The following is a 57,671-nucleotide window of genomic DNA, read 5'->3' on the forward strand; positions in this document are numbered from 1 at the left end:
TTTGGATATTGCTCTTCTGCTTTCAATGCCAAGGCATCAGAATAAGATGTTTTCGCTGAGGTATAATCTCCTGATTCGAACTGAGAATCTGCCAAGGTAATGATAGAAGCATATTTCTCATCCAAGGCTTTCTTCTCTGCTGCCAGGCGTGCTGCTTCATCAGCCTGTCGTTGCTGTTCTGCCAACAAATCATCAATCTTTGTAATCTGTGATTTTGGATATTGCTCTTCTGCTTTCAATGCCAAGGCATCAGAATAAGAAGTTTTCGCTGAGGTATAATCTCCTGATTCGAACTGAGAATCTGCCAAGGTAATGATAGAAGCATATTTCTCATCCAAGGCTTTCTGTTCTGCTGCCAGGCGTGCTGCTTCATCAGCCTGTCGTTGCTGTTCTGCCAACAACTCGTCGATCTTTGTAATCTGTGATTTTGGATATTGCTCTTCTGCTTTCAATGCCAAGGCATCAGAATAAGAAGTTTTTGCTGAGGTATAATCTCCTGATTCGAACTGAGAATCTGCCAAAGCAATAATGGATGCATATTTCTCATCCAAGGCTTTCTGTTCTGCTGCCAGGCGTGCTGCTTCATCAGCCTGTCGTTGCTGTTCTGCCAGCAAATCATCAATCTTTGTAATCTGTGATTTTGGATATTGCTCTTCTGCCTTAACAGCTAAAGCTTCATTGTAAGCCATTTTGGCTTCTTCATATTTCTTTCCCCTAAAATTAATATCACCCTTTTGAATAGCAGCATTATATGCCTTTTCTTTAGCCAGTCGCTGTGCTTCCAGTTCTGCAGCTCTTCTTCTTGCCTCTTCTTTGGCCTTCTCGATAGCTTCCCGAATCTGAGCATCATATTCTGTATCATATTCAAAATTATCCAATTCCTTATCGTACATGATCATTGCCATCGGCTGATCAAAGATTGAAAGATCTAATCCTTCATAGGCAGGGAAAAGATCAATTGCAAACTTAAATGGGGGAAACTGACTATCTCTGCTCAATACGTCTTCAGGAACAAATGTGGAAATACTAACTTTTTTGGTTACAAAACCTTCCTTCGAAAATTCGAACATATAATCATGCCCAAAATCCATTTCATAATTGAATTTACCATTGCTGGGAATGGATTTAGATTCTAATTTATTTGCATTTTTATAAATTGTCAGAAATGTATTATCAATACTTCCATTTTCGATTTTCACCTTTCCAGTTACTGAATATTTCTCTTGTGCAGAAATGGAAAAACTACAAAAAACCAGAAAAATAACAGCACTCAATTTTATTATAAACTGCATATTATATCGAGAAAAATTCATATTCATGGATCATTTAAGAATACGTTAAAACTAACTATTGCTTTCAACGTTTTTTTCATCTACTTATTACTCTTGATTTAAAAGTAGTTCCCATTTATACATGGGTAAAACTTTCCTAAATCACAATAATCGTAAAGTTATAATTTTGAAGCGGAATTGGAATATAATAAACAAAATAAAGCTGTTTGCCTAAACAAACAGCTTTAAAATTAAAGTGAATTTGTGAAGAGTATTATACTAACAATGCCTCTAAAGTATAGCTAGATGCATATTTCATTAATAATCGTGTTTCCTCTGAGATACAAATTTGTTCTTTGGTCTTCTCATTAATACCATTGTAAAAACGTGCCATTTTCCTGTAAAGACTTGCTGTACATGAATGATATTTTGTGAATTCGCTTAACTCAATTGCCTTGTTAAAAAATTCCTCAACTTTCTGAACCTTGTTCTTTTCCTGGTAACAAGTACTCAAAAATGAGTTATAATATATTTGTAGGTAGTAATTTTGAGATGAGTTAACTTCACTTTTACTGTTTAACAAATAGTCAATTTGTTCTTTACTTATCGTCATTCCCAGTGAATACTGTGCAAAAATCTTATAGCATTGTAGCAATTTATAATTCGACGACCAAGTCTTATCTCCTTCACTTTTATACAGATGTTCCGCATCATCTACCAATTGTAAAACCTTGTGGTATGATTCCATATAAGTTAATGCCATGCAAAGAATTAATTCAAATTCTCCATCAATTGCACTATTTACTTCTGCATATTTTAAATATGCCATTTCCCGGTAATAGAACAATTTAAACAATTCTATATCATCAGTATCATTACCAATAAAATGATTGTACATTAAAACTGCTGCCAATCGTATTGCTATTGTAAAACCTGAACAGCTTGTATCTGCTTCTTCCTGTGCCAATTCATTGTAATAATCCGTTGCCTTATCTGATTCATAACTAAACATGGCAGACATCAATAGCAAGCTTAAAGATCGAATTCTTAAGTTTTTTGTAGCACCATTTTTCGCAAATATTTCCAGAACTTCCTTCGATTGATCTTTAACATTTAAAGTATCCGAAAATGCTTTCGAGAATATTTTCTCTGACTTCTTATTTTCAGCTAAATGCTGAATTAATTCAAACTTGTATTTTTCTGTATAAATAGAAGAATTAAAAATGGTTTCCAATACACATGGAGCAGAAATGGTATCATCACTTAATTCAAACAGATTTTTTAATTCCATGTGTTTACCACTCAAAAATGCTGATTCCAGCAAATAGGAAATCAATCTATTTTTCAACTCATAGCCCTGATAATCCTTATCAACTTTTTTAATAAGCTCAAAATCCAATTCTCCATTCTTCTCAATAAGGCTTATTCCAATTAATGTTTCAAATAGTACCTCGTTGGTAATCTTTACATATTTGCAATAATTGTTCTTTTTATTGGTAGAGATATATTCCGTAATAATTCCAAAAGACAAAAGTTCCTGATAAGCAGCATAGTAATCTCCAGCTGTTTTTAGATGAATTGGATATTTTTCCCTTAGTTCCAGTTTTTTTGCAGATGTTCCTTCCTTACCATGATTAATTAGTTCCAGAATGGAATACAAAATATCAATTTTCTCTTCAGAATAGCGTGAGTAATAAACCTTATTCTTAATGTACTCTCGCATCAACTCATATCCTTTATTTAGTTTATGAATGTTATTGGGTGAAAATAATTTGATAAATAATTCCAGAAAAAACGGATTAGAAATTACTTTCTTCTGCAAGTATGTTAAGTCATCAACACTAACACTGGGTGCATATTGAAGATTTAAAGTTTTTTCAAGAACTCTTTGAATCTCTTTATGATTTAATGGTGGAATATTTGCCTCGTTTATCTTTTCGGAGTCATCATTTAAATCGTACCAACAATCTTTCAAAGCATTTGATTGAAAAACAAAAGGCATAGCAAATTTTTGCCAGGTTGTATTTCTTGAGGTCAAAATCAGCTTAACTTTGTCTGAATCCTTAAAGTTTAAAATGAACTGCTTAAGCTGTAAAAAAACCCTCTCTAATTTAAAATTATCATACGTAATTTCATCTAATGCGTCAATCACGAAAATAATTCTACTTTCACACGCATTAGGATGTTCAAGGAAATATTTTAAAGAATCTTTCTGTGTAAACTTAAGCTGATCCTGCAACCAATCTTCCAACTTAAAATCTGCATTCAAAAAGCTGATCATCATAGATGCATTCAAAAACAGAATCACATCATCGTTCTTCTTATTGAGCCATTTTCTTTCAAACCACTTGGCAATCATGGTTGATTTTCCAAATCCACCCGGCGCAATAAATGCCAAGGCACTATTGCCTGAATTCAAAAACTTATCTATTCTCAGTTCTGCCTCTTCTCTGGGAGTTACCGCATTAAACGGAATTCCAGATTGACCCGAAATATATTTGTAAGTATCCGTGCTAAAAGAGATTGCTTTTTTATAAAAATCAGACCAGTTTTCTTTTGGTGCAATTTCTTCTTTTGGTTGATATTCCCAATAATTACAAAAATGCTCCCAACTTTGGTAACCCAGATAACCAGATAAAATATTTAATGTGTATTTGGCAGGAGTAGTAGTGCTTTTTAAAAAACCGAATAATCTTCTAATTGTAGTAGTACTGATTCTGCTACCTGTTTCTTCACAAATTGTATCTGCTAAAAATTTGCAATCTTTGGTGTAAACCAAACCTTCACCAAATTTTTTGAGAATTTCAGATTTTAATTGTTCAATCATAGTAGTGGCTCTTCAATTTCAACGTGAAAATACTGAAGAAAAACAGCCTTTTCAATGCATAATTCGCCACTACGTAATACTAATTTCCGAATACGTAATTTGAGTTTGTGAATACGTATTTCTATTTTTTAGAATCTGGTAAAAAATCAGCTATATTCTTTAATCTTTTTAGGAATTCGGCTTTTCTACCCTCCGATATTTCAATTTCCTCTTTGTTCTCAAGTATCACTTTTCCTCCTCTTCCCTTTACGTAATTATCAACAAAATTTAAGTTGATTAAATGCTTGTTGTGTACTCGACAGAACATTTCAGATGGAAGCAATTCTTCGAAATTAGATAAGGCTTTTGAAACCATAATAGATTCCTCGTCCAAAAAATAAAAGTGAGTATAACTACCATCGGCTCTGCAATAAACGATCTTTTCGATCTCTACTACCTTTAAGCCATTGGAAGTTGGTAATACAATCTTTTTATTCTGATTATTCAAACTATCGAACAATACCTGAATCTTTTCATTCAAATCCAAATCTTTATGATTTTCCTTATAGCGTTCAACCGCAGCTTGTAATTCTATGTAATTAATTGGTTTTAACAGATAGTGTAAAGCTGAAAATTGAAAAGCCTTTATCGCATAATCATTAAAAGCAGTTGTAAATACCACTTCGAAATCACGACTTTTGATCTTTTGTAGTACTTCAAATCCATCACCATCGGGCATAGAAATATCTAAAAAAACCAAATCCGGATTCAATTCATTTATTGATTCAACTCCTGATTTTACATTATGTGCAAACCCAACAATTTCAATCCCAGTACAATATTTCTCAAGCAACTTATGAAGAGTTGCCTGACTCTTCATCTCATCATCAATAATTAAGGTTCGAATCATAAGCGTAATTGTTTTTTATAGTCAGAATCGAATTTTAAATATACAAAAAAAGCGCCCGAAACGAGCGCTTTTCCATTAACATTCTTATTTTTTTTATTCATCAATTCCTATCTGATCAAAAACAAAAGCATATTCTAAAGCTACTTCTTTTAGTCTTTCAAATCTTCCTGATGCTCCACCATGTCCAAAGTCCATATTGGTTTTTAACAACAATGGATTATCATCAGTTTTCAGATCTCGAAGTTTAGCTACCCATTTGGCTGGTTCCCAATACTGCACTTGCGAATCATGCAATCCAGTTGTCACCAGTAAAGCAGGGTAGTTTTGTGCCTTTACATTATCGTAAGGCGAATAAGATAACATGTAATCGTAATATTCTTTGTTCTTAGGATTTCCCCATTCATCAAATTCGCCTGTAGTTAAAGGAATAGACTCATCCAACATGGTAGTTACCACATCAACAAATGGAACAGCAGCAATTACACCTCTATAAAGTTCTGGTTTCATATTCACAATTGCACCCATTAGCAATCCTCCGGCACTTCCTCCCCAGGCAAACACCTTGTCTTTAGCTGCATATCCTTCTGCAACCATGTGCTCCGCACAAGAATTAAAATCGGTAAATGTATTTTTCTTTTTCAATAGCTTACCATCTTCATACCAGTAGCGTCCCATTTCCTGACCTCCACGAACATGAGCCGTTGCAACCACAAAACCTCTATCCAATAGACTTAAGCGAACCGAACTGAAGTAAACATCCGAACTAGATCCATATGAGCCATAAGCAGATAGCCAAAGAGGATTTTTCCCTTTTTGAAACTTGTCTTTTCGATACACCAAAGAAATTGGCACCTTTGTTCCATCTTCTGCTGTCGCCCACAAGCGTTTGGCTTCATAGTTGTCTTTATTAAAACCGCCAAGAACCTCTTGTTGCTTCATAATTGTTTTCTCTTTTGTTCCCATATTGTAATCTATGGTTGAACCAGGCGTAGTTAGCGAAGTATATCCATAACGCAATACATCTGATTCAAATTCAGGATTAGCAGAAATCCATGCATCGTAAGTTTCTTCGCCAAAATCAAGATAATGCTCTTTTCCTGTTTCCCAATTGCGAATTCGAAGTTGATTTAATCCATTCTTACGCTCCCCTACAACAAGGTAATTTTGGAAAATCTCGAAATTGCTTAAGAATACATCCTCTCTATTGGGAATCATCTCAAGCCAGTTCTCCTTTGTAGTTTTATCCACAGGAGTTTTCATCATGCGGAAATTCTTCGCCTGGTAATTTGTTCTGATATAAAAATGATCTTTATAATGAGCAATTCCATATTCCAAATCTCTTTCGCGAGGCTGAATAAGCTTAAATTCACTATTAGGCTTGCTTGCATCAATATATCTGTATTCCGAAGAAACGGTACTACTAACCCCAATCATGATATATTTTCTCGATTTGGTTTTATAGCAGAAAGTATAGAAAGTATTATCCTTCTCTTCATAAACCAATTCATCTTTCTTTGAAGAAGTTCCCAAAACATGCTTGTAAACTTTGTAAGGCAAGAGTGTTTCCGGATGTTTAACCGTATAAAAAACGGTTTTGTTATCGCTGGCCCAGGTTATTCCTCCTGTTGTATTTGCAATTTCATCGGTAAATACTTTATCACCAACCAAGCTCTTAAACTTTATAGTGTACTTTCTTCGGCTTAAAGTATCTTCTGAGTAGGCTAAAATCTTATTATCCTCGCTTACTGAATAGCTACCAATATTATAATAGCTAAATCCTTTAGCCATTTCCGGAACATTTAACATGATTTGCTCTTTAGCATTCAGTTCCCCTTCTTTTCTGCAATACAAAGGATATTCTGCATCACCTTCGGTTCTGCTATAGTAATAATATCCGTTTGACTTTGCAGGAACTGATTCATCCGTCTTTTTAATTCGAGCAACCATTTCATCGAAAAGTTTCGTTTGAAACTCTTCTGTATGTTTCATAACTGCATCGCAGTAATCATTTTCCGCAGTCAAATAATTAATAACTGCAGAATCTTCACGTTGATTTAACCAGTAATAGTTGTCAATTCTGGTATGGTCGTGAATTTTTAGTTCTTTAGGGATTTTTTGAGCAAGCGGAGGATCTGGTAAATTAACTTTCTGATTGCATGCCGCCATAAACATAACCATTATGGCAATGCTTAAAATTAATCTTGTTTTCATGTTTAGTTAAAATTTAAAGGTACAGGTTAATTAGATTGAACTCTAAATTTAACAAAAACATTTCAATGATCAATAATTATTTTCCAATAACACAAGATTATGAAGAAGTTACTTTAAGATATGAAATGGCCAATCGTATTTTGTAATACTCTATTTCCTCGCCCATATACATGTACAATTCTTTGATATTTTCTGTATAGTTTAGGGAACGAAATGCATTTTCAATCTGCTCTAATTCACGTGAACTAAAGAATTCATATAAATCGATATCAGCTCCCTTTTCAAATAAAGAGGCCAAATGGGAATATATCGTAACCGGATTTACTTTTCGGATACTGGCAATTTCATCCACCGAAAACCCTTGCTTGTAATATTCGTAAGTTTTGTAAAATGATTCTCCGCTTTTTTTGGCATCGCGATTTTTGCTTTGCTGAAAATTTAAGATTTCATTAATAAACAATTCTCCATAAAGCTGATATTTACGAACTCCAACTCCCGAAATCAATTTCATCTCAAATTCGCTGGTTGGCTTATCCTGTGTCATTTCATGCAATGTGGCATCTGAGAAAATCAAATATGGTGGAACATTCTCATCCCTGGAAATTTGTAATCGCAGTTTACGAAGAGCTTCAAACAAACCTTCTCGATCAAGCTGCTTGCTTGTCTTTTTCTCAATTGGTTTAATCACAGGCTCCGATTTCATTGAAGCCAAATGAACCAACTTCACCAATCGTTCTCCAAAAAGTACTTCTTTGGCTTGCTCGGTTAATCGCAAGGCATTGCCATGATCGTAAGCAACAGTTATATAGCCAAGATTTAATAGCTGGAGCAGATATTGCTGCCAATCCTGATGAGCAATGTCTTTTCCTGCTCCATAGGTTTTAATTTGGTTGTATCCTTTGCTAATGATATCCTGACGTGAAGAACCTCGTAAAACATCGATTAAAGTTCCCGCGGCAACTTGTTCTCGCAAACGAACCACTGCTGAAAAAGCTTTCTGTGCAATTATGGTTCCATCGAACAATTGAGGTGGATTTTTACAAACATCACAATTGCCACAATCCTCTTCCAGGTGTTCACCAAAATAACTTAACAAAATTTTTCGACGGCATATTTGAGCATCACAAAACTGCTGAATGCGTTCCAGTTTGGCATGCGAAACCTCTTTAAGTTTAGACTCATCAATAAATTTACGATGTACAATTACATCCGAAAAGCTATAAAATAAAAGTGTATCCGCTTTTAAGCCATCACGTCCGGCACGACCAATTTCCTGGTAGTAGGACTCTATATTTCGAGGTAAATTATAATGAATTACCCAACGTACATTTGATTTATCGATTCCCATACCAAATGCAATGGTAGCACAAATAATAGGTACTTCATCATTAATAAAATCCTCTTGTCTTTTGGCACGCTCTTCGGATGATAAACCTGCATGATAATAAGCAGCATTAACACCAGCATTTCGTAATTTTTCGGCCAGACCTTCCGTGGCTTTCCTGCTTAGGCAATAGATAATACCTGATTGATGTGGACGTTGGCGAAGAAATCCCAAAATGGATTTGAACTTATCACGCCCGGGAGCAACAGTTAAACTCAAATTTGGCCTGTCGAAAGAAGAGATGAATCGTTCAGGATCTGTTAGATTTAACTGAGAAACAATATCCTTTTGTGTAAGATTATCTGCTGTAGCTGTTAGAGCAACGATTGGCACATGAGGAAATTGCTTCTTCAGATAGGCCATTTTCGTATACTCCGGACGAAAATCATGTCCCCAAACCGAAATACAATGAGCCTCATCAACAGCAAACAAATTTACTTTAAGCTGTAACATCAGATAATAGAAATCCTGACTCACCAGTTTTTCCGGAGAAACATAGAGTAATTTTATTTGACCTGCAACAAGCTTTTCAATAATTTCGGCCTGTTGATTAGTGGTTTGCGAACTATTCAAAAAATCAGCAGAAACACCATTTGCACGCAAGCCTTCCACCTGATCTTTCATTAAAGCGATCAAAGGTGAAACAACAATGGTAACTCCTTCCATGATAATGGCAGGAATCTGATAACATATTGATTTCCCTCCACCTGTTGGCATAATCACCAAAGCATCGTTCCCTTGCAAAATTGAATTGATTACCTTCTCTTGCAATGGACGAAATTTATCGTATCCGAAATTTTTTTTTAATGCGTTTGATGCTGCTGACATGCCGAAATTTTAATTGGGATGACAAAGCTAGTACAAATCAGCTGAAGAATAAAGAAGAATTTATCAACAAGCCATAATTTAGACTGTTTTACGAACTATAAACATGACAAAAAACAATATGATTTTGCAACATATTAAGATATTTAAAAAGCTGATAAAGATCATATAAAAAAACTACCTTAATAATATACATTTGCAGCGAATAACAAACTCAAACATACAACCTAAACTATGAACGCAATTAAATCTATCAAGGAGACAGATTTTTTGAAGAAACGAAGGTACGAAGCCGTAATGTTTCTTCTGACATTTTTCGGGATTTTTGGATACATTGGCCATACAATGGGTGTTTCCAATATGCTGAATACAATTATGCAAACAGCATGGGATTTGCTAATGAATACTGTATTCTACATTATGGGAATTACTGTTCTTTCCGGCGCTTTAGGAAAACTATTAATCGAATTTGGTGTAGTAAGATTATTGGAGAAAATGCTTGCTCCATTGATGAAACCATTATTCAATTTGCCTGGAGTTGGAGCATTGGCTGGTGTTCTTACCTTTTTATCGGATAACCCAGCTATTATCAGCTTGGCAAACGACAAAAATTTTAGCAAGTATTTCAAAAACTACCAATTGGTATCATTAACCAACTTTGGTACAGCTTTCGGTATGGGTTTGATCGTGATAACCTTCATGTCAACTCTTAAAATTCCTGGTAACGATGAAAACATGTTTATTCCAGCATTAATTGGTTTGGTTGGAGCTCTATTTGGAGCTGTTGTTTCAACCAGATTAATGCAAAGATTAATCAGAGGAAAAATTCCTGTGCGTACCGACAATGATTTTGAAGGTGCAACCGAGAAAATCAGCTTTAAATCGGAAGGTAGCGTTTTCTTAAGATTCCTGAACTCGATTTTGGATGGTGGTAAATCAGGTGTTGATCTTGGTTTGGCAATTATTCCTGGTGTTTTGATCATTTCTACCATGGTAATGATGCTAACATTTGGACCGAAAGATCCTACAATGGGATACCAGGGATTAGCATACGAAGGTGTACCATTGCTGCCTAAACTGGCTGGATATGTTTGGTGGTTATTCGAAGGATTATTTGGATTCAAATTCCCTGAATTGATAGCCTTTCCAGTTACATCATTAGGTGCTGTTGGTGCTGCTTTATCGCTGGTAAAAGCTTTCTTGGCCAAAGGAATTATCGATGGAAATGTTGTAGCCGTTTTTACTGCAATGGGAATGTGCTGGAGTGGATATTTAAGTACACACACAGCAATGTTGGATACCTTAAATTATCGCGAACTAACTTCTAAGGCCTTACTTTCACATACCATAGGAGGTATTTTAGCGGGTACCTTTGCCCACTACCTTTATGTTCTGGTAAGTATGATACTTTATTAAAATATTATCACACCTAAATAATTATGCCATCTCGTTAGAGGTGGCATTTTTTTATACATTAATGGTAATTATTCAGGATTAAGCAAGAATTAACTCTTCCATTAAGTCCTTAAGTGTAGTTTTGAGCATCAATCATTAAATACATTTCAAATGACAATTCTAAAAAAGTTATTCTACATTCTAATTTTAATTGGTCTTGCCTCGTGTAATTCTTGTGACAAATCAGATAGCAATACCGATGTAAAAAAAGAGGAAGTACCAAGTTCTCCGGCTGGAAAATATTCTGCGATTTTTGGTGGAGGCCCTTTTTATACTGGTGGTATGGAAGTGATCAACGATTTAAAATCATCAGGTTTTTCAACTGTAATTTTATGGACTATCCACATCAAAGAAGATGGAAGTATGAACTACAACGATACCCCAATAATCAATTCGGAAGGTGAATTTATTGGTGATCCTGAGTGGAAATCCAGATTGGAACAGTTGACTACAACTCCAACTTCTGTTGATAGAATAGAATTGGGAATTGGTGCCTGGGGAGCCCAATCGTGGCAAGTAATTAAGGATTTAATTGCCAAAGAAGGCACCGGACCTGAAACAAAATTATATAAGGCGATTCAAAAATTGCAAGATATAACTGGTGCTACAGCAATTAACTACGATGATGAAGTTACTTTTGATGTTGCTTCAACCGTTGAGTTTACATTAATGTTGGCTGATATGGGATTAAAAGTTGGCTTGTGTCCTTACAACGAAACTGAATATTGGAAATCGGTTTACGAACAAGTTGAAGCAAAAAAGCCAGGAACAATCGACCGTGTTTACCTGCAATGTTATGCCGGGGGAGCCAAAAATAAGCCTGCTGAATGGAACCAGTACTTTGGAAAGCTAAAAGTATCGTATGGTCTTTGGTGCCGAAATGGTGAAAACTGCCAAAATGGAGATAATCCAGCCACGATTGGTGAAAAAATTACAAGCGAAAAAGAGAATATCGATGGTGGATTTATTTGGTTGTACGATGACATTCAAAAGTGTGCGGCCTATGGCAAATCCAGCTCCTATGCGAAAGCCATTAATGACGGATTAAAATAATTCAATCATCTATTAATAGAAAAAGGAAATCTGAAAATTCAGATTTCCTTTCTTTATATCTAAATCATAGGAATTACTCCATAGTTACAACGGTAATTCCTGATCCTCCCATTTGAATTCTCTCGTCTTTAAAATGGCGAACCAAATCAACGGTTTGCAAGTAATCGCGAATCAATTGGCGCAAAATGCCATGTCCTGTTCCGTGAAGAATTCTAAATTCTTTCACATCCAACATTATGGCTTCATCCACATGATCCATTACAATTTGCAATGCCTCATCACCACGCATTCCTCTCACATCAATATCCTGACGGAAACTCAACTTTCTTTTCGAGATGCGTTCCTGAACCAAAGCCGAAGTTTGGTTGTAAGTTTTCTCCTGCTTTTTAAGCTGCGACTTGGAAACCTTAGACAAGCGCTTGGCCTTTACCGAAGTTAAAATACTTCCGAAGGCAACCACTGCGGTTTTGTCGTTAATCTCAATTACTTCCCCTACAGTATTCTGATTATCCAACTTCACCATATCACCTTTCTCAATCACATCCGGATTGAATTGCTTCTTGGTTTTGGCAATTGGTTTCGAAGCTGAAACTTTTTCTGTTACTTCTGCTGCTTCTCCTTTTTGACCTTTTCGCTTTTCGCGATTTTTAAGCTTCTGTATTTTGCGATTGATACGTTCTTCTTCCTCTAATTCGGCTTGAGTTAGCTGTACCTTCGTTTCTTCAAACTGTTTTCTTGCCTTCTTGGTTCTCTCCTTCTCAGCCTTACTCTCCTTGATTTCACGAATGGTCTTTTCTATGGTCTTATTCGCACTCTGCAATAAATCCTTAGCTTCCTGCTGCGCTTTTTCGATAATATCCTTACGAAGCTTACTTGCATCTTTCAGCTCCTTGTCGTATTGCTCAACCAATTGATTCAACTTCTTCTCGTTACGACGAATTTTATCACGCTTGCTTTCCCAGTATCGTTTATCGCGAACAATATCACGCAAGTGCTTGTCGAAATTGATATGATCTTCACCAACCTTCTCAGTTGCATCCTTTAAAATTTCCTCTGGCAAGCCAATTTTTCTGGCAATCTCGAAGGCAAAAGAAGAACCTGGTTTTCCAACCTGCAATTGGAACAGTGGTTGCATCTGATGCGAATCGTACAACATGGCACCATTCTCAATTCCTTCAGCTTCCGAAGCAAAGTGCTTCAAACCTGAATAGTGAGTTGTGATTACCCCACAAACTTTTTTCCTGTTTAGTTTATCCAATATCGATTCAGCAATGGCTCCCCCTAGTGCAGGCTCGGTTCCCGTACCAAACTCATCAATCAACACCAAGGTATCTGTATCAGAGTGACGCAGGAAGTGTTTCATATTCATCAAGTGAGAACTATAGGTACTCAAGTCATTCTCTATGGATTGCTCATCCCCAATATCAATGAAAATTTTATCGAAAATCCCAATCTTGGATTCTTCTTCCATTGGAACCAAAAATCCACACTGGAACATGTATTGTAACAAACCAACTGTTTGCAAACAAACCGATTTACCACCGGCATTTGGTCCTGATATCAGAATTATTCTTTGCTCATTAGATATCTGAAGACTTAATGGCACTACCTTTCGTCCCTCGTTTTGCAGAGTTAATAACAGAAGGGGATGCACAGCCTTTTCCCACAACAAAGTTGGCGTTTTAACCATCTTTGGCAATAAAGCTTTTACCTGAATGGCAAACATGGCCTTGGCACGAATAAAGTCGATTTTAGCCATGAATTCATAGGCCAAAAACAAATCATCGATATACGGGCGAAGTTGGGCTGTAAACTCTTGTAATATTTTAATGATTTCGCGACGTTCTGCATACTCCAACTCTCGAATTTCATTGTTGGTTTCAACAATTTCGGCAGGCTCAATATATGATGTTTTACCAGTAGCAGATTCATCATGAACGATCCCTTTAATTTTCCTTTTATGGGCTGAAGGCATTGGTATTACAATACGTCCATCACGCACCGAAAGGGCTACATCCTGATCAACCCAACCTTCTTTCTGCACTGCGCGAAGCATAGACTGCATTCGTTTTGAGATGGTAGATTGCTTTTGAATTAAAGAGCTTCTGATTTGCTGCAATTCCGGAGAGGCATTGTCCTTTATTCTTCCGTTTTTCGTAATAATTCCATTAAGCCTATCGAAAATATAAGGGTACATTTTCACGTTCCCGGTCAATTTCATCAGGTATGGATAATCACCCTCCTCCTTTTTTTGAAAGAATCGTAAGATTGAAGAAATGGATTCTAAAGATCGTTTTAAATTGTATAGTTCTTCCAGTTCCAGATAAGTTCCATCAATTCGAACTTTCTCTAAACTGCCACGAACATCAATAAAGTATCCCAAAGGGAAATTCTCCTCCTCTAAGCAAATGGTTTTAAATTCGTTGGTTTCATTCACCATTCGATTCACATTCTTGTATGAATTCGAAAATCGAACTTCATCAACCAAATCTCTTCCCAGTGAACTTAAACATTGTTTCTTAACCAGTTCTCTTACTTTATCGAACCTAAGTTTTGTCTCAAAATTTTCCGGATATATCACGCGCTATCTTTCTGTCTTAGTTTATTCCTTGCAAAATTAATAAAAGTGACGGATAGGCAAAAAAGAAAGGGAGAAGTCATAATAATGACTCTCCCTTTATCTGTTCAGTATATTAATTCTATTCCTTTTCTTCACAATTTTTTTCCCAACACTCTTTGGCATAATCCGACCCCAAGTCCATACCAGATTTCCAGTCAGTACATGCATCTTCTTTTCTACCCATTTGAAACCAACAAATGCCTCTGTTTACATAGGCAGCAGTATATCCTGGCTTTAATTTTATTGCATAAGAATAATCAATGGCTGCAGAAGACAGTCTTTTTTTCTGGAGACTAATGCTAGCTCTGTTGAAATAGTAATGGGGAACCAAATACAATTCCTCCCCGTTCTTTTTACTATAACTAATGGCTTTGCTATACTCTAAAAATGCTTTATTCAATTCTCCCTTCATTCGATAAATTTCTCCTATGTAGTAACAAATCTCATCATCTTCTTGAAACAATGAATTGGCTTTGTTAAGTAAACACAAAGAAGAATCTCTGTATTCCTCACATTTTGATGCGATTGTATACAGATACAGGTAAGGTTTTCTAAGTGTAGAATCTAATTGGATGGTCTGTTTTAGTAGCGGAAAAGCTTCTCTATATTCCTGATTTTGAATTTTCTCAATGGCTTTATTTCCAGTATCAATCGCTAAATTTCTTTCTGCTCCTGTAATATCTCTTTTCTGAGCAAAAGTGATGCTATTAATAATTACAATACAAATTGTTGTTAAAATTAATCTCATGAAATAATTGTAAATATTCTTGCTTACTCTTTAGATTTTCAGCTTCCTCTTTATCTTTTACTAGTAGGAATCCATCCATAAAATAATTAAGAAAGGAACAGTTCATTAAAAGAACTATTCCTTTTTAAAATATAATCAATAGTCAAAATATAGCTTTATGAATTTTACACACATTTAAAATCGGTATGCAAGTGTTATTCTGGCATGATTATTTGAAAATCCCCAACTATGTCCTTTGTCTTCGTAAATTTTTTCATCATTAACTTCTCGCGTTGTCTTATCCCAACTGAATGCTGGAGTAACTTCAGCTCCCAACACAATATGATCATTAATAGGGTAATTTACACCTAAAATAAAGTTTACTCCATAGTATTTGCTTTTATTTTCTAACTTATTGGCTTTAGTCCATAAATTATTTACAACATCTTTTTCTTTATGGTTACTAAACCTATAAAAAACATCCCAACCATATTTAAATTGAAATTTAGATGTTAATGGACTATAATATTCTTTCCCTAAGCTAAAGTTAAAACCTGTATTTTTATACTCCTTATCCATTTCTCCTACTTCTTCAACATCACTTTTTGAATTGTTTAGTGAAATGACATTGAACCTCCACATTGACTTTTCATGACCAACTTTATATACAAACCCAAATTCATCAAGATTACTAAAAACCAGACCAACTTCTTTGAGTCTCTTCTTTTCTTGTCCAAAAGTCAGCAAGGAAACTGACAGGATCGTCATTAATAAAAATATTTTTTTCATGTGTTAAAAGTTTAAGTTTTTGCCTACTCTTAAGATTTTCAGCTTTCTCCCCTTTAGAATTATGTGTAGTAAATATATTTATTATTTATGATACTAAAAATATTCGTCATGTATTTAGTATAATTCTAATTAAAAAACAATAAAAAAGCTCACACTAAATTGTGTGAGCTTTTACTAATGCATCTTTTGTTCATTACTTTTCAGCAATTTCTTTTTTGCGATTTTTAACATGCTTTTCAAGCCATTGATCTTGTTCCCAAAGCATGTGCATGATATTCTCTTTAGAGCGATATGAGTGACTCTCTTTTGGTAGCATCACCAAACGAACAGTGGCTCCTAATCCTTTTAAAGCATTAAAATAACGCTCGCTTTGCATTGGGTAAGTTCCTGAATTGTTATCTGCTTCACCATGAATTAGCAACAATGCGTTGTTCATTTTTTCGGCATGCATAAATGGAGACATGGTATAATACACATTAGGTGCTTCCCAGTAGTTTCTTTCTTCGCTTTGGAAACCAAAAGGAGTAAGCGTTCTGTTGTAAGCACCACTACGAGCAATACCTGCTGCAAATAAATCGGAATGTGTTAGCAAATTAGCAACCATAAATGCACCATAACTATGACCTCCGCATGCTACTCTGTATCTATCGATATAACCCATTTCATCAACAGCATCGATAGCAGCCTTAGCATTAGCTACCAACTGAGTGCGGAAAGTATCATTTGGTTCTTCATCACTTTCACCAACAATTGGGAAAGCTGCATCATCCAAAACTGCATATCCACGTGTTAGCCAAAAAAGTGGTGATGCCCAATACAAATAGGTAAACTCATTTGAATTAGAAGTAGTTTGTCCTGCACTACTCTTATCTTTAAACTCTCTTGGATATGCCCACAAAATCATTGGAACTTTTTCTTTCTTCTCCATATCGTATCCTACTGGCAGATATAAAGTACCTGAAAGCTCTACTCCATCTTCTCTTTTGTATTTGATTACTTCTTTATGAACCCCTTCAATGCTTTTAAATGGATTCTCAAATGATGTAAGCTGCTTTAATTTCTTTCCTTTTAATTTTCTAAAAAAGTAATTAGGATATTCAGAGCTAGATTCGATTCTAACCAAAAGTTCCTTTTTCTTGACATCAAAATTTCTTAAATCTTCTATTTTATCAGTGTATTTTGACTGATATAATCTTTCTGTTTTTTGAGTCTTCAAATTAAACTTATCCAAAAATGGGAATTGTCCTTCTTTAGAATATCCGTCTCCCAAAAGGAAAGCATTATCGCCATCTAAGGCCAATGTATATTTACCATACTGGTTTCTGGCAGATACAAAGTTTCCTGGATCACTATACTGATCCTGGTAATTTCTATCGCTAATTTTTGTTGGAGCAATTGATGCGTCAGAAGGATTAAATGTATAAGTTTTTGTATTTCTGGTATTCCACCAATAATCATACGCAATTGCAATGTTTTCATTCCCCCATTCAATTCCTGCAAAACGATTTATGGTTTTCAAAATACTTTTTCCATTGCCTTTAAATGGAGCTTCTAACTGAAAAACTTCATCGCGATAATCCGCTTTATTTGCTGGATCACCTCCGTCTAATGCTTCTACATAAATTAAAGATGAAGGCATATCTGAACGCCAGCTCACATTTCTTCTTCCTGTACGAACTGCCATGAATCCTTGTGGAAGATCTTCAATCAAAGGAACTGTTAAAACATCTTCTACTTTCTTAGCATCCTTTGTATATACTGTAGTTTTTGAAGGGAATCTGTAATAAGGAACCAGGTAAGAGAAAGGTTTTTCAACTACCGAAATCATAAGGTAATTCCCATCAGGAGAAAAATTAACACCTTTGTACATTGCTGATGGCAACCACTTTTCAGAACTTCCATCCATTTTAACCTTGTACAATTCAGAAAGTGCCAATTGTTCAAAATTGTACTCATCATTTTTATTTTTCAACAAATCCTGATACGTTCTGTTTTGTGCTTTTTTACCAGCATTTTCAGAAATGGTAGGACCTGATGGAACCGAACTTTTAGTATTAATTAATTCCTTTTTATTTTCTGGAACGAATTTTACAAGAACTGCCTCTTCATTTTTAAACCAGTTGATTGGATCTCTTAAATTGGCATTAACTTTTGGCTCTGTTAATTGAGCTGCCGATGCTGTTGCAACATCCAAAATCCAAACTGATACCCCTTGGCTACTTGTATTTGTAAAAGCCAATTTAGATTGATCCGGAGAAAAAATAAAATTGCTTAACCTTGGATTCTTTGGCAAACCTTTTACCTGGATAGCTTCATCTGATTTAGACTTTAACTTTCTCAATTTAATATTATTACTATAGTTGGTTCTGCTGCCAATATTGGTTTTAGGATCAATTCTTAATCCTCCCAAACGCATTTCTTCCTGCGATAATTCCTCTATTGTTTTGTATGCACTTCTATACAATAGAATCATATTCTCTTTTTGGTTATCCAAAATTACCGATGGGGCTCTCTCCACATCAGCCAATTCCAAAATCTCTTTTGGAGGCTTTTGAAAATCGATATTGTTTTGAGCACTGGCATTAAGCGCTACAAAAAATATCAATACGTAAATTAATCTTTTCATTATTTGTTGTTTTGATATAGTTAAAAGTCCGTAAAGGACGGTTGGTTCATGTAAGAAAAAAATCAAAGATTAAATTTATGGATTTAGATGCTGAATTCAATTTCTTTTCGATAAAATTATGATCACGGACGATTAACATAGACATCTGCAATATATTCATTCCAAATTTCATAAATATGGCAATTCAAAATAAACTCTTATCTTAGATGACTTTCAAAAAAATGAATCTATTACCCATTACCAATTTAACCTATATTTATGCATAACCTTAATGATTTTCTAACTTTAATTGAAGGATTTTTAGGAGGAAGCAAATGGTTTCCAATTTTATTAATCGGAACTGGCTTGTTCTATACCATTTATTTAAAGTTTCCCCAATTTCGATTTTTTAAACATGCCTTAAAGGTGGTAACCGGAAAGTATGACAAACCTGGTGAAAAAGGTGATGCATCTCATTTTCAAGCTTTAACTACTGCACTTTCGGGAACCGTTGGCACAGGAAATATTGCTGGTGTTGCATTGGCAATTTATTTAGGAGGTCCGGCAGCCTTATTTTGGATGTTGGTGACAGCCTTTTTAGGGATGACAACCAAATTTGTAGAGGTAACGCTCTCTCATAAATATCGCGAAACCGACGAAAAAGGATTTATTTCGGGTGGACCAATGTACTACATGAAGAACAAGTTGAATATGCGTTGGTTGGCTGGAATCTTTGCAGTCATGACCATTTTCTCATCTTTCGGTACAGGTAGCTTGCCTCAAATTAACTCCATTTCCAACTCCATGTTTACTACATTTGGTTTTAACAAGATGTTGGTTGGAGGAATTCTTACCGTTTTATTGGCATTTGTAATTTTAGGTGGAATTAAGCGTATTGCCAAGGTTACCGAAAAACTGGTTCCTACAATGGCCATTATTTATTTTGTAGGTGCATTGGCAGTAATCTTTTACAATTACGAAAACATTATTCCTTCTTTCGTATCAATATTTACCAATGTATTTACTGGAACAGCTGCTGTTGGAGGTTTCTTAGGAGCTGGCTTTTCTTACGCCCTAACCAAAGGGGTTAACCGTGGTTTGTTTAGTAATGAAGCCGGTCAGGGATCTGCACCAATTGCACATGCCGCTGCAAGAACCGAAGAGCCTGTTTCGGAAGGTATGGTGGCTATTCTTGAGCCTTTTATCGATACCATCGTAATTTGTACCCTTACAGGATTGGTGATTCTATCATCAGGCGTGTGGACCGAAAAATTACCAAACCAATTCCAAGCTACCGATATGGTGGTAATGGCAGATCAATACGATGACACAAATGAGGAAGATCGCGAAAAACTATATCACTTTTTAGGTGGAGCTTCAGACTTACCTCTGTTTACCGGTGATTTGCTTGTCGAGAATGGCGAAATCAAAAATGAATTAAGCATTATTAATGCCCGTTCTGTAGCAGAGAATATTAAAATCTATGACTCAGAAGACAATTTATACAATGGTATAGTTGCCATTTCCAATGGAAAATATTTATCAGAAAATGGTGTGATATTTAAAGGAAACTCGCTGGTACACTCGGCACCATTAACCGCCGAAGCATTTACCCGAAGCTTATTGGGCGACTGGGGAAAATGGATTGTTTCCATTGGACTGCTTTTGTTTGCCTTTTCAACTGCAATTGCCTGGGCCTATTACGGAGGACGTTCAGTTACCTACCTGTTTGGGGTTAAAGGAGTGCTTCCTTATCGCATCATCTATTGTATTGGATTTTTTATTGCATCCTTTGCCGATACTACAATCATTTGGACAATTTCAGGTATTACCATCGTTCTAATGGCACTGCCTAACCTTATCGGGATATTAATGCTGCATAAGGATATGAAATCAACATTAAATACATATTGGGATAAATTCAAAAAAGAATATCCTTCAGAAGTATAAAAATATTTCAACCAGAAAGAAAAGGAACAGAAATTTGTTCCTTTTTTTGTATTTTAAATCGAACAAAACAATAAGGGTAAACCGTTATGAAAGAAATAAATTGGACGAAATTTGTTCGAAAGATTCATATTAAATCATCCATCGATAAAGTATACAAATGCTGGGCAACTCAACACAAACTGGAAAGATGGTTTCTGAAGAAAGCGGAATTCAAATCAGAAAACAATTTGCCCAGAGCAAGTAAAGAATTTATTCAAACTGGTGATACCTATTCGTGGCAATGGTACAATTGGGAAGGTGTGGAGAAAGGAAAAATAATAGAAACCAACGGAAAAGATAAAGTCGTTTTTGCTTTCGCTGATAATGAAGTAGAAGTATTACTAACACGAGAAAAAGGCATGACCTTAGTTTGCCTTACTCAAAGTAAAATTAAAACAGATGAGACAAGCAAAATGAATAATTTCGTAGGCTGTAGCAATGGTTGGACATTTTGGATGACCAACCTTAAGGCATATCTTGAATACAAAATTCTATTGCATAACAAGCGAGAAGATCAGTTATTGAATCCAAGCGATGGTTTCGAGTACATTAACGTTTAAATATTACGAATGCTTCATATCTATTCAAACAGAAAGGATTCATCCTACTTTTCATTTTCGAATGAAATACAAAACGAAAACCAGACTTACAAAATATTTTGGCAGCGAAGCGGATGTTCACGTTTAATTGTTGATGGAATTGCCTACACAATTAAGGAGAACCAAATTCTATTTCTCACACCTCTTAATCAACTTGAGGTGGCAGAAAGAAATTCCACTTTAAACCAACTGTCTTTCAATCGGGAATTTTACTGTATTCAACAACACGATCAGGAAGTATCATGCTATGGATATTTGTTTTTTGGATCATCTGAGGTTCCAATTGTTTCATTGGATTCGAAAGAGCAGGAAAGCTTTGATTTGTTGATAAAGGTGATTCTTGAAGAATTTGAAAATTTGGACCACATACAGGGAGAGATGCTTCAGGTACTGCTTAAAAGATTTTTGATTAAATGTACCAGACTGGCTCGAAAAACATTGACAAATCCAGATATTAATCAGGATAAATTGGATATCATCAGAAGGTTTAATGTATTGGTTGAAATGCATTTTAAACAGAAACACAAAGTTGCTGATTACGCCGAATTGCTAAATAAATCACCCAAAACCATTTCTAATTTATTTGGAGAGTATAATGATAAAACTCCTTTGCAGGTAATTCAGGAGCGAATTGGCTTAGAAGCGAAAAGACTATTTATTCATACAGATAAAACCGCAAAAGAAGTCGCCTATGAACTAGGCTTTGATGATGCGGCCCAGTTTAGTCGTTTTTTCAGTAAAGTAGTTGGTAAAAGTCCAACTGATTTTAAAAAAGCACAATAAATTAAGCTTAAACCCACAGGCATATTGCTTAAGTATCATGAAAAGGAGACAATGAAAAAAACTTATGGATTATAAGTAAAAGGAAAAATTGCCAAGCCAGTGGGAAGAATTGCCATTCTTTCCACTTTTTATTTCCTGCACTTTTGTAATAACAAATTAATTATAAAAGGATAGAGAGATGAAAACAATCAATGTACCAACAGTAAATCAGCTTGACGAAAAAGCACAAGGCATTCTAAACAATGTAAAAGGTCAATTGGGTATGATTCCTAATTTATATGCAACCATTGCTTACTCGAGTGATACTTTAGAAAATTACCTGAACTTTTCGAGTAAAGCTGGTAAAGAAAGTTTTTCTGCAAAAGAAATGGAAGCCATTAAACTTGCTGTATCGGAAGTAAATGGATGTGAATACTGTTTGGCTGCCCATACAGCAATAGCAAAAATGAATGGCTTTACAGAAGAAGAAAGCATTCAGCTGCGTGAAGGAAGTATTGCAGATTCAAAATTGAAAGCTTTAAGCAGACTTGCTGCTGATGTAGCTACTAACAGGGGAAGAGCCAGTGAAAGTAATTTGGAAAATTTCTATGCAGCAGGATTCAATGAGAAAGCCTTAATCGATTTTCTGGCAGTTGTAATGGAAATATCATTCACCAATTACACTCACAACTTGACAAAAGTTCCTGTTGATTTTCCAAAGGCAAAAAAATTAAGCAAATCTGCAGCTTAATGTAAGCAAGTATAAATACAGTAAACCCACCAAACAGGTGGGTTTCTTTATTTTATTACAATATCATACTGCTGTAACAAGCCAGCTAAATCTTGCCTGGAAAACTTAGCCTTTTTTATTTTATTCGACTCGGGATGAATGGAATAATTACTTGCCAAACTTAAATCTGCTTTCTCTAAATTGGTAAACTCAAATACAGCTCCTGCCAAATCACAATTCGTAAATAAAGCTTGAGTCAAATCAGTTTCTGCAAAATCAACTTCGTTTAACTGGCAGTTTACAAATCGAATTGCTTTTAGTTTGAGTTGGTAAAAAGAACTTAGATTTAGCATACAATTGGTAAAACCCAAAGAAAGCAATAGCTTGTTGCAATCCTGAAATGCAATGCCCAACATTTTACACGATTTGAATTGAACATCCCTAAAGGCCGTATGATTCACTTTGGCATTGCTCAAATCACAGGAATCAAATTCACATTCCAAAAAAACAACATTCGATAAATCAGCATTGGCAAACCTGCAGTTTACAAACCTACAATTGTCATATTCAGCCTTTGGTAATTCTGCTGTCGAAAAATCCTGATTTTCGAAAACTTCTTCTTCAATATAATCCATTCTTACGCTTCTAAAAGTTCTACAATTCCTTCTCGCTTTACAATTGCCAGTCCATGACGTTCGCTTGATATTCCCTCTACAAGTTGATAGGTATTAATAGGAATATCACCTTCTAATCGAGAATCAAAATATTTTAAATCAGCTAAACTTCCTTCCTTCAATTGATCTCCCACTTCGGAGATATGGCTCGAAATTATAAATAAGGATCCTTTCGATTTTAAAAAGCCTTTTGTAATCAATAAGCTGGCATCGTAAGCATCCTTTACATTGGTTCCTCTGAATAATTCATCGAAGATAACAAATAACTTTTTGTGAGATTTTAAATTCAAAGCGGTTTCTTTAATTCGCTTCACCTCGCTATAATAATGACTATAGCCCAATTTGATGTCATCGGACAAATTAATGGTAGTAAACAATCCGTTGAAAACAGACAGCTTACAAGTTTTAGCTGGAACAGGAAAACCTATGTGTGCCAAATAAACGGATAAGGAAACCGCTTTTAAAAACGTAGACTTTCCTGCCATATTGGCTCCTGTTAAAAAACAAAGGTTATTATTACTTCCCAATTCGAAACTGCAAGGAACAGGTGCTTCTACAAAGGGGTGAAATATATCCTTTGCCTTAAACCCGGGAACATCAGAATTCTTCATTTCAGGAAAATGGAAACTACTCTTCGTATAAAAATTAGATACAGACAAATAAGCATCAAGCAAATAGGTTCTCTTTATTATTCTTTGCAGCAACTCTACATAATTCTTTCTAATCATGGAATCAAATCGATTCATCTGCCTGAAGGAAACTTTCTTTTTATTAGGTTTTAGCAATCCTTTCAAGTTTTCATCCGTTCTTAACTGTTGAATTTCGGTCTTTAATTCCTCAAAAAACTCAGGAAGTTTTGCACCTGATTGTTCTACAAGTACATGTAAATTTGAAATTTGTTTTCCTATATATTCCAAAGCTCTCGAAACAATAAAGTAATCATTATTAGGCTTAAAGAAATAAGTTATTCGATCACTCAATGCATCAATAAAACTATCGCGAAGTGGCACCGTATTTTGATTCAGATAATACTCTAAAATATCGAGCACATTGTCATTTAAACACACAATAATATGTTCCTTAAGCTTACCCACAAATTTAATTGTCTCAACTCTATTATTAATAACATCAATTTCATTTGATGGTGTTTCCATTAAATGAATCAGAGCATTGTAACCTCCTTTTGTTTTTGTTGAATTGAATAAATTTAGAATGGAGATATCACCATGATGTTTCGGTAATAAATTTAAATCATTAACTGTTTGCGGATCTGTCTTGAATTCTATCATAACCAAAACTACATATTATTATAAACAGAAACGACCTTAAAATTAGTTTTCTAAGGTCGTTTTAGTTTATTTAACATTTCTAAATTAATCTAAATAGATTTCTCCCACACTATAGCTTACTGCGTGACCAGCTATTTTTACCCGATCTTTACCATTTGTGCAATACAGCACACCTTTTCGGTCTGACAATTGATTAGCCGATAATTCATTCTTTCCAAGTTTTTCGCTCCAAAAGGGAATCAGTGAGCAATGTGCCGATCCAGTAACCGGATCCTCGAAAATGCTTGCTCCCGGAGTAAAAAATCGAGAAACAAAATCAACTTCCCGACCAAGGGCGGTACAAACAATTCCTCCATGTCCCAAATCAATTCCTTTCAATTTATTTTCATCAGGTTCCAAAGCCAGAATATCGTCTTCATTTTCATACAAAAGAACATAATCTCTAGATTGGTACACCTCTAGAGGTTTAATATTCAAACTGTCTTCAATAATAGATGGCAAGGAAGTTGGCACAGGCATTCTGGAAGGAAAATCCAGTACATATCTATCACCCTCAAAAGCAACTTCTAAATCTCCACTAGCTGATGTAAAACGAATGTTATCTTCCGGATAATTCAAATGTTTTTTAATGACATGAGCCGTTGCCAAAGTGGCATGCCCACAAAGATCCATCTCGATCTCTGGTGTAAACCATCTGATGTGAAAACGATCGGCTTCAGGTACAAAAAAAGCGGTCTCTGCCAAATTGTTCTCCTTTGTAATACTCAGTAACAAATCGTCTGAAAGCCATTCTTCCAAAGGAACTACACATGCAGGATTCCCACCAAACAGCTTATCCGTAAAAGCATCTATATGATATTTTTTCAAGTTCATTTGCTTATAATTTTCTTGATATCGGGTTTTGTGTACAAAGTAGATTTAATCACCTTACCATCTTCTCTGTATAAAGGTTTTCCATTCTCGTCTAATTTGCTCATGTTGCTGCGGTGAACCTCTGAAAAAATCTCAGCATATTTGTCCTGAAGTCCAAATTCCAAAACCGTTCCCATAACTACATAATGAATATCTGCCAATGCATCGGCAACTTCAACAATATTACCCGATTCCCAAGCAGCTTTCAACTCATCAACTTCTTCCTGAATAATATTTTGTCGTAACTCGCAGCGTTCAACACTTGGAATATTAGGTTGTTCTTCCACATTTACCCCGAAGGCATCGTGAAACTCATGGACTTTATCTAATGCTTTCATTCAAATTCTTTTTTAATCTTCTGATATAACTATTGATATAAAACTACAATCTTTGATAAGAAAGCTCCAAAAGCAAGGCTTTCATTTTTTTAAAACCAAGGAGTTTACCAAATGTAAATGACTGCTTCTAAAACGAGACTAAGGCAGCATTTGTAGTTTTCTTGCAAAGATTAAATATCACCAATTCTTTTAAAACAAAAAAGGCTTCCAAAAGGAAGCCTTGTAAATATTATCAATACCTGATCTTATTTCAATGTTACCGCGAAAGTAAGAAATAACTTTTCTGTTGCCGGATTCAGAGTTAATCCACCACGAATAGGCAATGAAAACTTATCTGTTAATTTAATTTCATCATACATGGTAACATTCATGTTTACTACATTAAATTTATCGTCATACATTCCTTTAAATGGTGAAAAACCTAGTGCATAAGAGAATTTCTTGCCACCAATTAAGTTCGAATATCCCAACTCAAAATAAGTAGAATAATTCTGATCTCCATTTTCATCCTTATCAAACTCTCCATAGAAAAGAACCGATCCCATTACAGAAACAGGAAACTTTGCACAACCCTTATACTTAGCTGTAGCATCAAACAAATGAACAGAGTTTTCGCTATCGAAATCAAAAAATTTCGATTTTTCGAAATTAGGACGTGGACAATAGAAATCGTAAACACTAAATTGAAATAGAGGAGTGTTATACGAAACATACAAGTCAACCTCCTGGTAGCTATCATCTGTTGCATAAGCTCCCCATGCACCAAATGTAAAACGACCGGTTTGAATCTCCAGCGTTGGCTCAATAGTAGGTGCTGTACCACTATGACTACCTCTCCATAAGTGTTTACTTACAAAGTCAATACTGCGATTAACTTTAGTTTTTGATGGAAGTTTTTCAGCATTAACTCCCAAACAAATGCATACCAACCCAATTAAAGGAATCAGTTTTTTTAGGTTCATCTGTTAGAATCTTTAAGTGTTTGTGTTTGTTTTAAAAGAAAGGATATTTCAGACTTAAACAGCTATTTATCAACCCGATTAGGCACATGATTTATCCATCTCTAAAAATCGCAGCAAAAATAGAAGATTAGAATATTCGAAATCATGACAAATGTGGTCTTTTTAAAGAATTTTTCGCTGTTTTTTAACACAAAACATAAACTGCGGAAATGCTGGGGTATAAAAAAAGGAAAGCCATTGCTTTCCCATTAACCTGAGTTCGATTATTATATTTTATAGTAAAAAATCTTTACAACACTTCGTAATAATCCGGCATTACAAACCAAAGTATAACATAGATTAATAATCCTGGAAATCCTGCACTAAAAATAGAAACTAGCACATAAAGAATTCTTACAAGTGTTATGTCTAAGCCCAGGTATTCAGCAATACCCGCACAAACACCTGCAATCATTTTATTGGATGATCGCTGTAGTTTTTTACTCATTATATTCTTACTTAATCGTCAAATTCTTCGTCGTAAAGATCCTCTTGGTTTTCTAACTCATCATTGTAAAAGGTTTCAGCCTCATCCAACAAATCTTCGATCAAATTCTGATCTTCCGGTGTTTTATCCATCCAGTAAATGGTCTGGTTTGAATTAAAATCTTCTACATCACATTCGATAATGCATTTAGGCGAACGTGTGTGAACGATGAATAGAGTATCTGGTAACTCCTGCGAATTGTCTGCTAATAAAAACTTTGGTAGCATAGTATTTAATTATTAAATGTGCTGTAAATATAGGAAGAGATTGAATTCCAAGCAACAAAAATGAAGCGAACACTCATTAATTTTTAAAACTCGTGTAATGGCTTCTTACAAATCAGACTCTTGACCACTTTCCTCTTCCTCTATTTCCTGGCCAAAATCACTGTCAACATCTACTTTTACCAGGATATTGTACTCTTCAGTACTTATGGGAAAAGCATAAAAGCTCTTATCTGGACCCAATCGATAAAAATTTATATCATCTTCAAATCCGTAAGGATAAAAATTCTGAACCAAATTCTTTAATTCCGAATCCAATTTCTTAAAACTTACAATTCTATTTTTCTTTGTCATTATTTAAAAAATTATACTCTGTCAATTTTAGTTTAATTCAACTTAAGAGATGAAAAATAATTGTAAAGTCTTCTTTATTAAATTCTTTATTTTTTTTCCAACAAAAAATTATCATTGCGTAATGTTACATTTTTCACCTTCGATTGACTCTCTGTAAGGTTAGTATTTGTAACGCAATTGCTTATTTATTTTTGCTTTCAGTCAAAGTAAACGAAAACGATTTCAAAACAGTGGATGCATTCCATACCGAAAATATTTTTAGATCAACTGTTTGTAATATTCAAAATGAATTCCTAAAATTGTAGCCGAAATAAAGATCGAATTATCCTATTTAAACAAAACAATGAATAACATTCTTGGAAATACAATCACTTCTCCTTTTGCAGGTACAGCTTGTTGTTGTATGTGTATGGATTGTATTGAACTGCAAGAAGGAGTTGTTTAAATTTATAGTAGGACAGAAATAACAGCACAAGCCTTTTTGCAATAGCAGAAAGGCTTTTTTTATGGATTTACATGTAATCAAAACAGAAAATTTATTCATCAATTGTAACACAAATGCAAAACGAAAAATCACATATCAATCAAATCTCACATCAAATGATGTGTTGTTGTATGTGTATGTTATGGTATCCTCCCTAGCAGAATTCGTTATGCATATAAGTGAACTAGCATACCGAGCCTTTCTGCGAACCAGAAAGGCTCTTTTTTTTATGAGTAAGCTGAATGAAATGAAAGAAAAAACTTACAGAAGCATTGCAAAAACCATTTCGTGGAGAACCATTGGGACAATTGACACGGTGCTGATTTCGTGGTTGGTGATTGGAGATATCACTTGGGCAATGTCGATTGGTGGTGTTGAATTATTCACGAAAATGGGACTCTACTTTCTACACGAAAGAACCTGGAACAAAATAAAGTTTGGAAAGGAAGATAAACACCCGGTTGATTATCACATTTAAAAACAAATTATCATGTCGAAGAAACAATTTTTACCCATAGCAATAGATATTACCAATAAGAAAATACTAATTATTGGTGGTGGCGAAGATGCCTATAAGAAATTAAAGATTTTACAGCGAAGTACTGATTTGGTAGAAGTTCTGGCTCCAAATATCATTAGCTGGATTAAGAATACAGGAATCAAATATCACGAACAACAGTACGATAAAGAGATTCTGAAAAATTACTATTTGATTTACAGCTGTGTTGAGGATCCTGCCTTTGTGCGACAACTAATTCGTGATTGTAGAGAAGCCAATGTGCTGCTAAATGTTCACGACCAGCCTGATTTTTGTGAATTTGTTTCTCCGGCAATCTATAAACAAGATAATATCAGTATTGCTGTAAGTTCTAATGGTGAGGATGTATTTAAATCCATCAAAATCAGAAATCAATTAAAGGACTATTTCGAAAACTACAGACTTCAAAAACTCTTAATTGCAAACTAGATCATGACAAATCAATATCAAATAAATAGCGAACAGCTTAGCCAAATTAATGAGCTGGTAAAAGAACTAAACAAAGAACAGTTGGTTTGGTTGAACGGATACATTTCAGGCTTGATTAATGGCAACACAAGCAGTACAAACAAACTTGCAAGGGCAACACCAAAAGCATCAGAAAAAATTGCCATTTTGTATGGTACACATACCGGACACAGCAAAGAAATTGCTCTTGACTTATACGATAGACTTAACTCCCTAGGCTTTTCACCTTCGCTTAAGGCTTTGGATGAATACAAGAAAACTGATTTGAAGAAAGAACAGTACCTGTTTCTGACTGTAAGTACTCATGGTGAAGGCGAACCTCCTATTCAGGCAGAAGATTTTCATGAATATGTTTTGGGTAAGAGAGCTCCGAAACTTGAAGGAACAAAGTTCTCGGTACTGGCTTTAGGCGATAAATCATACAAGAAATTTTGCCAAACCGGAGTTGATTTTAATGAAGCATTCAAAAAGTTAGGAGGCGAAGAAATCGTTCCCATTCATAAAGCAGATGTTGCATATGAAGAAATAGCCAACAGTTGGATTGATTCTGTTGCAAGTGAACTTCAAAAAATTCAGCCAGCAGCAAACTCAACTGTTTCCGTTGAAAATACTACTGTCAAAAAGAAGAAATTCAACCGAAGCAATCCGTTCTATGCCGAGGTTCTTGAAAAAGTTCGAATTACAACTGAACAATCAGAAAAAGAGATTTACCATGTTGAAATATCGCTGGAAGATTCAGGTATAGAATATCAGGCTGGCGACAGCATAGGAGTTCTCCCAAATAATCCTGTCGATTTGGTTGATTTGATCATCAATCATTTTGCAGAAGACCCTGAACGGATCGTTCGAATTGGAGGTAAGGAGGTAAGTTTGTTTAGAGCATTGCAGCACAAGCTTGAAATAACAGTTTTAAATCGTGAGGTTCTTGAGAAGTACAACGAGATCGTAAAAAATAAAGAGCTCGCTACCTTGCTGGAAAATGAAGAAGCTCTGGATCAATATCTTTATGGAGCTGATACGATTGACTTACTGGAAGATTTCCCCGGAGAAATTAAGGCCGATGAATTTATTGGAATTCTAAGAGTGTTGTATGCTCGCCTCTACTCTATCTCTTCCGGTCCGACTCAAAATCCCGAAGAGGTTCATATCACAGTTGCTTCTCTTAGATACAAACACAAGAAAAGAGATCGAAATGGTGCATGTTCCACTTACATTTCAGATCAAATAAATGTAGGCGATCACATCCCTGTTTTTATAGAGAAGAATGAAGCTTTTCGATTGCCAAAAGAAACCAATAAGCCTTTGATAATGATTGGAGCAGGTACCGGAGTAGCGCCATACAGAAGTTTCCTACAGGAAATTGAACAAAACAACAAGCAAACCAATAGCTGGCTATTTTTTGGAAACCAGCGTTTTAAAGAAGATTTTTTGTACCAGGTAGAATGGCAGAAATATTTGCAAAAGGGAGTTCTAAACAAATTGGATGTTGCCTTTTCTCGCGATCAGAATGAGAAAGAGTATGTACAGCATAAACTCAAACAAAAAGCATCTGAGGTGTTTCAATGGTTAGAAAACGGCGCTCATTTTTACATCTGTGGTGATAAAAACTACATGGCAAAAGATGTGCAGGAAAGCTTAAAAGAAATCATTACCAGCGAAGGTGGCGTAACAGCCGAAAAAGCAGAAGAATATCTGAAAAAATTAAAGAAAGAGAGACGTTTACTTCTTGATGTTTATTAATAATTATAAGTTAGGAATTATGAATTATTTTAGGCGTAAGCTTTAATATACAAGGTGAATAATAAGCCACTAAATTATCAAGAACAACCCTATTCTGAAAGCTTTCGAATACCGTTTCTTTGCAGATCGAACAAGTTCTTTGGTATACAATAAAAGGCTACTTCCATGCCCTCACAAATTTCAATTCATAAATCCTAATTCATAACTCATAAATCAAAAATCATGTCAGATCAAAATATAAATTGGGCAGACTTGTCCGAAGTTGAAAAAATTAAAACCGATAGCAATTATTTGCGAGGAACATTGGCTGAAAGTCTTGCCGATCCCATTACAGGAGCAATCGCAATTGACGACAGACAAGTATCGAAGTTTCATGGCATTTACCAGCAGTTCGACAGAGATACCGAAAGGGAACGAAAAAAGACAAAACTGGAACCCGACTACTCTTTTCTTATCAGGGTAAGAGTACCTGGTGGATTGGTGAATGCGGATCAGTGGTTGCAGATGGATCAAATTGCAGATGAATACGCCAACGGTACGCTAAAGCTCACTACCCGTCAAGCCTTTCAATTTCATGGCGTTTTAAAGGGTAATCTGAAACCAAGTATTCAATCTATAAACAAGGCATTGCTTGATACCATTGCGGCCTGTGGTGATGTAAACCGAAATGTAATGGCCAGTCCTCATCCCTATGGTTCCAATGTATTCGATCAGGTTCAGGATTATGCCAGCAAAGTAAGCGATCATCTTACACCGCGTACGCCTGCCTATTACGAAATTTGGTTGGATCAGAAAAAGGTAGCCGAAGGATCGCAAGGAGAAGTTGAACCTTTGTATGGTCCGGTTTATTTGCCGCGTAAATTCAAGATTGGTTTTACCATTCCTCCTTTTAACGATACCGATGTATTTACTCAGGATATCGGCTTTATAGCCATAGAAAACAATGGTGTACTGGAAGGTTTTAATGTTGTTGCAGGCGGTGGAATGGGAACTACTTTTGGCGATGCTGAAACCTATCCCCGACTGGGAACTGTATTGGGCTTTGTAAAAGCGGAAAATACGGTAGATATTGCCGAAAAAATTGTGCTGGTTCAGAAAGAACAGGGGAACCGAAAAATCAGAAAAAATGCACGTTTAAAATATACCATCGACCGATTGGGCATAGATAAATTTAAGGAACTGCTGCACGAAAAGTTAGCTTACAAACTGGAAGCTGCACGAGAATATGCCTTAATCAGAAACGGCGATAAGTTTGGATGGCATCAAAGTGTGAATGGCGACTGGTACCTTGGATTATTTATTGAAGGTGGTAGAGTGAAAGATGTTGAAAGTATAAAGACAAAAACTGCTTTGCGGGAAATTGCTGACTTGAATATTTCAGATTTTCGTCTTTCAGGGAATCAGAATCTGATTCTTGGAAAAATAAAGGCCGAAGACAAGAACAAAATCAATGAAATCCTGAAAAAGTACGATTCACTTCCGAGTACAATATCGGGAACAAGATCGAATTCCATTGCCTGTGTAGCTTTGAACACATGTAGTTTGGCTTTTGCCGAGGCCGAAAGGTATTTGCCGGGTTTAATCGATAAAATTGAAAGTAGCTTAAGCGATTTTGGCTTATTTAAAGATGAAATTGTAATTCGAATGACTGGTTGTGCAAATGGCTGTGGAAGACCTTATGTAGCAGAAATAGGATTTATTGGAAAGGGTCCGGGCAGGTATAATCTTTACCTGGGAGGAAACTTTAAGGGAACAAGACTAAATAATCTGTATCGCGAAAATGTAAACGAAGAGGAAATTCTTCAAGAGCTTCGCCCCATACTGCAAGATTATTCGCAAAACAGAACGGAAGGAGAAGCTTTTGGGGATTTTGTTATCAGAAAGCAATACGTAAAGAAAATCGTAAATCCTAAAGATTTTAAACACTAAACTTTGTGCAATGAGTCAAGGAAAAATTTGGATTGTAGGTGCCGGACCCGGCGCCTCCGATCTTCTTACCATACGAGCTTTAAGAGCTTTGGAATCGGCAGATGTAATCCTTACCGATGCCCTAATTACGGATGATGTTCGCAGTCTGTTTCCTGAAAAATCGATTGTTATTGAGGTTGGGAAACGTTCGGGCGATGGAATAAACCCTATGGAAAGACAGCAAAACATCCACAATCAAATGATGATGTATTACAGTTTGGCTTATCAGGTTGTAAGACTAAAGTCAGGCGATCCGATGGTTTATGGCCGGGGTGTAGAAGAAATCAGGTTTTTATTGGAATCGGATGTAGAGTATGAATTGATACCAGGAATTAGTGCAGGCATGGCTGCTGCAAATGAATTTTGGGTTCCACTTACCGAAAGAGGAAAATCATCAGGCATTCACTTTCATTCGGCCATTAAAGTTGGAGGAAAGAAAAGCGATTTAGATGGTATTGTTAAGGAAATAGAAAATAACGATACGGTTGTGATTTACATGGGATTGGAACGCTTAAGCGAGATGGCCTTTGAGCTCAACCAAAAGCTTTCGAAAGAAACCAATATCAATGTGATTTCGAAAGTAAGTTATACCGATAGTGATATTTTAAGTGGAAACACAAAGTTCTTTAGTAAAATTGATCCATCAGATTTACCTGCTTCACCAGCTGTTATCATATTGGGAAATCATACAAAAGTACCAGGAAAAAGAACCTCCAGGAGGACGGACAAGAAATCAATAAAAAGCCGTGTGAGAAAATTATTAGCACAGCCTTTCCTGAATTTATTTTAATTCAGAAAAATTTTCATGCAACTGTAAACTTAAGCTTATCGTCTTTACTTCAGATCATTTATAGACCTGAAGCTTCTACAGCAAATCATTTTATTCAATTCACCTGTAACTTGAAGCCTACACTTGGCGTCATATAATACAAATTGTATTACAAAATGATTGGTAGAACATTTTGCTTATTACAATTGTTAATGCCGATACACAATCACAGAGTTATATTTTTATCGCTCGTTTTGATTGGTAATTGGTATAATATGATTAGAAACCTGGAATTAAACTATTTCATTAAAATCTTATACGCATGAAAAAATTATTGAAAAAAATGTCCCTTACACTAATTGCGTTAACTATGGTATTTTCGTCGACCGTAAACGCTCAATTCTGGGGAACAAAAGGCAATGGAATTGTAAAAAAACAAGATAGAGAAATTGGTTCTTTTAGCGCAATTTCGTCTAGTAGTGGTATCGATGTTTACCTACGACAAGGTGATAAAGAATCGGTAACTGTTGAAGCGGATGAAAACCTTCTTGATTTGATTGTTACCCGCATAAAAGGTGATAAGCTGGTTATTAAAACGGAAGATCCAATTCGTAGAGCCAAGAAGCTTAATGTTTATGTAACCTTTGTGAAGGTGAATGAAATTAGCGTTTCGAGCGGTTCCGATCTTGAATCAAGTCACCCACTAAAGTTTGAAGATCTTGATATTTCGGTTAGCTCTGGTGCCGATGCTGAACTTGAACTTAAGGCAATAAATCTTACCTGCTCGGTAAGTTCTGGTGCCGATGCTAATCTTTCGGGTACAGCGAATTCTTTCTACGGAAAAGCAAGCAGTGGTAGCGATTTAAGAGCAGCTGATTTAAAAGCTAAAATTTGCAAGGCAAAAGCCTCAAGTGGTGGCGACGTATCGGTTTATGCAATTGAATCCATCGAAGCATCGGCAAGTTCTGGTGGTGATGTAAATTACTATGGAGAACCTGCAAAAGTAAATGTGAGCAGCTCCAGCGGTGGAGATGTTAGCAGAAGATAATATAAGGTGAATTCAATTTTAACAGGATCATTTAAGCTTACAAAATTTGAAAGTGAAATTTCATATCAAACAAGCTGTTAGCAATTTGCTTTTAGATTTTAAATCGCTGAATTGACTTTTTTAAAAACCAATGGCCAAATGCTAAAAGCCAATGGCCTGAACCTTAACATCTGGTTAAAGCAATTTATCAGTGTAATAATCTGTTTACGAAATGACCTTAAGATAAAGAAAGAGCAGCAAAATTGCTGCTCTTTTTATTTGACTATTTCTTTCTTTTCGCCTCTACTTCTTTCAGGTATTCATCCAATCCTTCAAAAGGCTTATAGTTTTTAGGAATTCCCAACTTTGCCGAAGGATCGTTTGCCGATAAATCAACCTTAGCTCCACATTCCGGACAACTTACCGTATGATGATTGGTAATCTCTAAAATCTTTACAATCATTTCCTTTTTACAAGTCGGGCATTCTATAATTACATCCTGATCGTTAAAATCCATATGCTATATTTTTATTACTGAAAAAACAAAAGTAAAAATTTAATCTTCATCCAAGTCACTTTTGGGTAGTTGCTTTTCTATTGAACCTATTTCTTTGTATAGCTGAATTATTAATTTTTCTTTTTCTAGTGCTTGTTTTTCAAGCAGTTTAATCATTCCGTCTTTTTCAGCACATTTTCTACAAGTATAACATGGATCTGACTCGTTCAAGCTTACAATTTCCTCTTCGAAAAAGTAACTCACTGGTTTTTTAAAGTGTCCAGCTAATAATTCTAAAGTTTTCACCGACATTGTTTCATTTTCCATCATAGGATTAAATCCTCCAGGAGTCATATTTACAATTTTAGCTGCAGCTCTTTTACTCAAGTTTTCCTTATTAATCAGGCTCCATACTTTATTATAGTCCATAGAAAATAAATTAGCATATTAAATGTTTGAATTATCAGATTTTTTATCCGATATTTATTACATATTTTATTATTATTATTACAATCGTATTACAAAATCTACAAATCAATTCTATTTAATCAAAACAAAATGAAAAAAAAGAAAAACATGAATTTCCGGACATACTACAATCAGCTAGCTGATTTGAATCCACAAACCGAACTGAGAGATGAAATTTGTAAGGAAATAGGTATAGCCATATCCACATTCTACTTGAAGCTACGCAGCAATAGCTTCAACTATCTTGAAAAAAAGGAAATTGCTAAAATAACCGGAAAAAAAATAGATGAGCTTTTCCCTAAATAATAAAAACAATTAATGCTTCGAACAATAGTGAAATTATAATAAGCCTTAATTGAATTTTTAAATTCTAAGTCCACAAGCAGCAAAATCTATATTAAATAAATCAAAGCACAAATGATTTATCATACACTCAGAAAGATAATAAGTCGAACACTAACTCTAACTTAGCAATGAATAAATATATCGCAAAGTATATCATTCTCACTTTTTCTGACTCTCTGGATTTTGATTTTACAAATAAGGTCAAAGTTAATAGTCACAGTGTTAAACTATTAACAAAAAAAACTTCAACCCGTATTTTTGCTCTTACCATATCATTTTACGCAGAAAACGATACAATGGCATTGCTCTCGGCCAAAGTCAATGACTATTTTTCTGTAATTATTTTTAAGAACAGAAGCATACCAATCAACTATCATTTAGAGCTATACAAACATGTTTGTTTTTGGAAAAAGCAAATTCTTGACAAGTTTTATTACTAAGCTAGATATAAGATTTCACCATTTGGCTTTATAACGAATAAATACAAGTGTTACAACCAATCTCCAATTCCACTTTTTACAAGACTTAGCCAGAGGAAATAAATAGACCACAACACTTCCACTACAACACACTTATAAACAAGTTTGTAAATGTTGCTGCAGATTGCAGGAAGCTTTACAAGGGGCTTGCAATCGATGCTGCAGGTTGCAGGAGTAAAAACCCACCTTTACAAGCCTTCCTTATTTACTGCTCACAATCTTTCATCGATAGTTGGATGCGTTTTCTGGCCACATCAACCTCAATTACCTTTACATTTACATGCTGATGCAATTGAACCACATCGGCCGGATCGGATACAAATCGATTGGCCAATTGCGAAATGTGCACCAAACCGTCCTGCTTCACACCCACATCAACAAAGGCACCAAAGTTGGTGATATTGGTAACAATACCTGGCATCTCCATTCCAACTTCAAGCTGTTCTATTTTATAAATTCCCTCTTTAAACTGGAAGACTTTAATGGCAGTTCGCGGATCGCGTCCAGGCTTTTCAAGCTCTTCCATAATGTCCTTTAAGGTTGGCAATCCTACTTCATTGCTCACATATTTGTTCAAATCGATTTGCTTGTGCAGATTTTTGTCGGCAATCAAATCGGCAACAGAACAATTCACATCCTTAGCCATTTGTTTTACAATGCCATAAGATTCCGGGTGAACTGCCGAATTGTCCAATGGATTTTCGGAATTTGGAATTCGCAGGAAACCGGCACATTGCTCGAATGCCTTCGCACCCATTCGTTTCACTTTCGTGATCTCCTTACGGGATGAAAAAGCTCCGTTCTCGGCACGGTAATCTACAATATTCTGAGCCAACTGTGGTCCCAAACCCGATACATAAGTCAACAAGTGCTTACTGGCTGTGTTCAAATTCACACCTACCTTGTTCACACATGATTCCACCACCTGATCCAAACTCTGTTTCAATAAGTTTTGATCCACATCGTGCTGGTACTGTCCTACTCCAATCGATTTGGCATCGATTTTTACCAATTCTGCCAAAGGGTCCATCAAGCGTCGGCCAATGGATACCGCTCCACGAACCGTAACATCATACTCAGGGAATTCCTCACGTGCCACTTTCGATGCTGAATAGATTGATGCTCCTGCTTCGCTCACCACAAAAACTTGTACTTTTCTGTCGTAATGAAGGTTGGTTACGAATCTCTCTGTTTCTCGACTTGCTGTTCCATTCCCAATGGCTATGGCTTGTATGTTGTAGGTTTCCACCATATTGGTCAGCTTTTTGGCTGCCATTTTTCCCTGATTTTGGGGTGCATGCGGGTAAATGGTTTCATTGTGCATTAGGTTACCCTGTGCATCCAGGCAAACTACCTTACAACCTGTTCTGTAACCCGGATCGATTGCCAAAACACGCTTCTGCCCAAGCGGCGATGCCAGCAGCAATTGGCGCAAGTTTTCGGAGAACACACGAATGGCCTCTTTGTCGGCTTCCTCTTTCGATGATTTGGCAAACTCCGTTTCAATCGAAGAGCCCAATAATCTTTTATAAGCATCCTTTACTGCCACCTCAACATGATCGGAAGCTTCGGTATTTCCTTTTACAAAGATTCTGTTCAATCTGTCCAATACGTCATCTTCATTGGGCGCAATTTCCAGGCGTAAAACGCCTTCTGCCTCTCCTCTTCTCAATGCCAACATTCTATGCGATGCACATCTTTTCAATGGCTCTTCCGACTGGAAATAATCTTTGAACTTCTCTCCCTCTTCCTCTTTGCCTTTAACTACCTTAGAGCGAATAAGCGCCTGACGTTGGAAAATGCCACGAACCGAGTTACGGGAAATTTCATTCTCGTTTACCCATTCTGCAATAATATCACGTGCACCTTGTAATGCTTCCTCCTCATTGGCAACCTCATCATTTACAAACTGACTTGCTCTGGATTCTACATCGCGCTCAAGCTGTTTCATCAGGATCTTAGCCAAAGGTTCCAATCCTTTTTCCTTGGCTTTTACTGCCCTTGTTTTTCGCTTTTGTTTGTATGGCAAATACAAGTCTTCCAACTGATTCAGTTCCGTACAAGCCTCAATTCTGGCACGAAGTTCGTCAGTCAGTTTCTCTTGTTTATCAATGGCGTCAATAATACTATCTCTTCTCTTGTCAAGCTCTGTTAATCGAGCCAGTTCCTCTTTTACATTGGCAATCTGAACTTCGTCCAGGCTGCCTGTCATCTCTTTACGATAACGAGCAATAAATGGCAATGTGGCTCCCTCGCCAAGCAATTGCATGGTATTTTCAACCTGAAAAGCCTGCAATTGCAAGCTTTTCGATATTTGATCTATGTATTTTTTCATCCTTCAATCTGATATTTTGGTATTCCAACTTTAGTTCGAATTACCAATATTTTCGTATTGGTTTTATGAAGACTTGAGTTCTAATTACAATTGAGAATCTCACTTGAAGTGAGAGTCTCAAGCCTCATCACTTTTGGTATCCAAATTATAAATGAGTGTATCTAAATTTCTCAAGAATAATCGTAATTCGTAATTCTTGAGAAATTTAGATACACTCATTTATAATTCCCAACATAACGCTCAAATTCCTGCTTCGATCGCTCAACGCAATCCTCTAGAGAAAGGCCGTTAAAGTAGTTGCCGGTGATGTAAATTCCCGTTTCTTCGGCCAAGTGCTTGATCTTTGCCATTCTTTCGGTATGACCAACCTTGATTAGTGGTAATTTGTGTTTTGCCTCTACGGTTTCGGCATCCAAAGAATCAAGGCATAGCAATTCAGTCATAAATTTTTCCTGTTCCTCTTTGCCAATATGATTTTCTTCAAAGTGAAATGCGAAGCCTCTCATATTATCATGAGTCATTACATCACGTGTAACCATTGAAAAGCAAGGGCCTTGCAATGGAATTATAAAGCTTACAGGATCGAAATTCAACTTTTCTTTCGGCAGAACAACCGTTCTCGACTCAATATTTTGAATTGGATAATCTGCCAAAACAGACGATAAATCAGAGTTCAAATCTTTACTTAGTTCCGAAGCAAGTTTAGGAGAAACAGCCAGTGCAATGTCTTTGGATGCAAATACATCACCTGCTTCTGATTTCACTTCAAAACCTTCCTGATTTTTAGTAAGCTGATTAATTTTTGTATTGAGCTGAATCTTGATATTCTCATGTGCAGCAAGAGCTTCCATAAAGCTCGACATCCCTTTTTTAAGAATAAAACTCTTAGGGTGTTCCTTACTTTTGGTTTTGCGTCGTTTTAGAAAATATTCAGCAGAAAAATGATCGGCATTCTGCACAATTACCGCACTAAACATGCGGGTAAAAACATTGTTGTAGTTCTTTCGACCTACAATTTTACCAAAGTATTCTTTAACGGTTTTTCCATCTCGTTTCGAGAAAAACAAATTGGGAACCGATCGTATTAACTCGAACTTATTTACCCCCGACATGATTTTCTCGTGCTTATCGGTAAACACTTTCATGCCAACCTTCTCGCGAGCCACAATGTCTTGTTCCAACTCATTTTTCTGAATCAAATCAATTAAATTGGCATAGGTCGCATAAAAAGTATGTGCTCCCATTTCAACCCAGAAATCATCTTTGTAATAAGTATTTAAACATCCGCCTACCTTATTGGCAGCATCAACAACTAGCACTTTTTTTCCCGATCGGGCAATATGATTTGCGAGGCTTAATCCACTTATTCCGGCGCCGATCACAATCATGTCGTAAGATTCAGCTTGGGTCATTTTTCTTTGGTTAGGGTTATTATTTTTTATTGTTTGTTCTATTTGTCTTTTTTCGTTTAAAAAACTTGCGCTTGCCGTTTGACTTGGGTTTGGTTCTGGGATTGTACTCTGGTGCTTCTCCCAATTCAGCAGGAACCGGAATCTTGAATACATCCGACTCAATTAGATCTTCGATTTTCTTAAAGTCGTTCTGATCCTTTTCTGTAATAAAAGTTAAGGCAACTCCTTCCGATTCTGCACGTGCCGTACGTCCCACTCTGTGCACGTAATCCTCAGCATCGTTCGGAACATCAAAGTTGATTACCAAATCGATTGAATCAATATCAATTCCCCTGGCAATAATATCTGTAGCAACCAATATTTGATGTTTTCTATTTTTGAATTCGCGCAACACTTCTTCTCGCTCACTCTGCTCCAAATCGGATTGTATCCCGGCTGCTTTAAACTTGTGCTTTTTCAGATCTTTTGTAATGGCTTTTACATTCACTTTCGTGGATGAGAAAATAATTACACTTTTCAGATCTTTTCCTTCCAACAAATGGTTGATCAAAGGAATTTTCTGATTTTCGTATAGCATGTAGGCAGCTTGTAAAACTCCCTCAGCCGGTTTCGAAATTGCAATATTGATACTTTCCGGTTCCACCAAAATCTCCTCTGCCAGTTCCCTGATTTTTGGAGGCATTGTAGCCGAAAACATTAGATTTTGTCTCTCTTTCGGAAGAAAACTAACAATCTGCATCAAATCATCAAAGAAACCCATATCCAACATTCTGTCGGCCTCATCCAAAATCAAATGCTTCAACTTCGAAGTATCTACATAACCTAAATTCAGGTGCGAAATCATTCTACCAGGAGTAGCAATTACTACATCTGCACCTTCCATCAAGCCCTTTTTCTGCTGATCCCATACCGATGAATCACCTCCTCCATAAACAGACAATGAAGTAATGGAAACAAAGTATCCAAATCCTTCCATTTGCTGATCGATTTGCATGGCCAACTCGCGTGTTGGAACCAATATCAAGGTACTAAAGCCCTCAATTTGATTCTTTTGAATTTGGTCCATTACCGGAAGAAGATATGCTGCCGTTTTACCTGTACCCGTTTGGGCACAAACAATCATATCTTTTTTTTCTATAATCTTGGGGATAGATAACTCCTGAACCGGAGAAGGTGTTTCGAAGCCCATGGCTTCCAGTCCTTCCATTATTTCAGGAGAAAAATCAAATTCGGAAAATTTCAACTAGTTTCGATTTAGTAATTAATACCAAGAGAGTTTTGCTCTCTTTTATAAGCCATATTGAAGATACAAAAAAATGTCTATTCAACATACAAAACCAAACCTTTCAGGTATTCCCCTTCAGGATGGTAAATATTCACAGGATGATCGGCTGGCTGTGTCAATTGATGTAACACACGAACGGTTCTTCCAGCATTAGCCGCAGCCACAAACACTGCTTTTCTAAAATCCTCTTTGCTAACCGCCTGCGAACAAGAGAATGTAAATAGAATTCCTCCAGGCTTAATCTGTTCGAATCCTTTTTTATTTAATCGCTTGTATCCTTTCAAAGCATTATCTAAAACCTTCTTGTGTTTCGCAAATGCAGGTGGGTCAAGTACAATTAAATCATATTTTTGAGATGATTGATCTAAAAATTTAAATGCATCTTCGGCAAATGCTTCGTGGCGCTTATCGCCTGGAAAGTTTAGCTCAACATTTTCTTTTGTGATATCAATTGCGCGAGAAGAACTGTCAACCGAATGAACCAATTCTGCACCACCTCGCATGGCATAAAACGAAAATCCACCTGTGTAGCAGAACATATTCAGTACCGATCTTCCTTTTGAATATTGTTCCAATAAGTTTCTGTTCTCACGTTGATCGATAAAGAATCCTGTTTTTTGTCCTTTTAACCAGTCCACATTAAATTTCAATCCATTCTCCAATGCAGTAAACGATTCTGTTTCACCAAACAAGTATCCATTCTTAGGCTCAATTCCCGATTTAAAAGGAATGGTTCCTTCTGACTTATCGAAAACAGCCACCAAATCATCACCAAATACAGTTTGTAATGCTTCAGTAATTTCTCCGCGGTGTAAATACATTCCAACCGAATGACATTGAATCACTGCTGTTCCGGCATAAAAATCAATAATCAAACCTGGCAATCCATCTCCTTCTCCATGAACCAACCTAAATACATTATTGTCTTCTCGACCATAAAGATCCACGGCCTTTCTCATTTGACAAGCAGAACGAATTTTCTCTACCCAAAAGTTCAGGTTAATTTCTCTCTCTTCAAAGCTTAGAATACGAACTACAATTGAACCAATTGAAATGTGTCCAATGGCTAAAAATTCATTTTGATCGTTATAAACTGAGACCAAATCGCCTTCTTGTAAGCCTTCATCTACTTTACTTACCGCTCCTGAAAAAATCCACGGATGGAATCGTTTTACAGAATGTTCCTTTCCTTTTCTCAGGTATACTTTTGGATAATCTATCATTTAGAAATGTATTTTTTTACTGATTAACGAATCTTAATTTTAAGCTATTCGTTGTAAATTGACTGCAAGCAGCCATGGTATTTTGTGAGATTCTTACAATTCTTGTTCTGTAGCTTTCAATCTTTCAAAAATCTTTAAAGATACCCATGCATCTGTTGCAGCATATCTTAACTGACCAGGACTCAATGTTTCTGCCTCCCAATTGGATACTTGTTGTCTTTTTGAAATTCTAAAATTCAATACAATAGCAGAAAGTTTTTTCAATGAAAAGCTTTCAATTCCAAAATTGGAAACATAGTCTTGCAACTCCAAAAATCCATTGGCATCAAAGTCGTTCAACTTTTGCAAGCCTCTGATATCGTCTTTTATTGCTGCTCCAACTTTCACAATATTTGGATTATTTAGCAAGTCAATAATTTCTTCAGGAAGCCCTATTTTATTGATTCTAAACAAGAATGTTTTAGAGTTAGCTGCCAACTGTAGCAAAGCAACATCGTTTACTTTTCCTTTTTTAAACGACGGTCGGGTTTCTGTATCAAAACCTAAAATAGAATATTTTTTAAGGTATTGAACGGCTTCGTACAGATCTTTATACTCATCAACAAGTATAATATCTCCTTCGAAAGCCTTTAACGGCATTTTGTTTGCTTCTTCGCTTGTAATTGATTTTTGAAATGGCAACATTTACTACTCTTTTACTCAGGAAATTTGTATTCCTTATTCATTGTCTTCGCCCCATTCTCTCTTACGTTGCGAGAAAATAGATCCACTCATGTCTATGTTATCGATATTTGAATCAGCATCTAATTCCGATTCATCATCTAAATTAATTTTATCGGCAGCCAACTTGTGCATTGCTCTTAGCGAATTAACTAGTTTTTGACCCCAATATTCGTAAAAATGGTTGTTTAAATCCCAAAGTGCATCATTCATTACCTCAACAGTTCCAATCTTATATGAAGTAATAAAATCTTTAAGATCCTGATAAATATCGGCAAAATTTTCAGAAATAGAAGCTACCAATGGTGTATCGCTATACTCCATGTCGTTCTCAAACACTTCTAAAAACTCATTGTGAGCACCCATTTTATTTTTTACCGATGAATGAATGAATTCCCAATCAGATTCAGTCACAAATTTTTCAACCTCCTCCTCTAATTCATTCTCATTTTTTGGTAACATGCACGCTTTTAAATAAAGCAGTGGCAATAATTTTTGAGCTGTTTCAACAAACTCAACTTTCGAAACTTTTGAACTTGATTCCAACAACAAACAAAATTCGTTTGCTACCGTTACAAATTCAATAACATTTTTAGAATATACTACGTGTTCAAATTGATCTTCCATCTTTATTTTTTCCTACAACCTTGCAAAAATAACAAGATTTTACGAATAATAAATCCTTAGTTTCCAGTCGGCATATAAGATTTGACCAATAGGCCTGTTCTATCCCCTTATATTATTGGTTAAATTATGAACTAAATTGGAATGTATTTTATTCGATTACCACTCTGGCAATCTACCTCTTCGTTGTCTTTTAAATGTTGAATTACTTCTAAAATCTTATCATCCTTGTATTCTAAACGATCCACAAGTTCATCAATGCATAAATAATCATTTTCAATTAAATTCAAGATCGCATAATAGATTTCCTTGAACTCTTCTTCGCTCAGCTCTTTCTCTTCTTTGCTTTTACAAATATCACACATCCCACAATCGGGAGCATATTTTTGCCCGAAATATTCCAGTAAGAATTTCGAACGACATATGTTTTCCGATTCTGCATAATCAATTACCGATTGAATTTTACTTTCAAGATTTTCCTTTCTTTCCTGGTAAACCTCTTTACTCAATTTAATAAAGCTGACAGGCAATCGCTCCTGGGCATATAATATAAAAGGTGTTTTCTTTCTTGGGATGTATTTTATGATACCATACTTCGATAATTCTTTTAGGTATTCAATTATTAATTCTTTTTCGGCTTTAATTCTTTTGGATAAAGTATCGATATTAATAGGAACATAATCGGTAAACAAACCAGTATACGATCGTAAGAGTATTTTTATAAAGGCATCAAAATCTTTATTGGCCACCTGGAACTTATACAGATCATCGCGTTGGACTGCAAAATGTATTCTCGACTCATGCTCCAAATCATCTGTCAATTCGATGTATCCCGCTCGTTGCAATATCTTTAATGCACTAAAAGCCTGCAGAACATTAAATTTAAAATTCTGACAAAACTGCCCCAAATCAAAGTCGAAAACCGCATCCTTGCCAGCTCCTTCCGCCACTTGCAAAAAGTTCCCCAATGCCTGGTAAACTCTAACAATCATATCCTTTTCGGGAAATGATGTTTTTATTCTTTTCAGCAACTGTACCTTATCGGGATTTGAATACAGCATTACAGCATAAGCTCTTTTGCCATCTCTTCCTGCTCTTCCCGCCTCCTGAAAATAGGCTTCCAATGTATCCGGCAAATCCATATGTACAACGGAACGCACATCCGATTTGTCGATTCCCATACCAAAAGCATTGGTTGCTACCATAACCTGCACAATTCCTTTTCGCCATCTTTCCTGACGAAAATCTTTCACTTCGTTCGGCAATCCTGCATGATAGAATTCTGCTTTTATGCTATTATTTTTTAGGAACTCGGCCAACTCCTTGCACTTTTTCCTACTTCGTACATAAACAACCGAACTTCCTTTTTGCTTGTTCAGAATCTTGAGCAGATATTTTGGCTTGTCCTCGGTTTCTCTGACCAGGTACACCAAATTTTTACGCTCAAAACTTTTTCGATATACGTTCTTCTCAGGAAATCCAAGCTTTTCCTGAATATCAGAAACTACATCTTTTGTTGCCGTGGCGGTTAATGCCAAAACCGGAACATCAGGCAAAAGTTCACGAAGCGAAATTATTTTCAAATAGGAAGGACGAAAATCATAACCCCACTGCGAAATACAATGCGATTCGTCCACAGCAATTAGGCAAACATTCATTTGCACAGCCTTCTTCCTAAATAGATCTGAACTTATTCTCTCTGGAGATATGTATAAAAACTTCACATTCCCGAACAAACACTTATTCAGAATGTTTTCAATTTCATGTCTTGAAAGCCCGGAGTACAACAGTTCAGCCTTAATTCCCTTCTCTCTTAAATTTTGAACCTGGTCTTTCATTAAGGCAACCAAAGGCGAAACCACCAAACAAATCCCTTCCATTGCCATAGTCGGAACCTGAAAAGTTAAAGATTTACCTCCTCCGGTTGGCATTAAGCCCAAAGTATCTTTTCCTTCTGAAACCGATTTAATAATTTCATCCTGCAAAGGACGAAACATTCCATAGCCCCAATATTTTTTTAGAACATCCTTAAATCGATCCATTTATTTATTTTCCAGTTTATTTATGGTCTTTTTATTCACTTTTTCTATCAATAAAACAGTTTAAAAATACTAACTTTTGGGTGGAATTAAGTCAATTAACAATTTTTAGTATTTGTAATCAAGTTCTATTCCGCTATTTTTTTGTATTTTCGCATGCAATTTAAATCTAAAATTATTGCATAATGTCATTCGTATCTGATAAAATTATTTCTGACGGTCTAACGTTTGATGATGTTCTCTTGGTTCCTGCTTATTCTGAAGTACTTCCTAGAGACGTAAGTTTAAAAACTAAGTTCTCCCGTAACATTACTCTTAATGCTCCAATGGTGTCTGCTGCGATGGATACTGTTACCGAATCTGCTTTGGCAATTGCCATTGCTCGTGAAGGTGGTATTGGTGTAATTCACAAGAACATGAGTATCGAAGCTCAGGCAAAACAGGTATTAACTGTAAAAAGAGCTGAAAACGGGATGATTTACGACCCTATTACAATTCCTCCTTACAAAACTGTAAAAGATGCTTTGGCATTGATGAAGGAATTCAAAATTGGTGGTATCCCTGTTGTTGACACAGATAAATCACTATTAGGTATTGTTACCAATCGTGATTTGCGTTTCGAATTGGATATGGATCGTCCAATATCAGAAGTAATGACAAGTGAAAACATTGTTACCACTTCCGATTCAACTGATTTGGAAAAAGCAGCTGAAATTCTTCAAGCTCACAAAATTGAAAAATTACCAGTTGTTGATTCAAAAAACAAACTAATTGGTTTGGTAACCTATAAGGATATTACCAAAGCAAAAGATAAGCCATTGGCTTGTAAGGATGAGAAAGGCCGTTTGCGTGTAGCTGCTGCTGTTGGTGTAACTGGTGATACATTGGATAGAATCGAAGCTTTGGTTCAAGCAAATGCCGATGCTATTATTATTGACACCGCTCATGGTCATTCGAGAGGTGTTGTTGAAGTACTAAAAACTGCAAAGAAAAAGTTTCCTGACATGCAGTTTATTGTTGGTAACATTGCTACTCCTGAGGCTGCAAAAATGCTGGTTGACGCTGGTGCTGACGCTGTTAAAGTTGGTATCGGACCAGGTTCTATTTGTACCACTCGTGTTATTGCTGGTGTTGGTGTTCCACAATTAAGTGCAATCTACGAAGTATCTAAAGCTCTTAAGGGAACTGGTGTTCCTGTAATTGCAGATGGTGGTTTGCGTTACTCTGGTGATATTGTAAAAGCAATTGCTGCCGGAGCAGATTGTATTATGGCAGGATCACTTCTTGCTGGTGTTGAAGAATCACCGGGAGAAACCATTATTTACAACGGTCGTAAATTTAAATCGTATCGTGGTATGGGTTCTGTTGAAGCAATGCAACACGGTTCAAAAGATCGCTACTTCCAGGATGCAGAAGATGATATCAAGAAATTGGTTCCTGAAGGAATTGTAGCACGTGTACCTTATAAAGGAACTCTTTATGAAGTAATCTATCAGTTAATTGGTGGTTTACGTGCAGGTATGGGATATTGTGGTTCTGCAAGTATCGAAGAATTGCACAATGCCAAATTTGTTAAAATTACAGCTTCGGGTATGGCAGAAAGTCATCCACATGATGTTGCGATTACTCGCGAAGCTCCTAACTATAGCAGATAATTTTATCGCATATATTTCGGTAACCCGTTATGGTACGGGTTACCGTTTTCTTTTTTAGAATATTTACCATATAATTACTGAATGAGGAAGGGTTTATTATATCTGATTACAGTTTTATATTGCTCGTTGGCAAGTTACGGGCAATACAATTCAACAGATACCCTTTTTAGCATTAATGATACTTCTTATCCTTCGGCTCCATTTTTAGAACTTTATGAGAGTAATAAGCTTCGCGATCAACACAACAATCCGCTTTCTCTAAAAGAATCTTTAGATTTATACATCGATTTTCATCTCAAAGCTACTGAAGCCAGAAATCTTCAATTTGACACTTTACCCGAAGTTATTCAGGAAGTTGAAACCTATCACAATCAAGCATTCAATGCTTATTTGTATCCCGTAAAAATCAATCAAAATTTACTTGAAGAAACCTTCGAAAGAATTCAATATTTCGTAAAGCCTCGTCATATTTTAATTAAGATTGAAGGCAGAGCAACGCCGAAAGACACACTTGAAGCTTACCAGGAAGCTAGCAGAATCTATTCATTATTAAAGGATGGTAAGAAGTTTTCAAAACTTGCCAATCAATTTTCTGATGATTTATCAGCTAGAAAAAACAATGGTGAACTAGGATACATTACAGCTTTCGACATGGATTACGCCTTTGAAACCGCTGCATACAATACGTCAAAAGACAAGTACTCCAAACCTATTCGATCTCCTTACGGATACCATATTATCCAAACTATTGACAGGATTAAAAATCCGGGAAAGGTGAAAGTTAGACACCTTATGCTTGAGTTTAAAAAGAAAAACGAAAAAAATAAGATCAAAATAAAAGCCGATTCTATATACCAACTTCTTCAATCAGGAGTTGATTTTCCCGAATTGGTTCAAAAATATTCCGACGATGTAAGTTCGATAAAAAACAATGGTGTTTTGCCATGGTTTGGACTATTCGAAACCCACCCAACAATTGAAAGAACTGCTTTTAATTTAAAAAAGACAGGAGATTTTTCACAGCCAATGAGAACTGAATTTGGATACCACATTATCCAGCTTTTGGATAAAAAGGAATATAATAATCTTGAACAATGCAAGGGTGAATTAATTAAGCTTTTGGAAGAAGATAGCAGATCAAGAATTTCAGAAAGTGAATTAATCAAGCAGTTGAAAGAAAGATATCAATTCGAGGAAAATAAGAATTTACTATCAAATTTTTACTCGATTCTGGATTATGCTTATGCAGAACTGTGGGAAACTTTATTTTCGATAGAAGATATAGATTACTCTCAAGAAAAGTTTTCTGAATTCCTAGGCAAACAAGCTTCGAAAGATATTTACGAAAATTTTGAAGATTATATCAATAGATTATATGTTAATTTCTCAAACACTTGTATCTTAGCATACCACAAAAATAAACTTGCAGAAAGACATCAAGAGCTAAAAACATTGCTGGATGAATACGAAAATGGAATTCTAGTTTATTTTATCACAAAAGAAACAATATGGAATAATATTTCAAACAAAGAAAAAACAAAAGAATATTACATTAACAATCAGCACAAATACAAAACAAAAGCTGATTACGAAACAGTTAAAGACATTGTATTGGAGGATTACAGAGCTTGGCTTGAGGAAAAATGGTCGGAAGAACTTAGAAAGAAATATTCTGTAAAAATCAATCATCCAGCTTTAACAAATTTGCGAACAAATAAGAATGAATAAATACATACTTACAATAATTTTACTTGCAGGCATGATTGCTTGTAATTACAATCAGAAAGAAGACAAGGCGGTTGCTAAAGTAAATCAGAAATTTTTATACATGAGTGAAGTATCAGCTGTTGTTCCTAATGGAAGCACCAAAGAAGATAGTATACTTATTGCTGACAACTACATTCACCAATGGATAAAAAAACAATTAATTATTTCAAAAGCTGAACTTAACCTTTCTGAAGAAGATAAAGATGTTAGTAAAATGGTGGAAGATTATCGTTCCTCTTTAATTATTCACAAATACCAGCAACAACTTTTAGAGCAAAAACTTGATACCGCTGTTGCCTCTTTTGAAATTGACAATTATTACAGACAAAACTCTGGCAACTTCATATTGAATCGAAACATTATCAAAGTTTTATACATTCAAATTTCAAAGCCTGTTCCCGATTATAAAAAAATTCAAAAGCTTTATAAATCAGAAAAAGAAGAAGATTGGGACGAATTGGAAGACTACTGTTTTCAGAATGCCACAAAATTTGATAATTTTAGCGGGCAATGGGTAAATGCAAAAGAACTATTATATAGAATCCCTTTCGAATTTAGAGATGAAGACAAATTATTAAAAAGTAGAAAACACATTGAAACAGAAGATTCGACATACAGGTATTTTGTTGCCATTAAAAATGTTGAGTTCAAAAATAATGTTGCTCCTCTTGATTTTGTGAGAGATGACATTAGAAAAATAATAATCAATAAACGAAAAATAGAATTCATTAAAAATCTCGAAGAAAACATCTATAGAGATGCAGAATCGAAAAATAAATTCAAAATTTATTAAACCATAAAATATGCGTTACATTTTTAGAAAAACTTACACGGTGTTAACACTGTTGTTACTGAGTATTCTTACTCTTAATGCTCAAGACAATGTGGTAGATAAAATCATTGCCGTGGTTGGTAATCAGGTTGTATTAAAATCGGATGTTGAGCAAAGATTTATCAGTCTTAAGGCTCAAGGATATACATCGGGTAGTGTTGACTTGAAAACCGAAATTTTTGAAGATCTGTTGATTCAAAAACTTATGATTGCCCAAGCTGCGATTGATAGTATTGAGGTAACCGAACAAGAAGTTGAGGATGATCTTGATCGTAAAATGGAAATGTACATTCAAAGGATAGGTTCGAAAGAAAAATTGGAACAATATTTTGGCAAATCAATTCTTGACATGAAAAATGATTTGCGAGAACCTACCAGAAACGAACGCATTAAAGAAAAGATGCAGGCAGAAATCACAAAAGATATCCACATTACTCCTGCTGAAGTTCGTGATTTCTACAATAAACTAAACAAAGACAGCTTGCCTACAATTGCTGGTAAACTAGAGGTACAACAAATTGTTCGATATCCAAAAGTTACTGATGACGAGAAAGACAGAATTAGAAACAGGTTAAGAGAATTTAGAGACAGAGTACATAAGGGTGAGAGCTTTTCTACATTGGCAGTTCTTTATTCTGAAGACCCGGGAAGTGCTCGTCAAGGTGGTGAATTAGGCTATACGCCCAGATCTAGTTTGGTACCAGAGTTTGCAAACGTAGCTTTTAACCTAAAAACGGATAAAGTTTCTAAGATTGTAGAAACTGAATATGGATTTCACATCATTCAATTTATCGATAGAAAAGGAGAAAGAATTAATGTGCGTCACATTCTTCTTAAACCAAAAATCGAAGAAGAAAAAAGAAAAGAAGCTACTACACGTTTAGATAGTATTGCAGATTTAATTAGAAATGAGAAATTGAAATTTGATGAAGCTGCATTTTATTTCTCAGCTGATAAGGATACCAGAAATAATGGTGGTTTGATTGTTAATCCATATACTGGTTCATCTAGATTTGAAAAAGACAATTTGCCACCTGCAATTGCTCAACAGATTAATAGCTTAAAAATCAAAGAAATTTCGGAGCCATTTTTAGATGTTTCCGGAGGAAAGGATGCTTACAAAATCATCAAGATAAAATCAGAAACCAAATCTCACACAGCAAACCTATCTGACGATTGGAGCATTTTTGAGAATATGCTGACCAATCAAAAACAGCAAGATGTTCTTGATAAATGGATCAAAGAAAAACAATCTGGCACTTACGTTCACATTGATGATTCATACAAAAATGCAAAATTCAGATTCAAAGGCTGGCAAAAATAATTAAGCTTAAAATATTTTCTCAGACACAGCCTTTTTGCTGTGTCTGAATTTTTTCAAGGAAATCCAAATACTAAATCCTTATGAACTTTAAATCAGAAGTTGAAGCTGCTAATTCCTTACACGCCGATTACAAAAAGCTACTTGAGGAAATTGGTAAGAAAATTTATGGTCAGGATGAAATCATTAAAAAGGTATTGATTTCGATTTTTAGCAATGGACACTGCTTACTGATTGGTGTTCCCGGACTTGCTAAAACTTTACTTGTAAACACAATTGCACAGGTATTAGACTTAAAATACCAAAGAATACAGTTTACACCAGACTTAATGCCTTCTGATATTATTGGAACAGAAATATTAAACAATGAACGTAGATTCAATTTCATAAAAGGTCCTTTGTTTGCCAACATTCTACTTGCTGATGAAATCAACCGTACGCCGCCCAAAACTCAATCGGCTTTATTGGAGGCAATGCAAGAAAAAATGGTAACGGTAAATGGTAAAAATTACGAAATTGAAAAGCCTTTTTTCGTATTGGCCACACAAAACCCAATCGAGCAAGAAGGTACCTACCCTCTTCCTGAAGCTCAATTGGACCGCTTCATGTTTAGCATTTATTTGGATTACCCAAAATTAGAAGATGAAATTTCGATTGTTGAAAACACTACATGTGGCAAGGAAATTGCATTGAACAAGATTATTTCGGGTGAAAAGATTTCTTACTATCAAAAATTGATACAAAAAGTACCAATTAATCGAAATGTATTGGAATATGCTGTAAATTTGGCGGCAAAATCGAGGCCTAATACCGAGTTCTCGCATCCTATGGCAAATGAGTATATCAATTGGGGAGCTGGACCAAGAGCATCGCAATATTTGGTGGTTGGTGCCAAAGCACACGCTCTTCTTTCCGGAAAATATTCTCCGGATATCGAAGATGTAAAGGAAGTTGCAGTTTCTATATTAAGACATAGAATCATGAAAAACTACAAGGCCGAAGCTGAAGGAATTAGTGTTGAAGATATTATAACAGAATTATTAAAATAAAAGGAATGCCTTGCATCATTACAAAATATAAATCGATTATTCTATTCGTAGGAATATTCTGCCTTTTCTCATTTACGCTGGAAGCTCAGAAAAAATCATTAATTGAAATTAAAAACTCAGATGATATCAGAGCCGAATTAAAATCAGAATCACAACTTACTGTTTTCAATGGCAATGTATTTATAACCCATGAAAACATTAAGATGTATTGCGATAGCGTATATCAATTCAGAGGCGACAACAGAATTGTTGCATATGGTAATGTTCACATTATTAGCTCAGACACAGTTCACATTTATGGGGATGTACTAAAGTACTACGGAAACACCAAACTGGCTGAAATGCGTGACAATGTAAAGCTTAAAAATAAAACCGTTACGGTTACCACTGAATTTCTTGATTTTGACATGAATGAAAGTGTAGGTTACTATTTTAATGGTGGAAAAATTATAGACACAAACAATACGCTTACCAGCAGCATTGGAAGATATTACACGCGACAGGATTTGTTGTTCTTTAAAGATAGCGTAGAGGTTCTAAGTAATGACTATACTTTAAAATCGGACACACTAAAATACAACACGCTTAGTAAAACTGCTTTTATTTTAGGTCCTACTACCATCGAAAATGAAACTGAAACACTTTATTCGGAAGATGGATGGTACAATACAGCAACTGGAATATCGCAATTTTTTAAAAATACGACTCTTAATAGTAAAGCATATCAAATAAAAGGCGATAGCATTTACCTGGATAAAAACAATGAAACCGCTAGAATATTCGATAATGTAGAATTAAAAGACACGGTTAATAATATCATCTTGCAAGGACACTTTTTAGAAACTTTTAAGAATACCGAAGAAGCACTAATGACAGATTCGGCAGTTTTTATTCAAGTGGCCGAACAGGATTCTCTTTTTCTACACGCAGATACGCTTACCATATCAAAAGACAGTGCAGATTATGAACTAATAAAGGCTTTCCATCATGTGAAGTTTTTCCGACCTGATTTGCAGGGTAAATGTGATTCTCTGGTATATACCATGCAAGACTCCACTATCCGATTGTTTAACGATCCGGTTTTATGGGCACAGGGCAATCAGATGGTGGCTGATACCATAGGTATCGAAACACAAAATCAGAAACTAAAATATCTTCATTTTAGAGGTTCTTCTTTTCTAACGGCAAAAGAAGACAGTGTCTTTTACAACCAGATCAAAGGAAAGAACATGCTTGGTCATGTTAGAGACAATAAAATTTACCAATTAGATATTGATGGCAATGGTGAAACCATATATTATCCTAAAGACAAAGATATATTAATGGGAATGAATATTGCCAAGAGCAGTAATATTACAATACTTATAAAGGATAACAAAATCGATCAGATTAAGTTTATCAAAAAACCTGATGGCAATATGTATCCTTTGTTTGAAGTAGAACAAGAAATGCTATTCCTGAAAAATTTCCGTTGGTTCGATGGTGTTCAGCCAAAGTCAAAAGAAGATATATTTATATGGAGAAATACACCTCCACATACAGCTAAAAGCATATTAAAAGCGGAATCTACCGATTGATGAGCAGATTAAAGCAGGAAATAAAAAACGAGGTTTTGAAACAAAACCTCGTTTTTTATTTTTTAGTATTCATCTTCGTTGAATAAAAAATCTCCTTTGCTAGGGTAATCAGGCCAAATATCCTCAATACTCTCAAAAATCTCTCCCTCTTCCTCGATTTCCTGCAAATTTTCAATCACCTCTAGCGGCGCACCAGAGCGAATTGCGTAGTCAATCAACTCATCCTTGGAAGCCGGCCATGGGGCATCTTCAAGTTTTGTTGCTAATTCAAGTGTCCAATACATAAGTTCAAAATATTTTTAGGTTCCTTTATTCTGCGAATATAATTTTTTTTTCCGAATTTACAAGTCAGGCTCCCATTTTATTTCATCAGCCCCAACATCCTTTAAAACCTTACGTGATAACACAAATAAGTAGTCCGACAAACGGTTTAAGTACTTCAACAATAAGGGATTTATGTCAATTTCTATTGATAATTGATTGGCTCTTCTCTCTGCCCTACGACAAATTGTTCTTGCAACATGACAAAATCCATTTAAGGGACTCCCGCCAGGTAGAACAAAATTATTCAATTCTGGTAGCTCTTCATCCATTCTGTCCATCTCCGATTCCAACAATAATATATCATCTTCACTCAGATTTAGCTTTTGTTTTAAATCAGATTTTTCATCATCAGTAGCCAAACGAGAACCAATCAAAAACAACTTATTCTGTACGATATTTAAAACTTCCAGAGTTTTTTCTTCAATTTGATGAGATCGAATTAAACCGATGTAAGAATTCAATTCATCAACTGTTCCGTATGCTTCTAACCTCAAATGATATTTTGGAACACGTGTTCCACCAATAAGTCCGGTAGTTCCCTTATCCCCTGTTTTTGTATATACTTTAAATTTATCCATTGCTCTATTTTTTTGGCTAATACCTACAAGTTTGTCGGTAAATATTAGCAGTTATAACAAAGATAAAATTTTTTATTATTTAGAACGATTCTAAGAAATTATTTTTCCGTATTATCCATAGAAATTAAAATTCCAACAGAGTGTATGTTTAGGTAAAAATCAAATGAAGGAGAACATTTTAGGGTTTTCCAAGTTTCCAACAATAGGGGATTTCTATTCATGTTTTGAAAAACTAGAATAGAAGATCTGCCCAAAAATTGAGGATAATTAATTCTAAACAACTCAATATCTTCCATACTGGCCAAATTGGATATTACCACAAAATCAACTCCCTCTAATTCATTAAAATGTATAGATTCTACATTATTAATTTTAAGCTGCTTGTTAAAAATTTTAGAATTTATCTCTTCATTTTTAAGACAATCTCCAATACAGTGAAGTTTAATTCTAGAATCAACCTTGGCCATATATGCCTTCGTATAGCCCAAACCATTTCCAATAAACACAGGCTTTTTTACTTGATAGTAGTTCATCAATCGAAAAATCAAACGATCCACATCCTTTCCTCTTTTTAAATTTAGGATTTCCTCCTTCAGATAATTTGCACGACCTGCACTAATGGCAGCTGATTTACAAGATGCCTTCAACAATTTCACCGCCAATTCCCTGGTTTGTTGAAGATCACGAAAGGCATAATAATGAAGCTTAGCTCCGAATATATTAGTTATCAAATCAATTGCATATGACGAATGTTCTCCAAAGCCCTTTCGGCGATAAGTTCTTAAACGAATTAATCTTTTTTTTAGTCGATAACGAATTCCACTCATGCTAGTGTTTATGTATATTTGGCGAATTAAATTGTAAATTTGAGTTTCTCAACAATTAAAATTATTAGATTTTTTGAACTTTCAATACTTTAAATGTCTGAATTAGCTGGTCTGGATATAAAATTTTTAGCTGGAGTTGGTCCAAAAAGAGCTTCCATTTTGAATCAAGAATTATCGATTTATAGTTACGAGGATTTGTTGTATCATTTTCCGTACAAATACATCGATAGAACCAAATTCTATTCAATTCGGGAGATCAACTCAAAACTACCTTACATTCAGGTAAGAGGCCAAATCACAGGCATCGAAACTTTGGGTGAAAAACGTCAACAACGTTTGGTTGCTTATTTTACCGATGGTGAAAATACCATGGAATTGGTTTGGTTTAAAGGCATTAAATACATTAAAGGCAACCTAAAGCCAAATACCGATTACATTGTTTTTGGAAAACCTTCAGAATTCAACAGAAAGATTAATGTTGTTCATCCTGAAATAGAAGAAGCCAATAAAAGCAACGGGAAGATTAATGCTTCTCTTCAATCTTTTTACCTGACTACTGAAAAAATGAAGAATAGCTTTCTGAATTCACGAGCAATTCAGAAACTGCAAGAAAATGCACTCAAATCAGTAAATGGGAAAATACCCGAAACTTTACCTGCACCGCTGATCAAAAGACTGGGTTTAATCAACTTGCACGAAGCATTGCTGCAGATTCATTTCCCGCAAAATGCCGAGATCCTTAAAAAAGCACAATATCGCTTAAAGTTTGAAGAGTTGTTCTATATCCAACTCAACATTCTTAAAATGAAAATGAAACGGAAAATCCTATACAAAGGACATCCGTTCGCAAAAATTGGTGAATACTTTAACTCTTTCTACCAAAACAATTTGCCTTTCGAATTAACCAATGCACAAAAGCGAGTTATTAAAGAAATCCGCAAGGATGTTGGTTCCGGGAAACAAATGAATCGCCTGCTACAAGGTGATGTGGGTAGTGGTAAAACCATGGTTGGGCTGATGTGTATGCTTATGGCTCTAGACAATGGTTGCCAGGCATGTTTAATGGCTCCTACCGAAATTCTTGCAACACAGCACATGGAAAGCATTTCTGAATTTCTGGAAGGAATTGATGTAAATGTTGCTTTACTTACTGGTTCCACAAAACAAAAGGACAGACGCAGAATACACGAAGACCTTAAAAGTGGAGAGTTACAAATTCTGATTGGTACACATGCCCTGCTCGAAGATGTTGTACAGTTCAATAATCTTGGTTTGGTAATTATTGATGAGCAACACAGGTTTGGTG

50 protein-coding genes (1 of these 50 running past the window's edge) are annotated in these 57,671 nt (G+C 35.5%); 21 read left to right on the top strand and 29 right to left on the bottom strand.

Features of this window, described 5'->3' with window-relative positions:
• The 5 genes from NQ163_RS07375 to recQ form a co-directional block, all read right to left on the bottom strand.
• Positions 1-1,313 (bottom strand): hypothetical protein (locus NQ163_RS07375; RefSeq protein ID WP_268189659.1); only part of this gene is annotated, 1,313 nt, incomplete at its 3' end.
• A gap of 232 nt (positions 1,314-1,545) precedes the next feature.
• A complete protein-coding gene (locus NQ163_RS07380; protein WP_268189660.1) occupies positions 1,546-4,098 on the bottom strand; it encodes an NACHT domain-containing protein in 2,553 nt (850 codons plus the stop codon).
• Positions 4,099-4,219: 121 nt separating this feature from the next.
• Positions 4,220-4,987, bottom strand: coding sequence for a LytR/AlgR family response regulator transcription factor (locus NQ163_RS07385; RefSeq protein WP_120238862.1), 768 nt, complete (start codon positions 4,985-4,987; stop codon positions 4,220-4,222).
• Between the two features lie 93 nt (positions 4,988-5,080).
• Positions 5,081-7,198, bottom strand: coding sequence for a S9 family peptidase (locus NQ163_RS07390; protein WP_268189661.1), 2,118 nt, complete (start codon positions 7,196-7,198; stop codon positions 5,081-5,083).
• A gap of 97 nt (positions 7,199-7,295) precedes the next feature.
• Entirely contained in the window at positions 7,296-9,410 is a 2,115-nt protein-coding gene (gene recQ / locus NQ163_RS07395) for a DNA helicase RecQ (protein WP_268189662.1), read from the bottom strand.
• Positions 9,411-9,641: 231 nt separating this feature from the next.
• On the opposite strand from recQ, the gene NQ163_RS07400 reads away from it, so the two are divergent.
• Positions 9,642-10,823, top strand: coding sequence for a CD0519/CD1768 family membrane protein (locus NQ163_RS07400; protein WP_268189664.1), 1,182 nt, complete (start codon positions 9,642-9,644; stop codon positions 10,821-10,823).
• A 150-nt stretch (positions 10,824-10,973) separates the two neighbouring features.
• Positions 10,974-11,915 carry a hypothetical protein gene (locus tag NQ163_RS07405; RefSeq protein WP_268189665.1) on the top strand — a complete coding sequence of 314 codons (942 nt, stop codon included), beginning with the start codon at positions 10,974-10,976 and terminating at the stop codon, positions 11,913-11,915.
• Positions 11,916-11,988: 73 nt separating this feature from the next.
• On the opposite strand, the gene NQ163_RS07410 is transcribed toward NQ163_RS07405, so the two are convergent.
• The 4 genes from NQ163_RS07410 to NQ163_RS07425 form a co-directional block, all read right to left on the bottom strand.
• A complete protein-coding gene (locus NQ163_RS07410; protein ID WP_268189666.1) occupies positions 11,989-14,496 on the bottom strand; it encodes an endonuclease MutS2 in 2,508 nt (835 codons plus the stop codon).
• A gap of 118 nt (positions 14,497-14,614) precedes the next feature.
• On the bottom strand, positions 14,615-15,283 hold the full coding sequence (locus tag NQ163_RS07415) for a hypothetical protein (protein ID WP_268189667.1): 669 nt from the start codon (positions 15,281-15,283) through the stop codon (positions 14,615-14,617).
• Between the two features lie 174 nt (positions 15,284-15,457).
• Positions 15,458-16,051 (bottom strand): hypothetical protein, encoded by a 594-nt coding sequence (locus NQ163_RS07420; protein WP_268189668.1) that lies wholly within the window; start codon positions 16,049-16,051, stop codon positions 15,458-15,460.
• A 193-nt stretch (positions 16,052-16,244) separates the two neighbouring features.
• Positions 16,245-18,677, bottom strand: coding sequence for an alpha/beta hydrolase family protein (locus NQ163_RS07425; RefSeq protein ID WP_268189669.1), 2,433 nt, complete (start codon positions 18,675-18,677; stop codon positions 16,245-16,247).
• Between the two features lie 258 nt (positions 18,678-18,935).
• Here NQ163_RS07425 and NQ163_RS07430 point away from each other — a divergent pair, with 258 nt between their 5' ends.
• The 4 genes from NQ163_RS07430 (at position 18,936) to NQ163_RS07445 (ending at position 22,757) form a co-directional block, all read left to right on the top strand.
• Positions 18,936-20,606: an alanine/glycine:cation symporter family protein gene (locus NQ163_RS07430; protein WP_268189670.1), complete on the top strand. Its 1,671-nt coding sequence runs from the start codon at positions 18,936-18,938 to the stop codon at positions 20,604-20,606.
• Between the two features lie 86 nt (positions 20,607-20,692).
• Entirely contained in the window at positions 20,693-21,205 is a 513-nt protein-coding gene (locus tag NQ163_RS07435) for an SRPBCC family protein (protein WP_268189671.1), read from the top strand.
• Positions 21,206-21,214: 9 nt separating this feature from the next.
• Positions 21,215-22,027, top strand: coding sequence for a helix-turn-helix domain-containing protein (locus tag NQ163_RS07440; RefSeq protein WP_268189672.1), 813 nt, complete (start codon positions 21,215-21,217; stop codon positions 22,025-22,027).
• Between the two features lie 178 nt (positions 22,028-22,205).
• On the top strand, positions 22,206-22,757 hold the full coding sequence (locus NQ163_RS07445) for a carboxymuconolactone decarboxylase family protein (RefSeq protein WP_268189674.1): 552 nt from the start codon (positions 22,206-22,208) through the stop codon (positions 22,755-22,757).
• A 47-nt stretch (positions 22,758-22,804) separates the two neighbouring features.
• Here the strand turns inward: NQ163_RS07445 and NQ163_RS07450 are convergent, their stop codons facing one another.
• The 8 genes from NQ163_RS07450 to NQ163_RS07485 all read right to left on the bottom strand — a co-directional run bounded on the left by NQ163_RS07450 (position 22,805) and on the right by NQ163_RS07485 (position 28,015).
• A complete protein-coding gene (locus NQ163_RS07450; RefSeq protein WP_268189675.1) occupies positions 22,805-23,371 on the bottom strand; it encodes a pentapeptide repeat-containing protein in 567 nt (188 codons plus the stop codon).
• A 2-nt stretch (positions 23,372-23,373) separates the two neighbouring features.
• Complete coding sequence (locus NQ163_RS07455; RefSeq protein WP_268189676.1) at positions 23,374-24,699, bottom strand: MutS-related protein; 1,326 nt, start codon at positions 24,697-24,699, stop codon at positions 23,374-23,376.
• Positions 24,700-24,783: 84 nt separating this feature from the next.
• On the bottom strand, positions 24,784-25,572 hold the full coding sequence (locus tag NQ163_RS07460; RefSeq protein WP_268189677.1) for a PhzF family phenazine biosynthesis protein: 789 nt from the start codon (positions 25,570-25,572) through the stop codon (positions 24,784-24,786).
• Entirely contained in the window at positions 25,569-25,949 is a 381-nt protein-coding gene (locus tag NQ163_RS07465; RefSeq protein ID WP_268189678.1) for a nucleoside triphosphate pyrophosphohydrolase family protein, read from the bottom strand. Before NQ163_RS07465 ends, NQ163_RS07460 begins: the two co-directional genes overlap by 4 nt.
• Positions 25,950-26,194: 245 nt before the next feature.
• Positions 26,195-26,911 (bottom strand): hypothetical protein, encoded by a 717-nt coding sequence (locus NQ163_RS07470; protein WP_268189679.1) that lies wholly within the window; start codon positions 26,909-26,911, stop codon positions 26,195-26,197.
• Between the two features lie 289 nt (positions 26,912-27,200).
• Positions 27,201-27,398, bottom strand: coding sequence for a PspC domain-containing protein (locus NQ163_RS07475; protein WP_268189680.1), 198 nt, complete (start codon positions 27,396-27,398; stop codon positions 27,201-27,203).
• Between the two features lie 11 nt (positions 27,399-27,409).
• Positions 27,410-27,664 carry a hypothetical protein gene (locus tag NQ163_RS07480; RefSeq protein ID WP_054714877.1) on the bottom strand — a complete coding sequence of 85 codons (255 nt, stop codon included), beginning with the start codon at positions 27,662-27,664 and terminating at the stop codon, positions 27,410-27,412.
• Between the two features lie 105 nt (positions 27,665-27,769).
• A complete protein-coding gene (locus NQ163_RS07485) occupies positions 27,770-28,015 on the bottom strand; it encodes a hypothetical protein (protein WP_268189681.1) in 246 nt (81 codons plus the stop codon).
• A 731-nt stretch (positions 28,016-28,746) separates the two neighbouring features.
• Here NQ163_RS07485 and NQ163_RS07490 point away from each other — a divergent pair.
• From NQ163_RS07490 to NQ163_RS07515, 6 genes are all read left to right on the top strand, one after another.
• A complete protein-coding gene (locus NQ163_RS07490) occupies positions 28,747-28,977 on the top strand; it encodes a DUF2061 domain-containing protein (RefSeq protein ID WP_120239759.1) in 231 nt (76 codons plus the stop codon).
• Between the two features lie 12 nt (positions 28,978-28,989).
• The gene (locus NQ163_RS07495) at positions 28,990-29,466 is read left to right on the top strand and encodes a precorrin-2 dehydrogenase/sirohydrochlorin ferrochelatase family protein (RefSeq protein ID WP_268189683.1); all 477 of its coding nucleotides are present in this window, start codon (positions 28,990-28,992) and stop codon (positions 29,464-29,466) included.
• A 3-nt stretch (positions 29,467-29,469) separates the two neighbouring features.
• On the top strand, positions 29,470-31,245 hold the full coding sequence (locus NQ163_RS07500) for an assimilatory sulfite reductase (NADPH) flavoprotein subunit (RefSeq protein ID WP_268189684.1): 1,776 nt from the start codon (positions 29,470-29,472) through the stop codon (positions 31,243-31,245).
• 222 nt (positions 31,246-31,467) lie between these two features.
• The gene (locus NQ163_RS07505; protein WP_268189685.1) at positions 31,468-33,174 is read left to right on the top strand and encodes an NADPH-dependent assimilatory sulfite reductase hemoprotein subunit; all 1,707 of its coding nucleotides are present in this window, start codon (positions 31,468-31,470) and stop codon (positions 33,172-33,174) included.
• A 10-nt stretch (positions 33,175-33,184) separates the two neighbouring features.
• Positions 33,185-34,003 carry a uroporphyrinogen-III C-methyltransferase gene (cobA, locus tag NQ163_RS07510; protein ID WP_268189686.1) on the top strand — a complete coding sequence of 273 codons (819 nt, stop codon included), beginning with the start codon at positions 33,185-33,187 and terminating at the stop codon, positions 34,001-34,003.
• 301 nt (positions 34,004-34,304) lie between these two features.
• Complete coding sequence (locus NQ163_RS07515) at positions 34,305-35,030, top strand: head GIN domain-containing protein (RefSeq protein WP_268189687.1); 726 nt, start codon at positions 34,305-34,307, stop codon at positions 35,028-35,030.
• A 262-nt stretch (positions 35,031-35,292) separates the two neighbouring features.
• Here NQ163_RS07515 and NQ163_RS07520 read toward each other — a convergent pair whose 3' ends face one another.
• Complete coding sequence (locus tag NQ163_RS07520; RefSeq protein WP_110361579.1) at positions 35,293-35,526, bottom strand: hypothetical protein; 234 nt, start codon at positions 35,524-35,526, stop codon at positions 35,293-35,295.
• A 39-nt stretch (positions 35,527-35,565) separates the two neighbouring features.
• Complete coding sequence (locus NQ163_RS07525; RefSeq protein ID WP_268189688.1) at positions 35,566-35,934, bottom strand: hypothetical protein; 369 nt, start codon at positions 35,932-35,934, stop codon at positions 35,566-35,568.
• A gap of 129 nt (positions 35,935-36,063) precedes the next feature.
• Here NQ163_RS07525 and NQ163_RS07530 point away from each other — a divergent pair, with 129 nt between their 5' ends.
• A complete protein-coding gene (locus tag NQ163_RS07530) occupies positions 36,064-36,279 on the top strand; it encodes a hypothetical protein (protein ID WP_268189689.1) in 216 nt (71 codons plus the stop codon).
• A gap of 167 nt (positions 36,280-36,446) precedes the next feature.
• On the top strand, positions 36,447-36,758 hold the full coding sequence (locus NQ163_RS07535) for a hypothetical protein (RefSeq protein ID WP_268189690.1): 312 nt from the start codon (positions 36,447-36,449) through the stop codon (positions 36,756-36,758).
• 244 nt (positions 36,759-37,002) lie between these two features.
• Here NQ163_RS07535 and NQ163_RS07540 read toward each other — a convergent pair whose 3' ends face one another.
• From NQ163_RS07540 to NQ163_RS07570, 7 genes are all read right to left on the bottom strand, one after another.
• Positions 37,003-39,132, bottom strand: coding sequence for a Tex family protein (locus NQ163_RS07540; RefSeq protein WP_268189691.1), 2,130 nt, complete (start codon positions 39,130-39,132; stop codon positions 37,003-37,005).
• A gap of 215 nt (positions 39,133-39,347) precedes the next feature.
• Positions 39,348-40,544, bottom strand: coding sequence for a protoporphyrinogen/coproporphyrinogen oxidase (locus tag NQ163_RS07545; RefSeq protein WP_268189692.1), 1,197 nt, complete (start codon positions 40,542-40,544; stop codon positions 39,348-39,350).
• A gap of 19 nt (positions 40,545-40,563) precedes the next feature.
• The gene (locus tag NQ163_RS07550; RefSeq protein WP_268189693.1) at positions 40,564-41,787 is read right to left on the bottom strand and encodes a DEAD/DEAH box helicase; all 1,224 of its coding nucleotides are present in this window, start codon (positions 41,785-41,787) and stop codon (positions 40,564-40,566) included.
• Between the two features lie 77 nt (positions 41,788-41,864).
• Positions 41,865-43,052, bottom strand: a complete 1,188-nt coding sequence (locus tag NQ163_RS07555; protein ID WP_268189695.1) for a class I SAM-dependent rRNA methyltransferase — start codon at positions 43,050-43,052, stop codon at positions 41,865-41,867.
• A gap of 93 nt (positions 43,053-43,145) precedes the next feature.
• Complete coding sequence (locus NQ163_RS07560; protein ID WP_268189696.1) at positions 43,146-43,736, bottom strand: 3'-5' exonuclease; 591 nt, start codon at positions 43,734-43,736, stop codon at positions 43,146-43,148.
• 33 nt (positions 43,737-43,769) lie between these two features.
• The gene (locus tag NQ163_RS07565; RefSeq protein ID WP_268189697.1) at positions 43,770-44,399 is read right to left on the bottom strand and encodes a DUF5063 domain-containing protein; all 630 of its coding nucleotides are present in this window, start codon (positions 44,397-44,399) and stop codon (positions 43,770-43,772) included.
• Positions 44,400-44,530: 131 nt separating this feature from the next.
• Positions 44,531-46,438, bottom strand: a complete 1,908-nt coding sequence (locus NQ163_RS07570) for a RecQ family ATP-dependent DNA helicase (RefSeq protein WP_268189698.1) — start codon at positions 46,436-46,438, stop codon at positions 44,531-44,533.
• A 182-nt stretch (positions 46,439-46,620) separates the two neighbouring features.
• Between NQ163_RS07570 and guaB the strand changes: the two genes are divergently transcribed.
• From guaB to NQ163_RS07600, 6 genes are all read left to right on the top strand, one after another.
• Entirely contained in the window at positions 46,621-48,090 is a 1,470-nt protein-coding gene (gene guaB / locus NQ163_RS07575; protein WP_268189699.1) for an IMP dehydrogenase, read from the top strand.
• A gap of 81 nt (positions 48,091-48,171) precedes the next feature.
• Positions 48,172-49,818, top strand: a complete 1,647-nt coding sequence (locus tag NQ163_RS07580; RefSeq protein ID WP_268189700.1) for a peptidylprolyl isomerase — start codon at positions 48,172-48,174, stop codon at positions 49,816-49,818.
• Positions 49,811-50,650, top strand: coding sequence for a hypothetical protein (locus tag NQ163_RS07585; protein WP_268189701.1), 840 nt, complete (start codon positions 49,811-49,813; stop codon positions 50,648-50,650). The genes NQ163_RS07580 and NQ163_RS07585 overlap by 8 nt, the downstream gene beginning before the upstream one ends.
• A gap of 10 nt (positions 50,651-50,660) precedes the next feature.
• Positions 50,661-52,013 carry a peptidylprolyl isomerase gene (locus tag NQ163_RS07590; protein ID WP_268189702.1) on the top strand — a complete coding sequence of 451 codons (1,353 nt, stop codon included), beginning with the start codon at positions 50,661-50,663 and terminating at the stop codon, positions 52,011-52,013.
• Positions 52,014-52,093: 80 nt separating this feature from the next.
• A complete protein-coding gene (locus NQ163_RS07595; RefSeq protein ID WP_268189703.1) occupies positions 52,094-53,059 on the top strand; it encodes an AAA family ATPase in 966 nt (321 codons plus the stop codon).
• Positions 53,060-53,064: 5 nt separating this feature from the next.
• Complete coding sequence (locus NQ163_RS07600; protein ID WP_268189704.1) at positions 53,065-54,636, top strand: OstA-like protein; 1,572 nt, start codon at positions 53,065-53,067, stop codon at positions 54,634-54,636.
• A 62-nt stretch (positions 54,637-54,698) separates the two neighbouring features.
• On the opposite strand, the gene NQ163_RS07605 is transcribed toward NQ163_RS07600, so the two are convergent.
• The 3 genes from NQ163_RS07605 to NQ163_RS07615 all read right to left on the bottom strand — a co-directional run bounded on the left by NQ163_RS07605 (position 54,699) and on the right by NQ163_RS07615 (position 56,365).
• Complete coding sequence (locus tag NQ163_RS07605; RefSeq protein ID WP_054714819.1) at positions 54,699-54,920, bottom strand: DUF2795 domain-containing protein; 222 nt, start codon at positions 54,918-54,920, stop codon at positions 54,699-54,701.
• Positions 54,921-54,977: 57 nt separating this feature from the next.
• Positions 54,978-55,538, bottom strand: a complete 561-nt coding sequence (locus tag NQ163_RS07610) for a cob(I)yrinic acid a,c-diamide adenosyltransferase (protein ID WP_268189707.1) — start codon at positions 55,536-55,538, stop codon at positions 54,978-54,980.
• A 98-nt stretch (positions 55,539-55,636) separates the two neighbouring features.
• The gene (locus NQ163_RS07615) at positions 55,637-56,365 is read right to left on the bottom strand and encodes a hypothetical protein (RefSeq protein WP_268189708.1); all 729 of its coding nucleotides are present in this window, start codon (positions 56,363-56,365) and stop codon (positions 55,637-55,639) included.
• A 93-nt stretch (positions 56,366-56,458) separates the two neighbouring features.
• On the opposite strand from NQ163_RS07615, the gene recG reads away from it, so the two are divergent.
• Positions 56,459-57,671, top strand: the 5' portion of a protein-coding gene (gene recG, locus NQ163_RS07620) for an ATP-dependent DNA helicase RecG (protein ID WP_268189709.1). Its footprint extends 893 nt past the window's final position; the window shows 1,213 of its 2,106 coding nt (coding positions 1-1,213); its start codon is at positions 56,459-56,461; its stop codon lies beyond the right edge, outside the window.

It is taken from the genome of Marinifilum sp. D737, from assembly GCF_026672275.1.
Classification (GTDB): domain Bacteria; phylum Bacteroidota; class Bacteroidia; order Bacteroidales; family Marinifilaceae; genus Marinifilum.

What these genes read in the sequence shown, in the direction of transcription:
- NQ163_RS07485 (WP_268189681.1), bottom strand. Translation starts at nt 28,015, where the DNA reads ATGACAAAGAAAAATAGAATTGTAAGTTTTAAGAAATTGGATTCGGAA.
- NQ163_RS07515 (WP_268189687.1), top strand. Translation starts at nt 34,305, where the DNA reads ATGAAAAAATTATTGAAAAAAATGTCCCTTACACTAATTGCGTTAACT.
- NQ163_RS07475 (WP_268189680.1), bottom strand. Translation starts at nt 27,398, where the DNA reads ATGAGTAAAAAACTACAGCGATCATCCAATAAAATGATTGCAGGTGTT.
- NQ163_RS07540 (WP_268189691.1), bottom strand. Translation starts at nt 39,132, where the DNA reads ATGAAAAAATACATAGATCAAATATCGAAAAGCTTGCAATTGCAGGCT.
- NQ163_RS07505 (WP_268189685.1), top strand. Translation starts at nt 31,468, where the DNA reads ATGTCAGATCAAAATATAAATTGGGCAGACTTGTCCGAAGTTGAAAAA.
- NQ163_RS07520 (WP_110361579.1), bottom strand. Translation starts at nt 35,526, where the DNA reads ATGGATTTTAACGATCAGGATGTAATTATAGAATGCCCGACTTGTAAA.
- NQ163_RS07555 (WP_268189695.1), bottom strand. Translation starts at nt 43,052, where the DNA reads ATGATAGATTATCCAAAAGTATACCTGAGAAAAGGAAAGGAACATTCT.
- NQ163_RS07570 (WP_268189698.1), bottom strand. Translation starts at nt 46,438, where the DNA reads ATGGATCGATTTAAGGATGTTCTAAAAAAATATTGGGGCTATGGAATG.
- NQ163_RS07610 (WP_268189707.1), bottom strand. Translation starts at nt 55,538, where the DNA reads ATGGATAAATTTAAAGTATATACAAAAACAGGGGATAAGGGAACTACC.
- recQ (WP_268189662.1), bottom strand. Translation starts at nt 9,410, where the DNA reads ATGTCAGCAGCATCAAACGCATTAAAAAAAAATTTCGGATACGATAAA.
- guaB (WP_268189699.1), top strand. Translation starts at nt 46,621, where the DNA reads ATGTCATTCGTATCTGATAAAATTATTTCTGACGGTCTAACGTTTGAT.
- NQ163_RS07495 (WP_268189683.1), top strand. Translation starts at nt 28,990, where the DNA reads ATGTCGAAGAAACAATTTTTACCCATAGCAATAGATATTACCAATAAG.
- NQ163_RS07565 (WP_268189697.1), bottom strand. Translation starts at nt 44,399, where the DNA reads ATGGAAGATCAATTTGAACACGTAGTATATTCTAAAAATGTTATTGAA.
- NQ163_RS07525 (WP_268189688.1), bottom strand. Translation starts at nt 35,934, where the DNA reads ATGGACTATAATAAAGTATGGAGCCTGATTAATAAGGAAAACTTGAGT.
- NQ163_RS07560 (WP_268189696.1), bottom strand. Translation starts at nt 43,736, where the DNA reads ATGTTGCCATTTCAAAAATCAATTACAAGCGAAGAAGCAAACAAAATG.
- NQ163_RS07380 (WP_268189660.1), bottom strand. Translation starts at nt 4,098, where the DNA reads ATGATTGAACAATTAAAATCTGAAATTCTCAAAAAATTTGGTGAAGGT.
- NQ163_RS07615 (WP_268189708.1), bottom strand. Translation starts at nt 56,365, where the DNA reads ATGAGTGGAATTCGTTATCGACTAAAAAAAAGATTAATTCGTTTAAGA.
- NQ163_RS07460 (WP_268189677.1), bottom strand. Translation starts at nt 25,572, where the DNA reads ATGAACTTGAAAAAATATCATATAGATGCTTTTACGGATAAGCTGTTT.
- NQ163_RS07465 (WP_268189678.1), bottom strand. Translation starts at nt 25,949, where the DNA reads ATGAAAGCATTAGATAAAGTCCATGAGTTTCACGATGCCTTCGGGGTA.
- NQ163_RS07425 (WP_268189669.1), bottom strand. Translation starts at nt 18,677, where the DNA reads ATGAAAAGATTAATTTACGTATTGATATTTTTTGTAGCGCTTAATGCC.
- NQ163_RS07415 (WP_268189667.1), bottom strand. Translation starts at nt 15,283, where the DNA reads ATGAGATTAATTTTAACAACAATTTGTATTGTAATTATTAATAGCATC.
- NQ163_RS07600 (WP_268189704.1), top strand. Translation starts at nt 53,065, where the DNA reads ATGCCTTGCATCATTACAAAATATAAATCGATTATTCTATTCGTAGGA.
- NQ163_RS07545 (WP_268189692.1), bottom strand. Translation starts at nt 40,544, where the DNA reads ATGACCCAAGCTGAATCTTACGACATGATTGTGATCGGCGCCGGAATA.
- NQ163_RS07430 (WP_268189670.1), top strand. Translation starts at nt 18,936, where the DNA reads ATGCATAACCTTAATGATTTTCTAACTTTAATTGAAGGATTTTTAGGA.
- NQ163_RS07400 (WP_268189664.1), top strand. Translation starts at nt 9,642, where the DNA reads ATGAACGCAATTAAATCTATCAAGGAGACAGATTTTTTGAAGAAACGA.
- NQ163_RS07490 (WP_120239759.1), top strand. Translation starts at nt 28,747, where the DNA reads ATGAAAGAAAAAACTTACAGAAGCATTGCAAAAACCATTTCGTGGAGA.
- NQ163_RS07445 (WP_268189674.1), top strand. Translation starts at nt 22,206, where the DNA reads ATGAAAACAATCAATGTACCAACAGTAAATCAGCTTGACGAAAAAGCA.
- cobA (WP_268189686.1), top strand. Translation starts at nt 33,185, where the DNA reads ATGAGTCAAGGAAAAATTTGGATTGTAGGTGCCGGACCCGGCGCCTCC.
- NQ163_RS07590 (WP_268189702.1), top strand. Translation starts at nt 50,661, where the DNA reads ATGCGTTACATTTTTAGAAAAACTTACACGGTGTTAACACTGTTGTTA.
- NQ163_RS07440 (WP_268189672.1), top strand. Translation starts at nt 21,215, where the DNA reads ATGCTTCATATCTATTCAAACAGAAAGGATTCATCCTACTTTTCATTT.
- NQ163_RS07435 (WP_268189671.1), top strand. Translation starts at nt 20,693, where the DNA reads ATGAAAGAAATAAATTGGACGAAATTTGTTCGAAAGATTCATATTAAA.
- NQ163_RS07585 (WP_268189701.1), top strand. Translation starts at nt 49,811, where the DNA reads ATGAATAAATACATACTTACAATAATTTTACTTGCAGGCATGATTGCT.
- NQ163_RS07605 (WP_054714819.1), bottom strand. Translation starts at nt 54,920, where the DNA reads ATGTATTGGACACTTGAATTAGCAACAAAACTTGAAGATGCCCCATGG.
- NQ163_RS07405 (WP_268189665.1), top strand. Translation starts at nt 10,974, where the DNA reads ATGACAATTCTAAAAAAGTTATTCTACATTCTAATTTTAATTGGTCTT.
- NQ163_RS07385 (WP_120238862.1), bottom strand. Translation starts at nt 4,987, where the DNA reads ATGATTCGAACCTTAATTATTGATGATGAGATGAAGAGTCAGGCAACT.
- NQ163_RS07530 (WP_268189689.1), top strand. Translation starts at nt 36,064, where the DNA reads ATGAAAAAAAAGAAAAACATGAATTTCCGGACATACTACAATCAGCTA.
- NQ163_RS07480 (WP_054714877.1), bottom strand. Translation starts at nt 27,664, where the DNA reads ATGCTACCAAAGTTTTTATTAGCAGACAATTCGCAGGAGTTACCAGAT.
- NQ163_RS07390 (WP_268189661.1), bottom strand. Translation starts at nt 7,198, where the DNA reads ATGAAAACAAGATTAATTTTAAGCATTGCCATAATGGTTATGTTTATG.
- NQ163_RS07455 (WP_268189676.1), bottom strand. Translation starts at nt 24,699, where the DNA reads ATGATAGAATTCAAGACAGATCCGCAAACAGTTAATGATTTAAATTTA.
- NQ163_RS07420 (WP_268189668.1), bottom strand. Translation starts at nt 16,051, where the DNA reads ATGAAAAAAATATTTTTATTAATGACGATCCTGTCAGTTTCCTTGCTG.
- NQ163_RS07470 (WP_268189679.1), bottom strand. Translation starts at nt 26,911, where the DNA reads ATGAACCTAAAAAAACTGATTCCTTTAATTGGGTTGGTATGCATTTGT.
- NQ163_RS07450 (WP_268189675.1), bottom strand. Translation starts at nt 23,371, where the DNA reads ATGGATTATATTGAAGAAGAAGTTTTCGAAAATCAGGATTTTTCGACA.
- NQ163_RS07595 (WP_268189703.1), top strand. Translation starts at nt 52,094, where the DNA reads ATGAACTTTAAATCAGAAGTTGAAGCTGCTAATTCCTTACACGCCGAT.
- NQ163_RS07500 (WP_268189684.1), top strand. Translation starts at nt 29,470, where the DNA reads ATGACAAATCAATATCAAATAAATAGCGAACAGCTTAGCCAAATTAAT.
- NQ163_RS07535 (WP_268189690.1), top strand. Translation starts at nt 36,447, where the DNA reads ATGAATAAATATATCGCAAAGTATATCATTCTCACTTTTTCTGACTCT.
- NQ163_RS07580 (WP_268189700.1), top strand. Translation starts at nt 48,172, where the DNA reads ATGAGGAAGGGTTTATTATATCTGATTACAGTTTTATATTGCTCGTTG.